General features: G+C 65.3%; 47 protein-coding genes and 2 pseudogenes (1 of these 49 running past the window's edge). 14 read left to right on the forward strand and 35 right to left on the reverse strand.

Going from position 1 to position 57,671, the window contains the following annotated elements:
* Positions 1-786: 786 nt before the first annotated feature.
* On the forward strand, positions 787-1,407 hold the full coding sequence (locus HGB39_RS26095; protein ID WP_064079970.1) for an FHA domain-containing protein: 621 nt from the start codon (positions 787-789) through the stop codon (positions 1,405-1,407).
* Between the two features lie 1,032 nt (positions 1,408-2,439).
* Here HGB39_RS26095 and HGB39_RS39005 read toward each other — a convergent pair.
* From HGB39_RS39005 to HGB39_RS26115, 4 genes are all read right to left on the reverse strand, one after another.
* Entirely contained in the window at positions 2,440-4,077 is a 1,638-nt protein-coding gene (locus tag HGB39_RS39005) for an endonuclease/exonuclease/phosphatase family protein (protein ID WP_064079969.1), read from the reverse strand.
* A gap of 879 nt (positions 4,078-4,956) precedes the next feature.
* Positions 4,957-5,580, reverse strand: coding sequence for an FHA domain-containing protein (locus HGB39_RS26105; RefSeq protein WP_064080019.1), 624 nt, complete (start codon positions 5,578-5,580; stop codon positions 4,957-4,959).
* 578 nt (positions 5,581-6,158) lie between these two features.
* Positions 6,159-6,395: a hypothetical protein gene (locus tag HGB39_RS26110; RefSeq protein ID WP_064079968.1), complete on the reverse strand. Its 237-nt coding sequence runs from the start codon at positions 6,393-6,395 to the stop codon at positions 6,159-6,161.
* On the reverse strand, positions 6,392-6,652 hold the full coding sequence (locus HGB39_RS26115; protein WP_064079967.1) for a ribbon-helix-helix domain-containing protein: 261 nt from the start codon (positions 6,650-6,652) through the stop codon (positions 6,392-6,394). The genes HGB39_RS26110 and HGB39_RS26115 overlap by 4 nt, the downstream gene beginning before the upstream one ends.
* 209 nt (positions 6,653-6,861) lie before the next feature.
* Here HGB39_RS26115 and HGB39_RS26120 point away from each other — a divergent pair, with 209 nt between their 5' ends.
* Positions 6,862-7,824: a recombinase family protein gene (locus tag HGB39_RS26120; RefSeq protein WP_064079966.1), complete on the forward strand. Its 963-nt coding sequence runs from the start codon at positions 6,862-6,864 to the stop codon at positions 7,822-7,824.
* A gap of 3 nt (positions 7,825-7,827) precedes the next feature.
* Here HGB39_RS26120 and HGB39_RS39010 read toward each other — a convergent pair whose 3' ends face one another.
* From HGB39_RS39010 to HGB39_RS26175, 12 genes and pseudogenes are all read right to left on the reverse strand, one after another.
* Positions 7,828-8,244, reverse strand: coding sequence for a hypothetical protein (locus tag HGB39_RS39010; RefSeq protein ID WP_247607513.1), 417 nt, complete (start codon positions 8,242-8,244; stop codon positions 7,828-7,830).
* Positions 8,245-8,277: 33 nt separating this feature from the next.
* Positions 8,278-9,830, reverse strand: a pseudogene (locus HGB39_RS39955) (tyrosine-type recombinase/integrase); the annotation flags it as partial.
* A complete protein-coding gene (locus HGB39_RS26130) occupies positions 9,827-10,951 on the reverse strand; it encodes a tyrosine-type recombinase/integrase (protein ID WP_064079965.1) in 1,125 nt (374 codons plus the stop codon). The gene HGB39_RS26130 and the pseudogene HGB39_RS39955, both read right to left, overlap by 4 nt.
* Positions 10,884-11,555, reverse strand: a complete 672-nt coding sequence (locus HGB39_RS26135; protein WP_247607499.1) for a ParB/RepB/Spo0J family partition protein — start codon at positions 11,553-11,555, stop codon at positions 10,884-10,886. Before HGB39_RS26135 ends, HGB39_RS26130 begins: the two co-directional genes overlap by 68 nt.
* 86 nt (positions 11,556-11,641) lie before the next feature.
* Positions 11,642-11,869 (reverse strand): hypothetical protein, encoded by a 228-nt coding sequence (locus HGB39_RS26140; protein WP_064079963.1) that lies wholly within the window; start codon positions 11,867-11,869, stop codon positions 11,642-11,644.
* 17 nt (positions 11,870-11,886) lie between these two features.
* Positions 11,887-12,234: a hypothetical protein gene (locus HGB39_RS26145; RefSeq protein ID WP_064079962.1), complete on the reverse strand. Its 348-nt coding sequence runs from the start codon at positions 12,232-12,234 to the stop codon at positions 11,887-11,889.
* Positions 12,235-12,364: 130 nt separating this feature from the next.
* Entirely contained in the window at positions 12,365-12,769 is a 405-nt protein-coding gene (locus tag HGB39_RS26150; RefSeq protein ID WP_064079961.1) for a hypothetical protein, read from the reverse strand.
* A 28-nt stretch (positions 12,770-12,797) separates the two neighbouring features.
* On the reverse strand, positions 12,798-13,013 hold the full coding sequence (locus HGB39_RS26155; RefSeq protein ID WP_064079960.1) for a hypothetical protein: 216 nt from the start codon (positions 13,011-13,013) through the stop codon (positions 12,798-12,800).
* 438 nt (positions 13,014-13,451) lie between these two features.
* A complete protein-coding gene (locus HGB39_RS26160) occupies positions 13,452-13,901 on the reverse strand; it encodes a hypothetical protein (protein ID WP_210752986.1) in 450 nt (149 codons plus the stop codon).
* Positions 13,898-15,991, reverse strand: coding sequence for a site-specific integrase (locus HGB39_RS26165; protein WP_064079959.1), 2,094 nt, complete (start codon positions 15,989-15,991; stop codon positions 13,898-13,900). Before HGB39_RS26165 ends, HGB39_RS26160 begins: the two co-directional genes overlap by 4 nt.
* Positions 15,988-17,910 (reverse strand): hypothetical protein, encoded by a 1,923-nt coding sequence (locus tag HGB39_RS26170; RefSeq protein ID WP_155755968.1) that lies wholly within the window; start codon positions 17,908-17,910, stop codon positions 15,988-15,990. Before HGB39_RS26170 ends, HGB39_RS26165 begins: the two co-directional genes overlap by 4 nt.
* Positions 17,910-19,373 (reverse strand): site-specific integrase, encoded by a 1,464-nt coding sequence (locus HGB39_RS26175; RefSeq protein WP_064080016.1) that lies wholly within the window; start codon positions 19,371-19,373, stop codon positions 17,910-17,912. Before HGB39_RS26175 ends, HGB39_RS26170 begins: the two co-directional genes overlap by 1 nt.
* 542 nt (positions 19,374-19,915) lie before the next feature.
* On the opposite strand from HGB39_RS26175, the gene HGB39_RS39020 reads away from it, so the two are divergent.
* Together HGB39_RS39020 and HGB39_RS26185 are read left to right on the forward strand one after the other, a co-directional pair.
* Positions 19,916-20,662, forward strand: coding sequence for a hypothetical protein (locus HGB39_RS39020; RefSeq protein ID WP_247607500.1), 747 nt, complete (start codon positions 19,916-19,918; stop codon positions 20,660-20,662).
* Between the two features lie 96 nt (positions 20,663-20,758).
* Positions 20,759-21,853, forward strand: a complete 1,095-nt coding sequence (locus HGB39_RS26185; protein WP_247607501.1) for a hypothetical protein — start codon at positions 20,759-20,761, stop codon at positions 21,851-21,853.
* 186 nt (positions 21,854-22,039) lie between these two features.
* On the opposite strand, the gene HGB39_RS26190 is transcribed toward HGB39_RS26185, so the two are convergent.
* The 3 genes from HGB39_RS26190 to HGB39_RS26200 form a co-directional block, all read right to left on the reverse strand.
* The gene (locus HGB39_RS26190) at positions 22,040-23,002 is read right to left on the reverse strand and encodes a bile acid:sodium symporter (protein ID WP_210752993.1); all 963 of its coding nucleotides are present in this window, start codon (positions 23,000-23,002) and stop codon (positions 22,040-22,042) included.
* A gap of 113 nt (positions 23,003-23,115) precedes the next feature.
* Entirely contained in the window at positions 23,116-23,427 is a 312-nt protein-coding gene (locus HGB39_RS26195; protein WP_155755967.1) for a hypothetical protein, read from the reverse strand.
* Entirely contained in the window at positions 23,424-24,203 is a 780-nt protein-coding gene (locus HGB39_RS26200) for a MerR family transcriptional regulator (RefSeq protein ID WP_064079955.1), read from the reverse strand. The genes HGB39_RS26195 and HGB39_RS26200 overlap by 4 nt, the downstream gene beginning before the upstream one ends.
* A 620-nt stretch (positions 24,204-24,823) precedes the next feature.
* Here HGB39_RS26200 and HGB39_RS26205 point away from each other — a divergent pair.
* Positions 24,824-25,843 carry a hypothetical protein gene (locus tag HGB39_RS26205; protein ID WP_064079954.1) on the forward strand — a complete coding sequence of 340 codons (1,020 nt, stop codon included), beginning with the start codon at positions 24,824-24,826 and terminating at the stop codon, positions 25,841-25,843.
* Between the two features lie 99 nt (positions 25,844-25,942).
* Here HGB39_RS26205 and HGB39_RS26210 read toward each other — a convergent pair whose 3' ends face one another.
* The 12 genes and pseudogenes from HGB39_RS26210 to imuA' form a co-directional block, all read right to left on the reverse strand.
* Complete coding sequence (locus HGB39_RS26210) at positions 25,943-27,208, reverse strand: hypothetical protein (RefSeq protein WP_064079953.1); 1,266 nt, start codon at positions 27,206-27,208, stop codon at positions 25,943-25,945.
* Positions 27,209-27,369: 161 nt separating this feature from the next.
* Positions 27,370-36,198, reverse strand: coding sequence for a helicase-like domain-containing protein (locus HGB39_RS26215; protein WP_064079952.1), 8,829 nt, complete (start codon positions 36,196-36,198; stop codon positions 27,370-27,372).
* A gap of 14 nt (positions 36,199-36,212) precedes the next feature.
* On the reverse strand, positions 36,213-36,839 hold the full coding sequence (locus HGB39_RS26220) for a hypothetical protein (RefSeq protein WP_064079951.1): 627 nt from the start codon (positions 36,837-36,839) through the stop codon (positions 36,213-36,215).
* Positions 36,840-37,036: 197 nt separating this feature from the next.
* Positions 37,037-37,399 (reverse strand): type II toxin-antitoxin system HicB family antitoxin, encoded by a 363-nt coding sequence (locus HGB39_RS26225; protein WP_064079950.1) that lies wholly within the window; start codon positions 37,397-37,399, stop codon positions 37,037-37,039.
* A complete protein-coding gene (locus tag HGB39_RS26230; RefSeq protein WP_064079949.1) occupies positions 37,392-37,652 on the reverse strand; it encodes a hypothetical protein in 261 nt (86 codons plus the stop codon). Before HGB39_RS26230 ends, HGB39_RS26225 begins: the two co-directional genes overlap by 8 nt.
* A gap of 930 nt (positions 37,653-38,582) precedes the next feature.
* The gene (locus HGB39_RS26235) at positions 38,583-38,774 is read right to left on the reverse strand and encodes a hypothetical protein (RefSeq protein WP_064079948.1); all 192 of its coding nucleotides are present in this window, start codon (positions 38,772-38,774) and stop codon (positions 38,583-38,585) included.
* The gene (locus HGB39_RS26240; protein ID WP_064079947.1) at positions 38,771-39,325 is read right to left on the reverse strand and encodes a DnaB-like helicase N-terminal domain-containing protein; all 555 of its coding nucleotides are present in this window, start codon (positions 39,323-39,325) and stop codon (positions 38,771-38,773) included. The genes HGB39_RS26235 and HGB39_RS26240 overlap by 4 nt, the downstream gene beginning before the upstream one ends.
* Positions 39,326-39,376: 51 nt before the next feature.
* Positions 39,377-39,606 (reverse strand): annotated as a pseudogene (gene nrdH, locus HGB39_RS26245) (glutaredoxin-like protein NrdH).
* A gap of 909 nt (positions 39,607-40,515) precedes the next feature.
* Positions 40,516-40,947, reverse strand: a complete 432-nt coding sequence (locus HGB39_RS26250; protein ID WP_064079946.1) for a hypothetical protein — start codon at positions 40,945-40,947, stop codon at positions 40,516-40,518.
* A gap of 43 nt (positions 40,948-40,990) precedes the next feature.
* Entirely contained in the window at positions 40,991-41,467 is a 477-nt protein-coding gene (locus tag HGB39_RS26255) for a hypothetical protein (RefSeq protein WP_064079945.1), read from the reverse strand.
* Between the two features lie 385 nt (positions 41,468-41,852).
* On the reverse strand, positions 41,853-42,185 hold the full coding sequence (locus HGB39_RS26260) for a hypothetical protein (protein ID WP_210752987.1): 333 nt from the start codon (positions 42,183-42,185) through the stop codon (positions 41,853-41,855).
* On the reverse strand, positions 42,185-42,976 hold the full coding sequence (gene imuA' / locus HGB39_RS26265) for a DnaE2-dependent mutagenesis accessory factor ImuA' (protein WP_064079943.1): 792 nt from the start codon (positions 42,974-42,976) through the stop codon (positions 42,185-42,187). Before imuA' ends, HGB39_RS26260 begins: the two co-directional genes overlap by 1 nt.
* A 1,564-nt stretch (positions 42,977-44,540) precedes the next feature.
* Here imuA' and HGB39_RS26270 point away from each other — a divergent pair.
* Positions 44,541-45,515, forward strand: coding sequence for an ATP-dependent DNA ligase (locus HGB39_RS26270; RefSeq protein ID WP_064079942.1), 975 nt, complete (start codon positions 44,541-44,543; stop codon positions 45,513-45,515).
* 269 nt (positions 45,516-45,784) lie between these two features.
* On the opposite strand, the gene HGB39_RS26275 is transcribed toward HGB39_RS26270, so the two are convergent.
* Together HGB39_RS26275 and HGB39_RS26280 are read right to left on the reverse strand one after the other, a co-directional pair.
* A complete protein-coding gene (locus tag HGB39_RS26275; RefSeq protein ID WP_064079941.1) occupies positions 45,785-46,537 on the reverse strand; it encodes an SOS response-associated peptidase in 753 nt (250 codons plus the stop codon).
* A gap of 202 nt (positions 46,538-46,739) precedes the next feature.
* Entirely contained in the window at positions 46,740-47,087 is a 348-nt protein-coding gene (locus tag HGB39_RS26280) for a histone-like nucleoid-structuring protein Lsr2 (protein ID WP_064079940.1), read from the reverse strand.
* A gap of 611 nt (positions 47,088-47,698) precedes the next feature.
* On the opposite strand from HGB39_RS26280, the gene HGB39_RS26285 reads away from it, so the two are divergent.
* Entirely contained in the window at positions 47,699-49,039 is a 1,341-nt protein-coding gene (locus HGB39_RS26285; protein WP_211281110.1) for a zinc-ribbon domain-containing protein, read from the forward strand.
* A 205-nt stretch (positions 49,040-49,244) separates the two neighbouring features.
* Here HGB39_RS26285 and HGB39_RS26290 read toward each other — a convergent pair whose 3' ends face one another.
* Complete coding sequence (locus HGB39_RS26290) at positions 49,245-49,442, reverse strand: hypothetical protein (protein WP_064079938.1); 198 nt, start codon at positions 49,440-49,442, stop codon at positions 49,245-49,247.
* A 236-nt stretch (positions 49,443-49,678) separates the two neighbouring features.
* Between HGB39_RS26290 and HGB39_RS26295 the strand changes: the two genes are divergently transcribed.
* From HGB39_RS26295 to HGB39_RS26310, 4 genes are all read left to right on the forward strand, one after another.
* Positions 49,679-49,858, forward strand: a complete 180-nt coding sequence (locus tag HGB39_RS26295; protein ID WP_064079937.1) for a YegP family protein — start codon at positions 49,679-49,681, stop codon at positions 49,856-49,858.
* 40 nt (positions 49,859-49,898) lie between these two features.
* A complete protein-coding gene (locus HGB39_RS26300; RefSeq protein WP_168442960.1) occupies positions 49,899-50,069 on the forward strand; it encodes a hypothetical protein in 171 nt (56 codons plus the stop codon).
* Positions 50,066-50,464: a hypothetical protein gene (locus HGB39_RS26305; protein WP_155755966.1), complete on the forward strand. Its 399-nt coding sequence runs from the start codon at positions 50,066-50,068 to the stop codon at positions 50,462-50,464. The genes HGB39_RS26300 and HGB39_RS26305 overlap by 4 nt, the downstream gene beginning before the upstream one ends.
* An 803-nt stretch (positions 50,465-51,267) precedes the next feature.
* A complete protein-coding gene (locus tag HGB39_RS26310) occupies positions 51,268-51,585 on the forward strand; it encodes a hypothetical protein (protein ID WP_064079936.1) in 318 nt (105 codons plus the stop codon).
* Between the two features lie 86 nt (positions 51,586-51,671).
* Here HGB39_RS26310 and HGB39_RS26315 read toward each other — a convergent pair whose 3' ends face one another.
* Complete coding sequence (locus HGB39_RS26315) at positions 51,672-51,950, reverse strand: hypothetical protein (protein ID WP_064079935.1); 279 nt, start codon at positions 51,948-51,950, stop codon at positions 51,672-51,674.
* 390 nt (positions 51,951-52,340) lie between these two features.
* Here HGB39_RS26315 and HGB39_RS26320 point away from each other — a divergent pair, with 390 nt between their 5' ends.
* The 3 genes from HGB39_RS26320 to HGB39_RS26330 all read left to right on the forward strand — a co-directional run.
* Positions 52,341-52,583, forward strand: coding sequence for a hypothetical protein (locus HGB39_RS26320; protein WP_162276223.1), 243 nt, complete (start codon positions 52,341-52,343; stop codon positions 52,581-52,583).
* 55 nt (positions 52,584-52,638) lie between these two features.
* Positions 52,639-53,736: a CHAT domain-containing protein gene (locus tag HGB39_RS26325; protein WP_064079934.1), complete on the forward strand. Its 1,098-nt coding sequence runs from the start codon at positions 52,639-52,641 to the stop codon at positions 53,734-53,736.
* Positions 53,737-54,138: 402 nt separating this feature from the next.
* Positions 54,139-57,671 carry the 5' portion of a DEAD/DEAH box helicase gene (locus tag HGB39_RS26330; protein ID WP_064079933.1) on the forward strand. Its footprint extends 1,651 nt past the window's final position, so 3,533 of the gene's 5,184 nt are visible here — the first part of the coding sequence; it begins with the start codon at positions 54,139-54,141; the stop codon falls past the right edge of the window.

Genomic DNA, 57,671 nt, shown 5'->3' on the forward strand with positions numbered 1-57,671 from the left:
ACCCTCGGGCTCGATCGGAGTCTCCAGAATCCCCGGACCGCAATTCGGCAGGCAACCCTCGGGCTCGATCGGAGTCTCCAGAATCCCCGGACCGCAATTCGGCAGGCAACCCTCGGGCTCGATCGGAATGTCCAGAATCCCCGGGTCGGAACACTTCACACCTTCGGGGACACAGATCGGCTGTTGATGGTCGGCAGCGGGGTACGGTGCCGGGTCGAGACTCTCTCCCAACCCTGGGAGAGGAAGCTGGGGCATCGTCGGCCACGGCGCGACGGGTTGTTGCCGCACAACATCGGTGGCCACCGAGTGTGGCGCCGCGCCCCCAAGCGGGGGCCCTGAGACTGAGAGGAACCCGAAAAACCCGAGAGCGCCGACGACCACAAGGGTGGACATCACCATGACCGCCCGCCGCCAGCGGGTAGGTCGGGGCATCTGCCCCACCCCCTCGGGTGCGCGTTCGGTGCTTTCAGTCTGCGCCGGTGCTGCGCGCCGGGGCAATACCCGACGTGCACCGAGTTCCTGACGGACGTGGTGGGTGTGGTGACGTGTTCGAGGCATGGCATCTTCTCGGGTCGAAGTGGTCGACCTTCAGTGTGATGCGCTGGCCGCGGCCGAATCTTCACCCGCCGGGTGGACCTTTATCACCCCTCGCCGGAATCGGCACGCCGGTGCGGGATGGAACCGCACCGCCGACCATGGTGCCGCGCCGACCTGCGGAATTAGACTGGCAGCAAGGCGAAGCGTCCGACCGAAAGTCGTGTGCCCGAAATTGCGGGGAGGACGGCGATGAACGCACTGAGCGAACCGACCCTCTGCTATCTCGATGGCGGAGACGGCACGCGCGAGTTCGTGTTGTCCGTGGACGCACCGCGGATCACCGTGGGCCGCTCGGAGAAGGCCGATATCGCGTTGCCATCAGATCCGAACGTGTCGCGGCTGCACGCCACCATCGAATGGATCGGATCCTATTGGACGGTGACCGATGACGGACTTTCCCGCAACGGCACCTACGTCAATGGCGACCGCCTCAGTGGGCGCCGACGACTCCACGCCGGTGACGTCATCCGAATCGGATCCTCGTCGCTGACCTTCCGCACCTTCATTGCGGCCAGCGGGGAGATGACTGGCACCGCCGACGCCCTGCCCACCCGCGCCGCCCTGACCCCGGCGCAGTTCGCGGTCCTGGTGGAGTTGTGCCGGCCCTACAAGAACGACGCAGCCTATGCCCACCCCGCCTCGAACCAAGAGATCGCCGACCACCTCTTCTTGACTGTGGACACGATAAAATGCCATCTCCGCGTTCTCTTCTCAAAGTTCGGCCTTGAGGATCTGCCGAACAACCAGAAACGCATGCAACTCGTCGCCCGCGCCCGACACAGCGGCATCATCACCACCAGCGATCTGTGAAAATCCCTCGACCCTCCGGCTCTCCCCGCTCCGTGCGGGGCCGCCACAAGTCGGTGCAGCGGGAGCTGGCGCCGCAGCCCACGAAATGCTGAGGTTGCGGTAGTACGCGCCGAAAACAGGCGGTATACCCGGGTAGACCCTCCGAGGTGGGGATTCTGGGTTCTTGCTGGAGGTGCTGATCAACGAGAGCCGACTGCACCTGTTCGGCCTATGGCCCAGGCGTCCACCCCTGGCCCTGTACACACAAGATCGGAATTCCTTCCGGCGTTTGTGAGGCCCTGTCGGTCGAGGGGTCGCATGGTTCGCCAATGTTGTGGACACCGACGATGTCGGCGATGACCCACTCTCCGTCCGGGTAGTAATCGCGGGAGTAGACGCAGACGATGTCCTCGCCGGTGTTCACGTCGACTCCGACCCGATCTACTGAGCACCGCTGACCTGCCGCTCCAGGGATGGGTTCGGGCTGAGCTGCATCGGAGACGTACGCGACCGTTACGCCGCTGCTGATGGTTGCCGGTGGAGTGGCTGAGGCGATGCCGGACCCGAAGGAAATCAGGGGCACGATCGCGGCCGATGCAACGGACGCCGCGCTCAAAAATCTGTTATTCATTGGGCACTTACTAGTTCGTGTACCCGGCCTGAGCGCCGAGTGCTGTGGTGGAATTGTTGTGATAACTATTTGCGGGTATCACATTCGGAATGGTCGGGATTCCCGCTCTGTGTACACAATTCTCTACCTGGCACCCCGCCGAAACCATCCGGGAATTCGGCCTCGATCGTTCATGATCGACGCCGCCGCCACGGCAGATCGATCATCATCAGGCTCGCCCACGGCTTCCGGGACTACGAGCAGATCCTGCCGGACGCCACCCTCGTCATCGGACACGGCGCCCGACACCACCATGCGCGCCCTCACCCACGACGGGCCACTGATCATCCTGCCGAGGCCTGGCAACTGTCGGACACGGTGCGATGCGCAGCCCGAAATCGGTCCCTGTCCCCGATCCCGCGCTGGCGGCGACGGCCGGATCCCTATTCGACGCCGATGCTCACCGTGACGGCGTATTCGCCGCCGTCGCCGGCCAGCCGCACGACCCGTCGTGTGGTTCGCCCGATTAGTTCGGTGAGTTCACGGCGTTCGACGCGGATGGTGCCGGTGTCGATCTCGTCGTCGGCGTTGGGCCAGTCGTCCTTTTCCCGGCCCTTGACGGTCAGGTCCAACCAGGCTCCGGGGTCGTGGATCCGGAACACGACGGGCGACCGGTACTTGTACACCTCTCCGGTGGCGACGCCGTCGACGTTGCCGACCCATCGCGCATCGCGGGATCCGTTGGCGGCGGTGTACGAGAGCTGGAAGTCCACCGTGTCGTCGCCGAGTTCGTCGGTTTCCTCGAGGCAGTGGAACTGCTCGAGGGTCAGGGTGATGGTGCTTAGCGGCCGATACACGCTCACGTGCAGTTCCCGAACGTCGGTCTGTCGGGTCGCGAGACCGTAGTGATCGGAGATGTCGCGTCCCGGACTCGACTGCCAGACCAGCACGGTGGTGTCGCGGTAGAGCGGCCAGTACTGGGGCCCGTGCCAGCTGAGGAAGTAGTCGATGCGGGTGCCGCGGCGATGCCGTGTGGGATCGCCGCTAGGGAGCGGCGGATTGAAGGTGCTCGGGTCGAGTGGGTTGTCGATGAGGACGAACGTGTTGGCCGGGTCCCCGGAGGTGACGCCTTTGGTGCCGTTTCCGGTGGTGGTCCACAGATCGAGCGAGTACCCCAGCCGGTTCTTCATATCCCTGTACAGGTCCGGGTCGAGGGCGTCGGTATTGAGGTCGCCCATCAGCAGGGCGGGCCGCAGCGGACTGCTCAACCCGTGGACGAAACTGGCCAGGTGGCTCAGCTGCGCCTTGACCTGTTTACGGGCGGCCCCGCGCCCGCCTGCGTTGGGGTTCTGGGTATGACTGAGGAAGATGTCGTACTGGGTGGGATGGCCGGGGACCTGAATGCGGGCATGCAAGGCGCCCTTGTTGGCGTAACTGTCCTCGCCGGCGGACTGCCGGAAGATCGTGCTGTGCTCGGCGACCAACGGATATTTGCTCAACAGCAGCAGGCCACCGTCCGATTCGAGGTCGGCTTCATCCGGTCCGGACTTGTGATGGGGGTAGATCGCCCGCAGGCGCTTGCGGATGGTGTCCTTTTCGTCGTCGACGAAGACCTCGCTCAGTCCGACGACATCCGGGCGCGTGCGGCGCAGGTTGTCGATGAGGGCGCCGATCGCCTTGTCGCGTTCGCTGCCCTTGTAGTTGCCGGGGAAAGGCAGCAGGGCCAGGTTGTGCTGCACGAACGACAGGGGTGCGGCGTATTTGCGCCAACGGATCGAGCCGTGTTCGAAATTGCTGATGCGACCGCCGCCGGGCTCGTCCTGTTCGTCGCTGGTCGGATACCCCAGGATGCCGTTCTCCCATCCCAGAGATTCCCACTTGGTAAAGATGTTTCCGTGGATTTCGTGGGCTCCGGTGGTGGGCGACCAGTAGATGTAACCGTGCTCGAAGCGTTGCCGGCGGCCTCGGCCGTCCGGATTTGGTTGCTCGTTGCCGACGGCCTTGCCGAGGAATCCGTCCGGTCCGCCCAATGCGGCCCATTTCAGCACGATGGGGCCGAGGTTGAGATGTGGAGTGTTCACGATTTTCCCATTTCTTATCAGTCGTCTGGAAAGCCAATCGGACGAATATTGGGGTTTTCACTCTCCGAGCGGAATATGAGCCGAAGGTCGGTTCGTCGATTGGCGAGGAAACTGATTCTTCCTGCATGACACCTTCCGGAAACAGTGGCCATAGGGTGGAACTTTCGTCCGCCCTCATCACCGCCGATCGACCCGCTCGCCGGGGAAGTCCCGACCCGGGATCGCGGCCGGAGGCGGCCGGTGGTGTGCGAATTCGGTGTCTCCGCCGCGGCATTCAGACCCGCCACGGCCCGGCAGTTGACCGGATTCTTCGCTGACCCACTGCGGACAACCCGGAACTTGGGCCCGCCGAAACACCCGCCCCCGCCCACTTAGGGTGGAAAATCGTCCACCCCGACGAGGCGGCGACTTCCCCACTTCGGGGGACGAATTCGCACCACCACCGACCCCACAATTGTTGGTGCCCCCACAACGAGCAAGATTCACACGAACAACGGCCACCGCCGTTTCGACACGAGGCTGCCGGAACCATTCCGCCCCCGCCCGAAATCCACACCGGAGACGATGGCCGGCGGCGCCGATACCGACACCGAAAGTAACCATCATGAGCGAAGACGTCGCGGTCAGCGTCAGCGTATGCACCATCACCGAGCAGGAATCGAAGGACCTCTTTTCAGCAATATGACGAGGCGTACGAGCGATATTGCGAGGAAGGGCAGCGCTGGAACAGGGAAGCGGTACCCGCAGGTGTCGCCCGACCGGTGTACTGGGCTGACATCGGTCGCCACGGACGCCCCGCACCTCGTCGAGGCTTACGAATAGGCGATGCCTCATCGTGCGAGAACGCAGTATGCCGACATCGGCGGAGGAGAGGTTCCGTCACAGATCCTTGTCGGTGATGAACCCGCTCTGCATCGCCCGTTCGACGAGCCGGGCCCGTTTCTGGTTCTGTGGAAGATCCTCGACCCCAAACTTGGAGAACAATGCCCTCATGTGTGTTTTGACTGTCTCGGCATTGACGCCCAGCTGATCGGCGATCTGCTGATTCGAAGCGGGACTGGCGAAACCGGACCTGTGCTTGCGAGGGGAGCAGAGCGCAATCAGGACCGTGCGCTGCGTCTTCGTCAGGCACTCGCGCGTGGGCACGGCATGGGCGACATTGGTCAGCGCGCCACTGGCGCGCCCATCGTGGCGGAAAGCCAACATCGAGGAGCCGATGCGGATGCGGTCACCCGATCTCAACCGTCTGCGACCGGTCACACGCTCCCCGTTGACGAAAGTCCCGTTACGGGACATCCCGTCGTCGACGATCGTCCAGTACGTCCCGATCCGTTCGACGGTGGCGTGAAGCCGGGAAACATCTGGATCCGCAGTGAACGCGATATCGGCGTCGGAGGAGCGCCCCACCATCACCCGCGGTGCATGGTCGGAGAGAACGAATTCCCGCGGTATGCCGGCGCGGTCGGAATAACAGAGGCGGGGACCGCTCGACAGGTCATCCATGACCACTCCCATATGTCGGGGAAAATACCCGACGGACTCATTCTAATTCTGATCGCAATCGGTCATCAAAACGGCGCGAGCCAGGTCCCCGTAAGCGAGCGCACAGAATGGCCGCGCGAACACCGCCACCGACGGAATCCATCCCGTCGGTGGCGTGCACCACTTCGAGGAAGATCGCGACAAAGACCTGTCCCATTTCCTTGAAAAATGAGACGCCACCCGGACCGTCTCCGGATCCTATAAAACCCAGGTCGAGGCGTCTCACAAGTTAATTCCACAATTGCGTGTCACAACCTTCGTGCAGGCCTGACTTTCAGTACGCCCCTGGAAATGGATTTGGGGTACGCACGGATAACGACGCCCAAACAGGAACTCGCGCGGCCAGATCGACGCGCTCACCAAAGCTGGGATCACCCCCCGGCGAACGTCTACGCGGACAAGAAGTCCGGGGGCCACCACCGAACGTCCCGAACTGCAGCTACGTGCGAACGGGCGATGTGATTGTGGTGCGCACCCTCGACCGGCGGCCGCACCGTCCGCCTCCAGGGGAGGCTCTCGCCCCGGCCTCGCGGCGATCGCTACAAGAGGTCGAAGTACTGCGAGCGCGCCTTCATGGCATGAATGAGCAGCTCGTTCCCACTGTCGAAGCGCAGGACAACCAGTTCCAGGAGCCGACCGTTCGGATCGAAACCCAGCCGGAACTCGCGCGCGGGGTTGTCGTCGTCCAGACCAGCGGTATACACGTGATGCTCTGCCGCGTAGATGCCATCGTTTTCGCTGATCCCGTGTTTGAGCGCGGATTTATGCGCCTTCACGCGACCTGGGTCCAGGCACGCACCGCTTCTCGAATCGCCTCGGATCGGGAAACATGCTCCTGCTCGGCACGGGCGTTCAATGCCTTCAGCAATGCCTCGTCCATCCGTACCGGCACCACCGCGCCGGGGCCGTCCCCCACGGTCGGTCTGCCGCGTTTGCGCAACTTCTCGACGTCGTAACCGGCCTCGGCCTCGTCTGCCCACTTCTGGATCATCCCGTCCGTGACGGGTACTCCGTTGATCGTCTCCTCAGCCATGCCCATTATCGTAATACGAAAATAAAGTTTGGGCCACGATCGCCCACCAGACCCCCGGGGGGGGTCGATCCGAGTGATACCTGCCGCTCGGCGTCCAGCGCCATCGGGCCCGTCCCGGATACAAACAAAAGCCCAGCTCGCAGTCGAAAATTCGTCCTGTATTCCGTGTCATAAGGTCGTACAGAGCTAACTTTCGGTACTCTCGTCACATGGAGTTAGGGTACGCCCGGGTGTCGACGAGCAAGCAGGACCTGACGCGGCAGATCGACGCGCTCCGCAAGGCCGGGGTCGACCCGGCGAACATCTACGTGGACAAGAAGTCCGGGGCCACCACCGAACGTCCCGGATTGCAGGCGCTGCTGGGCTACGCCCGCAAGGGCGACGTGATCGTGGTGCACACCCTCGACCGGCTCGGCCGCACCGTCCGCGACACCCTCAACCTGATCCACGACCTGCACCAGCGCGGCATCGGATTCCGAAACCTGGCCGATCCGATCCGGATCGACTCGTCGAACCCGGACGACCCGATGGGCCAGTTGGCGGTGGTGCTACTGGCCCTGTTCGGGCAGATGGAACGCACCTACGCGGTCGAGCGGGCCGCCCACGCCCGCACCGTGGCCACCGAGAAGGGACGACGCACCGGCCGACCCAGCGTGGTCACCGCCGCCCAACTCGCCTACGCCACCCAACTCCGGGACGGCGGCGCCACCATCGCCGAGATCACCGACAAGACCGGACTGACCCGCTCGACGCTCTACCGCCATCTCCCGTCTCGTCCGCCGGAGACGCTCACCGCTGACATCCCGCAACCCGCGGACACGAAGACCCCGACACCCGTCACGGCGCCTTCGTCCCCGGCGGCCGGACCGTCGTCCTGTCCGACCTGCGGATACGAGCCCGCCACCCGACGGGACCTCATCCCGCACCGCGCCGATCTCGCGACCATCTGGTTGCACCTCGGCGATCGCGGCGAGCTGCGCGAGGCCCGGCACTGCGCCCACTGTCAGCCCCACGGCCACGTCCTGGTGGTCAGCTGCTCCCGGTGCGGGGACGGTCCGCTGGTCACCGGCACCGATTCCGGCACCGACGAAATCCCGGCGGCGGTGCGGGACTGGCTCGCGCAACAGGACTGGGCAGTGGAGTCGGACCTGTTGTGCCCCAACCATTCCTGAACCTCAGCAGGTTCCGCCGTCGTCGAGGTCATCGAGCAAGTGCTGCAGCCGCCGGCACGTCGCTTCGTGCCGTTCGACTTCCCGGTCCCAGCCGCGGGCGCGGGCGTCATCAATCAGGACCTGCTCGGTCGCCAGGCGCGCCCGGATCCGCGGCGCGTACTCACTGGTGGTGAGAAACTTCGGGCAGGTCAGGATCAGGTCGCACTCGCACGGACCCTCGGCGGGCAGCCGCAGACAGTGCCCCAGTTCGAGTTCGGTCTTGAGGAAGTTCGTCTTCAGCCAGTCCACGGTCTTGTCGTCGAGAGCGTCGTGCAGGAGGGCGTCGGCGGCCGGGCCGGCGATCCGGTGCCCGTCGGCGAGGGCCGTCTCGTACTGGCGCCGGATCTCGGGATCGGAGATGCGGCTGTAAATCATGGACATCGTCGCACTGCGATGTCCGAGTATCGCCATGATCGTCTGAATCCGGGCGCCGCCCTCGGCGAGCTGGGTGCCGAGGGTGTGCCGAAACCGGTGCGCCCCGAGAGCAGCTTGCCGCGCCGAACGAACACGTAATCGACCCGGCGGCCGGTGACCTCGTCGATCCGGGCGATCGAGCGTTGTGCCCGGGCCAGGCTGATGGCATGCTCGAGCGCCGTGGCCGCGTCCGGGTGCAACGGGACGATCCGTTCGGTGCGGCCTTTGCCGACAGGGATCCGCAGCCGTGGATGCCCGCCCGGATAGGTGTCGAGGCAATCCCAGGTCAGTCGGCGGATTTCGTCGCGGCGGGCGCCGGACCAGCGCAGCAACAGCAGTGCGGCCCTTTGCAGCGGGTCGGTCAGGTCGTCGACCGCGGTCATGATCGCGTCGAGTTCGTGTTGCGGAAGATACCGGGGGATCGACTCCGGACGCCGCGGTGTGTCACGAGAGGTCAGCAACGGTCGCCCTGGCACCTCCGCCCATCCCCAGACCGCGGTGTCGCGGCAGAACCCGGCGATCGCGTTGAGTTCGTGCTTGACCGTGGTCGTCGCCAGCGGCAGACCGGTGTGTTGACTCGGACAGGTCGGCAGCCACCGCATGTACTCCTCGACGATGGCGCGATCGACCTGGGCGAAACTGTTGACCTGCGGGTGATTTTCGCCGAGCCAGTTGACGAACCGGCGCAGAGCCTGCCGGGCGTTGTGCACTGTCTGCGGGCGATCGAGCTTGGCGTCGAGCCGCAGTTGTAGGTATCGCTCGATGACCGCCCTGATCTTGGGCGGACACGGTTCGGGGAGCAATCGGTCGGTCCAGTTTTCGATCGTTCGCGTGCCTATCCGCGGCGCTGCCGTGACCTGGCCGACGTTGTACAGCAGCACGTGGGTGGCGTGCAGGTTCGCGAGGTGATTGCGGAGGAACCCGCGGTTGGCGTCCGGATCATCGTGAAACTGGCCGTTCGCGAACAGGGTCCGGCGCAGAACATTGAAATCGTCGCGTGCGGCGAAGTCGCGGATGGCTGACCCGAATGCGAACAGATCGGCGGCGGTGATCGCGGTCATGTCGGGGTCGCCGCGGTGGAGCATGACCCGGCCCAGGCACCACGTCAGACTGTTCCGTGCCTTGGCCGGGGAGTGGCCCAGTTCGGTCAGCCGCGCGACCCACTGCTCGAACAATAGGAGATCGACGCCGAGGCCGGTGCTGCCGCTGCGCCGGTCCAGCAGACGTGCGTACTTCCGGCCGAGAAGGAAGTCGAAGTCCAGGCCAACCCCTTGCACCATGGACAGATACACCAGATATCCGCTGGCGCGATGCGAGTCGGTGCGCCCGTTCGATCGCATGCCCTCGCCGACAAATCCCAAGCGCACCGGCAGTGACTGCTCGAACCACGCCTCGAGGTCCGGCCATCGCTCGACGAACCGCCGATAGGCACCCATCCGCTCCCACCTGGCCGGCACGTGGGGAACGTGCGCGTCCACCCACCCCCGGTATTCGCTTTCATCGACGTGCCGGCGCGGGAGAGGTACAGCTCCAGCCGCTGCCGGCCCGGTCATCGGCGGTCCCGCAGGGCGGCCGTGTACTCGTCACGAACCTGCTGGTCGGAGACCCGGGTATAGATCCGGGTCGACTCCGGTGAGGCATGTCCGAGGCGTCGTTGCAACGCCAACTCCCGCATTCCCGCCTCCCACATTGCTGTTGCGTGGGTATGCCGCAGGGCGTGTGGGGTTTTGTCCACCGTGCGTATCCCGAGTGTGTCCAGCCGCCGGGCGAACATCCGCACGAGCGCGGCATACGAGAGCGGCTCGCAACGGCGAGCGCCCCTGCCCCCGACCAGAAATACGAACGGACTCGATGCGTCGACCGGACGTTCATGGAGCACATACCGATTCACCGCATCCAACGTGCGAGGCTCGAGCAGGTCGACGACCCGTTCGTTCCGGGACTTCGCCCGCACGCCCCGCGGATGGTCATCGCGTTTGCGAATCGTGACCCGCCGGCGGCCATAAGCGATGTCGCCGAGCTGAAGCCCGAGAACCTCTCCCGGCCGCAGGGCACCGTCGAGCATCAACAGCACCATCGTCAGATCCCGCAAACAGGTCATGCTCTCCAGCAGCGCAGTCACCTCGGGCTCGCTCATCGGACGTGGCAACCGGTGTGGCAACCGGACCCGCACCTCCCGGCTGACCGGCTGCTGCCGACTTGCATTTCCCATGAAGGGACGGTGCCGTTCGGCGACCATCGCCAACGCGACATCGCGACGGCGACGCATCGGATTCTCGCCGGTGACGAGTTCGGCGACGATCGCCCAGTCGTAGAAGCTCGATACTGCCGCCAGCACCCTCGCCACACTCGCCGGCGCCAACAGACGCCCACCGGACCCGACCGGTGCCAGACCCAGCCGCTGCGCTGGCCCACGCACCGGTCGTCGCCGCAGCCATCCCAGCAGCTCCAGGGCCAGCGCTGGCCGGAATTCGCGCCAATCGATTCCGCGTTCGGCGAAGAACTCGAACACCAGGCGCAAGTCGTAGCCGTACCCGAGCGCGGTGTTCGGGCTCCGGCCGGAATCAAGCACGTATCGCAGGAACCGGGTTACCGGCGGCACCGGTTCACCATCGGGTCCCACCAGGACCACCGAGGACACGATCCCGCCCGTCTTCACGGTCTGCACGTGCATGACCCCAGCCCACCACCGGGTGATCCGATCCGCGTGCCGACTCGCCGTGAGATGTCCACATAAGAAAGAACTCCGCCACGATCGCGGCCTGTTCGATCGTCAGGCCCTGTTCCTCGAGGCTCGCGCGCGCGGCTTCGCGGCGTCCGACTGCGCCGAGCAGCTTGACCGCCTTCCGCTTCACGCTCAGCTCCTTCGAGACCCGGTCCACCGGCACCCCGAGGTCGAGCATTTCGGCAACCCCGGCGGCGTTCTGCGCGGTCGTCAGGCCGGTGCGGTGGTTGTTCGAGTTCATCTGCTCGCTGATCCGGGCGATTGCACGCTCGATCTCATCGGTCGTGTCCTGCGAGCGCACCAGCACGGGGATGGTGTCGCGGTCCGTGGCGAGCGACGCCAGGAGGCGGCGCTGGCCGTCGATGACCACCAGGACACCGTCCTCGCGGCGGTTCGCGGTGATCGGGTGCAGCACACCGTGCTCGCGGACCGACGCCACAAATCCCGGTGTCGCCTCCAGGTCCACCTGGTCGCGCACGTTCTTGCCGACGTCGAGGGTGTGCGGGTCGACCTCGATCAGCTCAACGCCCACCAGTTGCTGTGTTGCGGTCATGATGTCCTTCTCCTGTACTGTCTCGGGCGAGAACACCGGGCAGATAGTTGCTGCCCGGTGTTCTCTTGTTTCCGGGTGGTTCCTCGTCAGCGGGAGGCCGGGGTATCGGCGGTGCCGTACACCTGCCGTGCCATCTGCCACCCGGTGGCGAAGCCGTCGTTGAAGGTGTCGAGTTCGGCGGCCATGTAGCCGAACTCGATGCCTGCACGTTCGGCGAGCACGTGCAGCGGCTCGTCGTCGCTCTCACCGCACGACGCGAGCACACCGGCGGTGAATCCCTGCTCGCGGATGATGCGGACCGTGTCCTCGGTCATCTCGATCTCCTGGGTTGTCAGCGGAAGGTGATGGATTCGCGCGTCGGGTACACCCGCACGAATCCGGCGGCGGCGACGGCGTACGCGACCTCGCCGTAGAACAAGACGTCGCCCTTGCTCAGCGATCGGTGCCGCTCGGCCCGGTACCGGCGGACCACTTCGAGTCCGACAAGCTGGGGGCCGGGTTCATTGAACGCCGCGAACACCTCCTCGAGGTTCACCTCCAGATCGCGGCGCGGATCCATCTCGAACCGGGCCACCTCACGCAGTGAGTCGCCGTCGGTGTAGCCGATGAGCATCGCGTCCCGTGCCTCGTTGTGCAGCACCCGCATCGGCACACTCGGCGCTCCCGGTGTCACGTTCATCTGAGGTTCCCTTCGGTGGTGATGGGACCGGGCCTTTGCGGTCCGGTCGCGTGTGTGGTATCCGTCGTGTCGGTGGGAACCGGGCAGATAGTTGCTGCCCGGTTCCCACCGACGTTCCGGATCGGAGTGCTTACGCCGCCTGGGCGGGGCGAGCGCTGCGGCTGGCGATCAGTGCCTCCGCGACCGGCCCGAGGATCGGTTCCGGGTTTTCGTCCCATCCGGCGACCAGAACGGCGCGGCCACGAATCGGTCTGTCGGTGACCGGGCCGTACCGGTGAACGATCGCGGTGGCCAGCTGGTTGACCGGGACGGCGGGGACATGCTGGTGGTTCGCCCCCACGAGCAGGCTCGCCGTGCCCTGGTGCGGGCCGCGTCCGAGGACGAACCCAGTCGTGCCGACGTCACCGACGGCGTCCATGGCCGCGCCGATACCGGCCGGGATGCGCAGGCTCGCCCACAACGGGTCGACCGGGAGGTCCTGGGCGGTCATGCTGCCGTCGATCTCGATCACGACGGCGGAAAAGGTGGTGCGCATAGCGTCTCCTCCTGAAGGTTGGATGTGGTCAGAGGCCGAAGTCGGCCGGGACCAGCCGGATCTCGGCCGCTTGGATGTACGGGTCGTCGGGGACAAGACTGAGGACCATGCCCACCAGTTCGGCGCGCATGTCCGTGCCCAGGTCGTCGAAGTCGGGGTCTTCCTCGACCCGCAGATCGGCGTAGATCGCGCGTGCGACGGCGATGGGGTCGATGACCTTGTCGAGGACGATGGTGCTGCTCACGTGAACCTCCGATGCTCTGCCGGACCACTTCCATGGCCCCTGGCGTTCTTTTTGCCCTGCTGGCAAAGGAGAGTCGGATCGGCGGTATCAGGACGGGGTGCAACCCCTGGGCCGGGAAGTTTCTCTGCGAGCGAAGCGAGTGCGCTTTGAGAAAGTTCTCGGAGCCTTGTGCCGGCGCTTGCGCCGCCAGGGGTTGTTCCCCGGCCGCCGTCGATCAGGATCGGAAGGCCAGCAGGTCAAAAGAACGCTGTTCTTCAACAGGGCGGAGCGCAGCGGAGCTCATGTAGGGTCTCGAGAACCTTGTTCTCCAGAATCCGTATGTCTCATGAGACATACGGATTCTGGCGCCGAGGCTGGTCAGTGAGGGGAATGCGCCAGCGGGTGGACGCTGCCCCGACTGGCGCATGAGACGTCGCCTATCGGCTGAAGGAGTCGGCGTCAGGGCGTGGTGCGGTGGGCGTCGAGGACGACGAGTTGACCGCGGTGGTCGAGTTCTTGGCGTAGCAGTGTGTTGTCGTGATGCAGAGCGGCGATCGCGGTAGCCGCGGCGTCGAGTCGATGGGACAGTTGGGTGCATTCGCGGGTCTTGTCGGCGAGGGCGGCGCGCAAGGTGGTGATTTCGTCGCTCTTGCGGGCCTCGCCCGGCGTGAATCCGTCGCAGGCGGCGACGCGGGCGTCCCATTCGGACATGATCTGGGTGGCCCGGTTCATGGTGGCGCGGCTGACGTCGGCCTCTTTCCAGAGGTTGTCCTTGATCAACCTTCCGTCGGTGCGCTGCGGCCGCCCGGCCATCAGCCGATCCATGGCCTCGCGCAAGCGTTTGGCGGTGCCGGCAGACACTCCCTCCTCGGGCTGGGCCGCCTCTGCAGCCTCGGGGGTGGTGGTCACTCTTGCTCCTTGTCCGTTTGAGTTTTGCGGATGACAGTGTCGATATCGCCCAACTCGCGCTGCAGCACGGCTTTGCGGCAGGCCGACAGCCCTGGTGTGTCGATGAGGGTGAGCAGGGTTTGGCGCTCCGAGGCCCAGATCGGCACGTGCTCGGGGCCGATGACGCTGTTGGCGCATCGGTCCGGACGGCACCGGTCTTGCAGCGGTCCTTTGTGGCCTTCGGGAACGACGGCGTTTTCGAGACAGGCCGCGCCGACAGGGTTGTTCTCGTCCATTACGCAGTGGTTGAGAACGCCGAACCGGATGGAGAGCCGGGCTTTGCGCAGCATGGCCCGTTCGACGATCGCGTCGCCACCTCGAGCTTGCACCGTCTGTTGAATGCCGCTGAAGGCTTGCGTCATCCGTTCGGCGCCGGGACCGTAGCCGATCGGTTCCCCGGCCTTGTGGGCTCGGTAGAGGTCTTCCACTCGTCGGAACCTGGCCGCTTCGATAGCTGACTCCAAATGCTCGGCCCAGGAGCTGTCTGCGTTGGCGTAGCCCTGAGTCGAGCGATTGGCCAGCGCCCTGGACGCGATGTGTTTGAGCTGGATGCCCAGGGCGATCTCGCTGCCGGGGAACTGGTCCGTCAGCATCGCCATTGTCCGTCTGAACATGTGCGGTCGCGTTTTGCCGGGCGGAATCTTCTGCAATCCGGTCCCGGCGCTGGTGGTGTTGACGTGGGCGATGAACGCGTCCAGCATCTGGTGGCTGCGAGCGACATCGGCATCTGTTCTATGTATGGGCGGGAACAGCCGGTCGTGCCGTTCGGACAGCTGCTCGGCGATGATTACGGCTTCGGCGACCGGCGCGGTGATCCACCAGTGTTTGATCGGGAGATCCGGGTCGTGTTTGCCCTTGGTGGATTTGATCGCCGGTGTTCCGTAGTACTCGACGATCGAGCCGGGGGTGATTTCATGGATTTCCGAATCACGCATCATCGACAGACCCACGACCAGGATGAAGCAGGCGTTTCGGAGCATGCGACGTTCGTGTCCGATAGCGACGGGGTTGAGCCCTGGATGCCAGGGGGTGCTCGTGCCGTCGCCGCGCTGCACCAGGGCGAGGTCGTCGATGACGCCGGTCGTGGTGGGGTGACCGTCGGCGATCGCATGCTCAACTTGGGCGATTCGACGGCGGCCGACCGCTCGTCTCCCGTCGAAAATATTTGTCACACAAGAGGACTTCCAGCCCATCATCAACGTAAGCAGAGACCAATTCACCTCGCCGCTGCCCGCCTTCACGTGGTATGGCGTGATGTGGACCGGGATGGCGTTCGCGGGGTCGGCGAGCCATCTGCTCAGGCGTGCATCTTGATCATCGGCTGTGGTCGTCGCGTTGCCGACGAGCTCCTGGTGGCGCTGGTGCGCTCGCAGGATGTCGGGGGCGAAGGTGTGGACGTAGGTCCAGGCAGCCCGGATCAACGGAAACCATTGCTCCGGCGGAATCGCAGGAGTGGACACGACCGCGCCCGCAGGAGTTTGCGATGCTTCGCGGGCACTTTTGCCTGCCCACGGGTCGGTGCGCAGTCCTTGTCCGGTGAGGGCGGGACCGTATTGGTGCAGCATTTTCAATGTGCCGATGTAGTGCCTGACGCTGCTGCCGGACAGCTGCTCGCGCAGGTCGCTGACAAGGCGACGGAGGTCGTTGTCCTGCCAAGAGGCCAGTTCCGTCGACAGCCCGTTCGCCTCAGCCCATCTGGCCAGCCGCCGGAGGTGGCTCAACTCGCTGATCACCGTGGACGGGTTCGCCGGTGTGGGTTTCAGGGACAGCCCCGCCGTGATGACCGCCGGGTGCCGTGGGTTGAGCATGACCATGTTCAGTTCACGCGCCAACAAATTCCACGACGGCTCCGCTAATTCGTGGGAGAACACCAGCGTCCAGGCGGCCGCATAGAGCCGGGCGGGTCGGCGGATGACGCCGTTGAGATTCCATTCCCGGGTGTTGCCGAACTGCGGCACCTGCGCGTCGGCCAGCAGCGGGTGGGACCCGATGACGGGTTCATCAGCGTCGAAGGCGGTGCTGGACCGGTGGCTCGATCGTTGGATGCTCAACTGTCGAACTCCACTTTCGCGACCAGTGGCAGATGCAGAGCGGCCTGACCGGCCTCGATGTGCTTGCGGGCCAACGCTTTCTCCTCGTCCGTGCGGTCGGCCAGGACCGCGTGGAGGTTGGTGTGGGTTTGTCCCCACAGCTGACCGAAGTGCTGCGGGGACAGTCGCAGCCGGAGCCGGTCGAGGTGGTCGGCGAACAGCAGAAGCTGGGGCAGGTCGCTGGGCAGGATCCAGGCGTTGCGGCATTCCAGACAACGCAGGGGCGCCACCGGGCAAAGCTCTCCCGACCGGCCGTAGGGCGAGTTGTGGGGGTCGGCGCACTGGGTCAGTCCCATGTCCAGTGCGCCCCGGCGGATGTCCTCGGCTTGCCGCGGGCTCAGGCCCAAGGTCTCCGCCTGATCGGGGGCATCGAGCACGTCGGTGGAGGTGGTCAGCACGGTCGGTCCCTCCAACGCCTTGGTGAACCAGTGATCCTGGGCGGTGGCGATCACCTGGCCGGACATCACGCGCAGGGTCGTGCCCTGCGCGTAGTGGCCCCGGAACACCTCCTCGTGGTGGTCGTTGGCCGTGTCGGCGATGCGGCCACCGAAGGCGATGGCCTTCTCCACCTTCGTGGATTTACGCAGTCGACGAATATCGGGCGCCCCGTCGACCGTCACGTCCGCGGCGGCCAGCCAGTTCACGAAGCGGGACCGGGGAAGGTTGTAGTCCCATCGCGCGATGCGCAGCTCGTAGTCGGCCGTGACCGACGCTGCCAGGAACAGTCGTCGTTCGTCCGGTGCTCGTAGCCGGGCCTGCTCGGTGACGTGCATGAGACGCCGGATGATCGCACCGACTTCTCGATGGGGCCGGTCGGTGAAGTCGACAGACTCGCGGACCGTCGTTTCCGGAACGGTCTCGGTGCCGAAGGTGCGGTGCCGCACCTTCTGAGCCCGCTGCTTGGTCAGGGTCAATCGAACGCCCGAGGGCAGGAACTCGACATCCTCCCCGGTCAACGCGGTGACCTCCTCGGATGTGTGCCCGGTGGCGGCCACGAGTAACACACGGTAGGCGTGCAGGTCGAGGTGACCGGGATAGAGCTGACGCACCAGCCATCGGACGAGCATCCCCTTCGCCCGCGCCGGAAAGACGGGCCGGTCGGGGCGTTCGATGCAGGCCCGCAACTCGGGCGGCCACCGATGGATCACCGGAAGGTTGTCGCGGATGTCGAGCGGGCTGACCTGCTGACGAGCCAGTCCCCAGAGCAGATCGGCCACGCTGGTCCAACCGTGCTCGGCCGGGTCGCGGCCCTGGGCGGCCCACGCCCACCCCTCGGAAAGACGGGAGTCCAGCTCATTCGCCCAGGCCCATGCCGCGCGGACGACGGCGCGTTTGTCCTTGCGGGAGAACTCGTCGACTTCCTGCGTGCTGCCCGCCGCCACCCCGACCTCGCCGTCGACCAGCCGACGCAGATGCGGGGCCACCGGTCGCTGATCGTGTTGTGCGCGTCGGGCGATCAGTGCCCGCACCATCGCCGCCAGGGTGGACGGCGTCGTCGAGCCCGCCCGGTAGTCGGCGGGAAGGGTTCGTTCCCACTCGGCCAACACGGCCGCGATATCGGGGTGCTGTTTGGCCAGGCTGGCCTCGCGCGCGTCCTCGGCGAGCAGGAAGTCGACTTTCGTGCAGAAATTGCGTATCGCTCGGCGGCCGAGGGCGGCCGACCCGCCCGAGATCCTGCTGATCTCGGCGTAGTCGACCCACTCGTCGGCCAGCTCCCCGGCCAACGCGGCGCACCGAAACCCGGCAGGGTCCAACGTGATCTCCCGCGGTATGCCGGTTCGGTCCGGTGCCCGCACCAAACGGATACCGATCCGGTCGACCGGAGCCTCCGGCTCGTCGACCCCAGGAAAGTCGTGTTGGTGGTCGCCCCGGCGAGGCATCAGCGCTCACCACCCTCGACGAGCACGTGGCGGGCGATATCGGCGTAGGTGTCGCCTTCCTGCACCGTCCACTCGGAGAACGCGGCGTCCACCGCGTTCATCGGATCGTCGCTGTATTCCAGATAGGCGTACGTCGTTGCCGGGCTCGAATGCCCAAGCCTCCGGCTGACGATCAACAACGGGTTGTGCTTGATATGACCACCCAGGTAGGACATGTGGCGTCGACGCCGCGCCACCGCGTCCGGTTCGTCGCCGTCCATCTGCTGTTCCAGATACGACAGCAGCTGCAAAGCGAACGTATGCCTGGTGTCGTGCCATCTCCACCGCCGCCGCGGCAGCAACGGTGCACCGGGAGCGTCGGCATGAACGCGCATCCGCGCCCACGCGTCGCAGCGGATGCGATACCAGGATGAAGGGCCGAGCATCCGACCGCCGTGGCCGACGAACACCGCCAGCGGCTCGACGCCATCTTCATTCTCCCGCATGGTGATTCGCCGCAGTTCCGGCCCCATCGCGGACATCGCGAACGTCCGGCGCCGACCGTCCAGGGCGCCGCGCAGCGTCCCGGCCCCGTGATCGATGTGATCGACGACGAACAACTCCCGGCGTCGACGCGCCAGGGACTTCGACGAGGCGGCGACCAGTTCCGGACGCTCCACCAGCAGAAAGGTGTCCACGGCGTCCAACGCTCCGGTCGGCACGTAGATCTCGCGGTACTTGCCATACTTCGCGCAGGCCTGCACCGGGAACTCCATGGATTCGCCCGGTCGACGCCGCCCGACACCGAGCTCGGGCAGCAACACCGTCGACCACTCCTCCGGACGCATCCCGGTGCACAACGCCAAGTCGGCGGCGGCCCGACTACGGAGCGGCGCTCGACCACGGAACACCGTGCTGGCCTGCGAGTCCGGCAACTGCCCACCCAGGCCGACGTCGCGGAAGTAACGGTATTGCGGCAAGCTCATGTGGCGAATATCCATGCCCCGACGCAGTCGGGGCGCCAGCGGATTGCGTCCCCTATGGGTCATCCGCAGCGGTAGGTGACGCAGGTAGCCGTGCTCGACCAGCCATCGGTAGAGCTGGTTGAGCAACTGGGCCTCCTTCCCCCACGTCGCATCGCCGACCGGCTTGTCCTGCACCTGTGTGCGCAGAACGCGGTACGCCCTGAAGTCGGATTCGGTCGCTTCGAGCAGGCCCCGGTCGCGGGACCGTAGGAAGTGGACGAACCGCCGCACGATGTAGGCATACTCGCGCAGCGTCTTGGCGTCCTTCTCCTCGTAGACCAGATGTCGGAACCACGAGCACAACGGCTCGACAGGCCGCATCGTCAGCTCGTCGAGGAACACCGGTGTCCCGGCCGGGATCGCTCGATACTCGAGCAGCCGAACCACGCCGGCCGAGTCCACACCGTGGCCGTCCAGGTGCGTACGAAGCAACGACGGATCCACAAACGACAGGAACACCCAATCCTCCTCCGAGACGACGGAGGACATAGATACACGAGCGCTACGACACAGCAATCACTTGTGCAACACAGACAGGGCCGATGAGACAGATTTCAACCATGAAAAGAACTCGTGGCCAAATCTCATCTGGGATGGCCACTCAATGGCCAGTTGGCCAATTGGGTGAGATTGCATTCGACGTGGCGGCGTGGCGGATCTCGAATGCGGTGGCGGAATCTCACGGCGAGTGGCGGGCCGGTGGCGGATCCGCCACCGTGGTGAGATTCGCCCACCTTCGGCGTGATCCAGATCGTTCGGGGTGTCCCGATTGACGCCCCGAAAGCAAAAACATCACCGGACGGGGCTACCGGAACGGCGCTGGTCAGCGAGTTCCGGTCAACGGCCGGCTCTCGGGACGAGCCGGTGAGGGTTCCTGCAACGGGATACGGCTCTGGCCTGATCCGTCGTCCAAGGGTCCGAACGCGACCGGCCGCCACCGAGCGGTCCTCTCCGTTGCTTGAACGCGAGTGGTGATTCGGCCGCCGGCGGAGACTGGCTGTATGGAGAGCGAATGGCAGGATTCGGACCTTCAATACGACATGTCAGCTGGGTACTGGGTTCGCGACGGAATCGAGGTGACGCGGAAAACCACGGTGGTCTCACTCGTGCCCGCCGGGTTCGAAGCCTATGGCCGCGTGCTGCACCCGGTGCAGTCGGTCGACGACGGCGGGCATACGCGGTGGCTGCGCTGGTCGGACATCGCCCGTGTCACGGGCGCGATGGCTCATCCTTCGATGGAGCTGGAGACAATGCTCGAATTCGCCCCGAAGGGATACTTCCAGTCGACCCCCATCGTCCCGGAATCCCCCGTACCGCCGTGGCGGCCCCAGCAGTTGACAGCTCTGGGCGAGGTGCTCGCGCAGCACACCACCACCCCCGAACGCTGTTGGTTCGGGTTCTGGGAAGGCAACACCGCATTCGACGAGATTCCCCGCAACGTTCCGAAACTCACGGTCGAGGGCTTCCGCTACTACCTCCTACGAGGTCCGGTCGCTCGGGCAGCAGACACGCTCCACGGGCTGGAAGCTCACTTGTGGTGGCCGGACGATCGAGCCTGGTACGTGGCCACACACTTCGACTTCCCATGCGCCTATCTCGGCGGCAGCACACGATGTATCGATGATGTGCTGCACACCGACTCGCTCGAAGCGTGGCCGGCATCAGCCTCGCAGGAGATCACGGTCGACAGCGACCTGGTGAATACGGAACTTCTGCAAAAGCGGGGACCAGGGCAACGTCCAGAATAGGAGCGGAAGCCGCGGATGGATTCCGCCGGCCGCCCCGGTGCCCGATCCTCGTCCGGAGCACTGGTCGAGTCGATCACCAAGATGTCGCATAAGTCGATGACTAGCATCAGGATGATGACGCAGTGGAGCACTGTCGAGGCGGATCATCATCAATTCACCATCGGCGAGCGACATGCGGACACCCTGGCTGTCGCTGTCGAATGCAGTCTCTTCGACGCAGGTAGCGACTTCCTGACGGTACATACCGGTGTCGCGTATGGCCCGGTCTCGATCGGCGTTGAGTTACTTGGCGACCAGCCTGAAAGCACGTTGTTCGAGGATTGGGAGAACGTTGCTGAGTGCACTATCAGCGCCTCCGCATTGTGTGTGATGACCCTGCAGGGCGAACCAGTCGAAGATTTCACCGAGCTGACAGTCCTCGACCCAGGTAGATACCGGGTCCGGGTGCACGCTCGAGGCCGTGATGCGAACTGGGACATGGACGTAGCCGAGCCGAGCGAAGACTACTTGGTGCAACTGTGGCCAGTCCCTCGCGTCCAGGGTTTCGTGCGACTGAAGAAGACCGACACCGCTTGGAGCGAGGTCGACCCTGAGCTTCCATCGGCACTGACCCCGACTCCTCGGGAGCCGGTGCAGACACCGAGTCCGCGGCCGCTGGGACGGCCGAAGCTCAAGCGCCTGGTAAACCGCAAAAGTGTGTCACGAGTCCAACTGCGGAATTTCAACGAGTTCAAGGACGTGGCACACGTCGATCGACTCCTTGCCGAGAAACTTCTAGCCCTCAGTGACGACGAACTCCGGTCGGTCGCCCAGTGGCTTCCGAGACGCGCCCTGACAAAAATCGGACTTCTCCACATCGAGTGGGTGTCGAACGGTGTCACCGTACTTGAGGCCGGGCTGTGGGAACGACCGAAGGACATCTACGCCGCGGCCGTGCAGGCGAAGACCGGCGGAGATCCCGACGTGCCGGCTACTCAGATCGTGTCCGTTTTCGATGGACAGCCTGTCGATCCCGTATACGGCGCAATGAACGCGCTCATCTATGGCTTTGACCCCGACCCAGCAGTCGCCGCATTCATCGCCCTCCGTGGCACGCTGCTTGCGTACGGACCGCATTGGAAGGACCTGGTCAACGAACTCGAAGCTGCCTTCCCGAGAATCGCAAACTGGACGATAGAAGGGTCCGGATGAGGAACCACCAGCGGGACGAGATCGGCGCCGAACGCATGTCCGGCTGCCGGCGACGCTCGTCCCGGAACGGGATCCGCTCTCGGGACGAGCGCTGACCCCTGCGAGTACGCGCTGGGCGCCGATCACGTCCCGGTGCTGGTTGCCTATACGGAATCCGTTGCCGCCCGTGGCCAGGGTGACAGCGAGTCAGGCGGCGGAGACGGCCGTGCGGTCGTCCCGGACGAGGCGCGGGACCACGCGCACGTAGATGACCATCCCGACGACTTCGACGAGTGTTTGGGTGACCACGACGACCGCAGCAACCGCGAGCTGGTCGGGCAGTGCCAAGGCCAGCGGGAGCACGACCAGGGAGTTGCGGGTGGCACCTGTGAACACCACGGCCCGCCCCGACGGGACATCCAGGCGGAACAGCCGGGCGATCGCCCATCCGGCGAACGCCATCACCACGAGGAACGCCGCGTAGAAGGGCACCACCGCGGCCACGTCGGCGAAGTTGCCGTCCAGCTTCGGTATCTGGGAGGCGACCACGACCAGGAGGGTGGCGGCCATCAACGGCACCATGATCGACGTCGCGGCATCGGATACCTTCCGGCCCAATGCTGCCCGAGCGGACCAGAACTGGGTCGCCCACGCCAGCGTCAGGGGGATGACGATCAGCACCACGAACGCTTCCACGAAGGGGCCGGTCTCGACGATGTCGGACAGGTCCGAACCCATGAACATGAGCAGGAACAGCGGCAACAGGAGCATCTGGGTGACCAACAACAGTGGGGTCGCGGCGAGGAGCCGTCGGCTGCTGCCGCCGGCGAGGCCGCTGAAGACGATCACGTAGTCCACACACGGGCACAGCAGCACCAGCAACACCCCGACCCGCACGGCCTGGTCGGCGGGCAGGAACGTGAACATGGCCGCCACCACGAGCGGCACGACCACGAAGTTCACGACCATCGTGGCCGACAGGAACCGCCCGTCGCGCAGCGACCGCACCAGTTCGGCGGCGGGGACCTGCAGGAAGGTCACGTACAGCAGGGCGCCGAGTACCGGGTTGATCGCGTGCTCGAGGCCCGGGCCTGCTGCCGGGACGGCCCAGCCGAGCCCGGCGCCGACGACCATTGCCGCGAGGTAGATCGCCACCTGGTGGTGTTCCATGCGTTCGACAACGCCCTGCGGCTGCGCCACTTATCCGACTCCTCGATCGTGTGCCCCGCGCCGACCGGTCTTGGCGGGCGCACTGAATTCTCGCCCATCGGGGGCATCACAGGTCATCGTGATTCGGATATCGTGCGCTCACCCTCGCTGCCGCCCACCGTGGGCATCTGAAGGTCCACCGTCGTCGCCGCGCAGGAGGCGCTGGCGCGGCGCCGGCGCACTACTGCTAGCAGTGCCAGCGCGGCAAAGATCGCGACGACGATCAGTGCGGGGACCCATACCGCTCCCACCGCGGAGAGCACGGAGAGCCCACCGAGGACGGTGAGGATGGGGGCTGCGCAGCAAACCGCGCACGCGCCGACCGCGGCGGCGCCCACCCCGATCGCCTGCCACCGGGCAGATCCTGGACGCCGGGGTGAGGTCATACTTTCGCTCCGAACAGTTCGGCCAGTAGGGCGTGGGCGGTCTCGGGGGCGCGCACAGTCAACGCGAGCGCGTCTGGAGACAGGTGGAGGGTGAAGTCGAAGAAGGCGCAGCAGCCTTGTTCGGCGGCGGCCAGGCGTGCCACCTCGGCGACCAGGTTGGGGTCGGACGGGAACCGTACGCGGAGACCATCGTCGATCTCTTCACGTCCGGTGGCTGAGTCCAGCACCTGCTGCCATTGCTGGGCACGCTCGCCGTATTCGTCGCCGCTGAGGGTGCAGGCCACCGGGACATCCCGCCAGGAGAGACCTGGTGCCGGCTCGGGCCGGCGTTCGAGTGTCAGAGGCACCGGCGCCGGCGTGGTGGATGTGGCTGGGGCGGTGAGGCAGCCGCAGTCCGGCCCGCAGGCCCCGTCCGGTGCCGGCTCCGACAGGTCGGCACGGACACCGGCCAGGTACGCCGAAAACGCCGTCAGTTCCGCGATCCGATTGTCAGCGTCGCCGATCCGGTCGGTGACCATCGGAAGCATCCGCTGGCGCACCGAGGCACAGACTCCCTGCTCCCAGACCTCGAGCAGATCACCGATCTCCTCCAGCGGCAGGCCGAGATGCTTGGCCGAGGAGATGAACCCCAGCCGCTCGACGGCCTCGTCACCGTAGACCCGATAACCCGATGCCGTCCGTTCGGCGGACAACAGGCCCGCGGTCTCGTAGAACCGCAGCGTCGTGGCCGGAACCCCGGAGATCTCCGCCAGCTGCGAGATCCGATAAGTGCTCATGAGACGACGGTAAACCTTCGAGTCGACTCGAAGGTCAAGCGTAAACGGCAAGAACTCTGCACTGCTGCCCGGTCACCGATCCGCTTACGGGGTCGCCAACCACTCCCGGTGTGGGTGTCAGGGCGTCCTGATCGCCGTCGCGGCAGGGGCATCGGCGCGGCCCGTCTCGCTTCGTAGTGGCTGAGGAAATGCCAGGGTCTTGAGACAGATTGCTGTGGCCATGCCGTGAGACAAGCAACAAGTCCGCAGTTCGCGGCGTCTCAAAATGCCACTGGCAGCGAGACCCTACAGGAGCATCCGCTTGGGGGACACCGCAGGTGGCCTCGCCCGGGCCGGAGGACCGCGGCAATCGGAACCGCGGGTCAGATGTCATTCAGGTGATCTACAAAGGCCGTTCTTCGCGGTACCCGCTGTCATTCGCTCGACCACCGGTTTCTAGATTGAGGGCTGGTCTTGACGAAGAATCCCGGCATCGTGCCTGGGTATCGCCCACCAACTGCCGGTGGACCGTCGTTAGCTGAGGGAGCGCGATTATGTCCACAGATTCCGACCAGACTCCGCCTTGGGCAACTGACACACCCCTCGGGGCCGAGCGCTTCGGGGCCGAAAACACACTGCGAATGCTGTCCAAGGTTTTGAAGGCGCTCAGCGGCACTGAGGACTTTGATCGCGGCGGAGCACTCAGCGATAAGTGCAACGCAGTTCGGACGTTTTGTATCAACCTCCGGGATCAACTGTTCGAACGAAGCACGCTACTGGTGGACCCCGAAACAGGTGCCAAAGTTCGGAGGTACGCAGTCGAGTACGTCCGCCGCGATCTCATCTTGGAACTCAGCCAGCTGGCACCGACAGCCGATGAACTTGTATCGACAGGTCAACTAGACTCTGCGGCTAGGACTCTGTTGACTTGGCTCGACAGACTCACTTCAAGTGTCAGTCACGGCCTCACCGCCTCGAAGCTCAGTTTCGCCGAAGAATTTTTGGTCTTCGGTACGGCCGCCGAAGAGAGCGCGGTCCGACAGTGGCTTGAGGACCTTCGTCGACTTGAGGAAGACTTCAAAGAATCCCTTGAGGCGACGAAATTCAGCAGGATCGCTGAGCAGGCTGCACTCGAAACGATTCAGGCACGCGACAGTGCTAAACAGGCGGCTGGAGTTACAGGAAATACCTCGTTAGCCGGGCATTTCACCTCTCTCGCTACCTCGGAAGAGTCCCGCGCGTTCAAATGGACACTAACGGCGATCGCGGGCTTTGTAGCCGCCCTCGCCATCGGTGTAGGGGTGCTTACTCGCGATGCATCCGCGGTGTGGACGTCGATGCTGTCCCACCTAACACTGACGCTGCCCGCACTGGCCGTGGCTGCCTATGCCGCCAGGATCTCGGGCCATCACCGCACGTCAGCGTTGTGGGCCAAGACAACCGCAGTACAGCTCAGCTCCCTGTCAGCATTTCTCGAACAGATGCCGAACAGTACTGCGCGCGAACAAATCGTCCTTACCCTCGGTTTGAGGGTGTTCGCGGCTCCTGATCTCCGGGATTCCGCAACCGAGCAGGTGTCGGTCGTTCCGGCGAATCTGACCGAAACACTGAAGGAGATTGCGCAGGCCCTTCGCGACAAGGCCCCCGGGCCGTCGGCGTAGTGCTGTAGCTTGCCATCGGCGCCGTCGCTGTTGCCGCGGTCATGGCAATCGTGGCGTGGGCAAGCCTGATCTTCTACGGGTGGTGAGAGCCAGCCGGTGTCACGGCTGCGTTCGGTTCGCAGGCCCTGTGGGCATGCGGGGGCTTGAACGCCGTCCCCTGGTCATCTCGTCCGGGAATCCGCTCGAAGAGTTGCCTGGCGGTAACACGGGTCTATTCAGGCGGCCGTTGGGAACGGAATGGCTTATGCAGATCGAGATGACGATCGGCAGGATCCACCCGGTGACCAGTGCAATGGTCAGGATCCCACAGGCGGGTTCCGCGGCCCATGTTTCGTTGAAATGCACCAAAAGCCCGGCAAATATTGGTCCCGCGGCCGCCAGGATTGCGATTAACGCTGTCGCTGCCTTCAACTTCCCAAGGTCGAGCGTGAAGTCCGTCGCACTCGCCTTAGAGACCGTCGTGTCCGCCTCAGAGGCCGTCGTGTCCGCCTCAGAGGCCGTCGCATTCGCCTCAGAGACCTCGGTCACTGCAACATTGACCTCTACCCGCGACTCCTTGTGTTCCGCCCACTTGCGTGCCACCGCCCAATTTTTGGCTTTCTTGCGCGCTGCTTCTGCGCGTGCCGCTTCATTGCGCGCTGCTTCTGCGCGTACCGCTTCCTTGCGCGCTGCTTCTGCGCGTACCGCTTCCTTGCGCGCTGCTTCTGCCCGCTCCTCAGTCGCCTTTTGCGCCGCTACCAAGGTTTCGCGAATATTCGTTGTTCGGTCCCAGATTGTGTAGACGCAATAGGCAATCGCCGTCGCTACTCCGAGCCACATTGAGACCTTTACCCAAATGTTGACGTTGTCTTGGTAGAGGAGCTCAAGATACTGGATTGTCGTGGCGGTGAGGAGGAGTGTGGTCGTGATGATCACCACGGATATCAACCCTCCTCCGAGTGTGGCGAGATGCGGCTGTATCGGTCGCGCTGTGCTCCCGTGTATGGCGAGCATCCAGCTCAACCCGGCAATGAGTGCTACTCCGCCGGTAGCCAGCATCCCGCTAGCGGGCATTGCCTGGGTCCAGGCTCTCGCGCAGGCGTTGAGGTATGTGTCGTCAACGAGTACCTCGCCTTCAGATAGCAGGACCTTCGGCTCAATGCCGGTGATGTGACTGAACAAGTAGCTGTCGAGCGCAAGGATGACGATGGCCGAGGCGAACAGGGCCATCGTCTGGACGTAGGCTTCGTGCTCCTTGGCGAATAGAACAGCTATTGCGGCGATCAGAAAAGCGGCAAGAACTCCTGCCAAGGTTGAGTTTGTGGACGCGGACGAGATGATGCTCCACGGGTTGTTCTCGGTTGCACACGTCTCGTCGATCCCCATAGCGCAGTATCACATCCGGCTACCCGATACCTCAGTAAAATGTAAGGAACGAGCAGTTCGGATGTGTCCTCAACGACACCGATGCGCTTCCACCGAGGACGCCGGCAGCTTGGCAGCGGGCACGACCAGCAGGTTGCCTACTGGTCGTACCCGGAGCAGGTCTACCTTTCCTGACCGGTATCACGACTGCGGTCGGCTCGCAGCCCTGGTGGGATCCGCTCGATCGTGGCGGTGTTCGTTGCGGCGGCCGCGGTTGCGTGGGTGGGGTAGTCGGACTGGACCAGCCGCATGACTTCGGCCAGCTCCTGGTCGGTCACCGTTTCGGCGGCGGCCGCAGGCTGGCCGCCGTTGGATCGCGCCTCGGTCAGCGCAGTGTGGTCTCGTTCCCACACCGCCACCGGTAGTAGGGCGGCTTCCGCGAGGGCGGTTCCGACTGCCTTCTCGGCGGCGGAGATCGCGGCGTCCCGGTTGGGGAAGGTGCCGCTGTCGAGGGTTTCCCTGGCGTTGTGAGCCGACCAGTACCAGTCGCGGCCGGTCCACTTCACCACGGCGCCGGGATCGCCGGTGCCGCGGTCGAATCCGGCGGTGAGCTCGGAGCCGATCTCGTCGGTGCGCTGCCACCGTGGGGGTTGCGGGTTCGCCGCCAGCTCGGCCTTGCGTTCGGCGTGCTCTTTCGCGGCCGCCATCATCCGGGCGGGGGTGGCTTCCCGCAGATCGTCCTCGGTCATGCCCTGGTCTTCGGCGTGTCCGCGGGTGGGGTTGAGGTCGCGGGTCCACCCGCGGTACATGCCGGCGGCCGCCAATCGTTCCTTGGTCGCCTCCTTCTCGGCGAGCGCCTCGGGGGAGTTCTCCCGGGCGGCGAGGTCGGCCCGCATCTCGTTGTAGGTGTGTGTGAGGCGGGTGATCTCGTCGGTCTTGGCGAACGGGACCCCGAGCTTGTCGGCGAGCTGCTCGGTCTGGGTGACCATGTAGTCGCGGTCCTTGACGTGCAGGTCCATCGCGGCGGGCAGGTCGGCGGCCATGTTGGTCAGCCGGGTCACCATGCCGGATCCGCCGTCGGCGCTGCCGAGTGCCAGGTCGACGACCTCGGCGTCGACGGTGCGGACGATGCCACCGGTGAGCCGGAATGCGTACCCGCCGACCGGGAGCCGGCCCATCGAGATTTCGGCGCCGGCGATCTCGGCCACCAGGTGCTGGCCGTCGGGTTGGCGTTCGAGGTCGCGGAGGATGTGCGCCAGTCGGGTTTGCACCGCCTTGCGTACCTCCGCCGGTTCGGCGAATGAGACCGTGCGGCCGCCCACGGTGAGGGTCCGCTGTTTGCGGGGCAGTTCACCCCAGGCGGTGAGGGCGTCGGCGACCTCGCGGCCTTCCTCGATCTCCTTGGTCAGGATCGGCAATCGGGTGCGGTTGTCGTGCAGTTGCCACTTGATTCGCTCCTGGTCGGAGCGGTGGGCGCGGGCTTCGGCGCCCAGTTTGCGGAGCTGCGTTTCGAGTTCGACGACCTCGATGTAGCGGGGATCGCCGGTCGCGGCGGCCTTGGTCGCGGCCATCGACGAGGTCATGTCGTCGCTGCCGATGTCTTCGGCCTCGGAGAAGTCGATCGCGCCGCGGCGGAGCTGCTCGATGTAGGCGGACTTCTTCTCCACGGTCTGCCACTTGGTGGTGTCGTAGGAGCGTTCCCCGACGATGTTGATGATCTCGACGGTCTTGTTCTGGTTGCCCTGCCGGATGATCCGGCCCTCGCGTTGTTCGAGGTCCGCGGGCCGCCAGGGGCAGTCGACGTGGTAGAGCGCGGTCGCGCGTTTCTGCACGTTCATGCCGGTGCCCATCGTCTCCGACGAGCCGATGAGCACTTTCACCTCGCCGCGTCGGCAGGCGGCGAACAACTCCCGCTTGTCCTTCGGCTTGGGGTAGTCCTGGATGAACTGGACCGCGCCGGGGGACATGCCGCGGGCGACCAGGTCGGCGCGGATGATGTCGTAGACGGTGTCGTCGCGGCCGGTCTTGGGGGTGCCGCGGTCGAGGAACACGATCTGCAGACCGCCGGTGCGTGGTTCCGGGTTGCCGGCCTCGTCGTAGTAGACGGTGTCGGCGGTGCGTTGCTCGATCTCCCAGAGCTTGTTCACCAGCAGGTCGACCCGGCCTTCGCCCGCCGGTGGTGCGTCGAGGCCGCCGAGGCGGGGGTCGAGAGTGACGTTGGCGCCGTCGCTGCCGATCTTGAGTGGGTTGTCGATGTGCGCGGTCTTGCCGGTGTACATCTGCATCCGCTCGTCCAGGTCGATCATGAAGTCTCGGACCTGTAGCGGCATTTCGAAGGTCAGGTTCTGGCGGCCGCCACCGGCGATCTCGGGAAGGGTCGCGGGGACCTGCTCGCGGATGACGACGTCGGTGAACTGGGCGTTCATCGCCATCAGGGCGGGCAAGTTGACGAACTTGCCGATCCGCGACACCGACCGCAGTTCGGAGCCGGTGACGTTCATTTCCACCGATTGGCGCATCGCGGCGAAGTTCGCCGCCCAGGCGTCGATGTTCTCCATGCCGCCGGCCTCGAGCAGGTCCGGACGCAGGTACTTCGTCATCACCCACAGCTCGGACATGCTGTTGGCGACCGGGGTGCCGGTGGCGAAGGTGACGACCTTCTCCGGAACGGGTTTGCGGCCCTCGACGGCGGCGCGCTGGCGGTACTTCCGCCGCAGGTAGGACAGTTTCATGTCCAGGTCGGTGGCCCGGCTCGATCCTTCCCGCAGCGCCAGGTCGGCGTTGTTGGACTGGCGGGAGAGGTTCTTCCACATGTGTGCTTCGTCGAGAAACAGGTAGTCACAGCCGGTTTGCTCGAAGGAGAAGCCGACGTCCTTGGAGTCGGCGTTGATCTTCTTCTCGAGCTTGTCCTGCCACCGCTTCTTGGCCTTCTCGATCTCCTTGATGGTGTTCTGTCCGGTGGCCGCTTCCCGGGCTTGTTCGAGCTTGGTGATTTCGTCGGCGATGTAGGCGGCCTGGGTGTCGACCGAACACTGCATCTTGGTGAAGGCCGGCTCGGGGACGATCACCAGATCCCAGTCCTGGGAGGCCGATTGCGCCATGAACAGTTGCCGGTCGGCACGGGATTTGAAGTCGTCGCCGACCAGCACCCGGGCACCGGGGTAGGCGTCGGAGACCTCGCGACCCCACTGGTCGATGAGGTGGTTCGGGACCACCACCCAGGGCTGTTTGATCTGCCCGAGGCGACGCATCTCCATCGCGCACATCGTGATCGACCAGGTCTTGCCGGTGCCGACGGTGTGGTCGAGAAGCACCGACGGTTCGTTGATCTGCCGCACCGCGACGGCGGCCTGGTGCGGATGCGGTGCGATCCGCAGGCCGGGGAAGGTGCGGCCCTGCCCGTTGTAGGCGGGGTCGACGAAGGAGTTGAACCGGTCGTTGAACACTCGGGTCAGCTCGGCGGTGCGGGCCGGGTCGTTGAACAGCCAGTCCCCGAACGCCGTTTCGAGCATCTCGGCTCGCTGCTGAAGTTCCTCGGTGAGCTCTTCGTGGAACCGCGGCTTGGGGGAGTGTTCGAGTTCGGCCGCGGTCTTGAACACCCGGATGGGCTGGTTGTTGGCGATCTTCTCCAGCAGCGACAACCCGTCGACGCCGCGCCGGTCCCCGGCGGTTTCGTACGGCAGCCCGTAGGGATCGGTGTACTGGTCCCCGGCGATCGTGAAGTCCCAGGACGCGGTGATGGGGGAGTACTCGACCGCGATGCGGGTGTCCGGGTGCACCGAGAACGCTTCCCGGATGAACTGCGCGTACAGCGGGGTCGGCACCCAGTTCGCGCCGGGGCGGACGGTGATGTTGGTCGGATCCAGATCCGCCGGGATCACCTGCCGCAGTGCATCGACCGCGCCGGCGTGGAGCTGCGGGTCCTGCCTGGCGGCGGCTTCGGTGGCCGCCAACTTCTCCCGCACGTTTCCGGACAGGAACCTCGGGGCCGGGATCAGCTCGGTCGGGTCTTCCGGGTTGGGGAAGACCAGCCCGGCGAGTTGGTCCCGGGCGGCGTCGATGTCGATGCCCACCAGCCCGGAGATCCGGTCCAGGTCGACCTGCCCGGTCTCGTCCAAGCTGACTGCCAGCGCTTCGGCGACGTCCTGGGCGGTTTCCGCCCGCTGCGGCGGGGTGATGACGTCCTCGGTGAAGATCTTCGACTTCCGCGCCTGCTGGGTGTCCTCGTCGAAGATTTCGATGCTGCGGACCAGCTGGATCGCCGGGTCGTAGCGGATGGCGCCCTCGAGGTGCCGCATCTTCTTCCACGGCGGGTTCGGCTCGGAGGCCTCCGCCAGCAGTCGGGCGGCGACGTCCTCGGGCAGTGCCCCGGTGACCGGGCCGGTCTCGTCGCCATTATTGGTCCGCCACTTCTTCTCCAGGTCGGCGAAGCGTTTGTCGATGACCTTCTGCGTCGCCGGGCCCGGAGTGACCCAGGTGAACCGGCCCAGCGGCCCGTACTTGCGCGCATACCCGTCGTACTGGCGGTTCAGCTGCGCCCGCAGCCGGTTCTTGGTGTCCTCGTCGCCGCCGGTGCGCTGGGCGTCGACGAGGTCGGTGACCGTGCCGGCCATGGTGAGCATGGACTTCCACTGGGCGGTGCGGGCCTTGTCGATCTTCGACGGCACCGGCGTCCACCGGCCGAGGGAGAGCTGCTCGAACATCAGGGTCTCGTCGTTGAACCGCACCGATCCCGGAACCTCGGTGATCGCGGCTTCTTCCGCGGTGACCAGCCCGGGCTTGTCGAGCATCGGGTCGGCGGCCGGCTGTTCGGCGTCCTGCCCGAGCCCCGCCCTCTTCGCGGTGTCGACGATGGCGGTCAGTCGGTCACGGACCTGGGTGGCCAACGGGCGGGACGGGTCGGCGGTCACCTTCAAGGTGGCCGCCGAGTACATGCCCGACCCGATCCCGAGTTCGCCGAGCACGTTCTCCGGGTGGGCGAGGAAGTAGTCGTTGACCTGGATCTCACCGTCGGCCAGCTCGGCTCTCGAGGTGGTGATCCACTGCTCGGTCGCCGTTGCCGGTGCGCGGCCGGCCTCGCGGCGGCGGAAGATCAGCAGGTCGGTGACCACATCGGTACCGGCCTGCCGGTCGAATGCCTTGGTCGGCAACCGCAGTGCGCCGACCAGGTCGCCGAGTTCGGCGATCTCCTCGCGGGCCTTGGTCCGCTGGGCGTCGGAGGTGAAGGCGCTGGTGATGACCGCGACATAGCCGCCGGTTTCGGTCAGTGCCAGGGACTTGCGGAGGAAATGGTTGTGGATGGTCAGTCCGGACGGGTTGTGTAGCGGGTCGCCGACCGCGAAGTTGCCGAACGGGACGTTGCCGATCACCGCGGTGAAGGCGCCCTCGTCGGGGGAGAACTTCTCGAATCCGTGGCCCCGGACCTGGTGCCCCGGATACAGGTGGTGCGCGATCCGGGCGGTCATCGGGTCCAGCTCCACCCCGACCATCCGGGTGCCCTTCGGGGCGTGACCGATGAAGTTGCCGGCCCCACAGCCCGGTTCGAGGACCCGGCCGCCGGTGAACCCGGCTCTGCCCAGCGCGGACCACATCTCGGCCGCGATCGCCGGATCGGTGTAGTGGGCGTTGAGGGTGGAGGCGCGGGCGGCGTCGATCTCCGGCGGGGTCAGCACGGCGGAGAGGTCGGTGCGGAGCTCGTCCCACTCCGGCTTGCGCTTGTCGAAGATGTCCCCGGCCGCACCCCACCCGGACCAGGCGGCGAGGATCCGCTGTTCGGCCGGGGTCGCTGCCCGGTTTTCGTCGCCGAGCTGGTGCACCAGGCGGATCGCGTCGATGTTCGCCCGGGCGCGGGCCTTTGCCCCGGACGGGGCCAGTACCTCGGCGCCGAGGACGAAGTTCGTGGCCGTCACCTCCGGCTGGTCCGGGACCGGCTGGGTGGCGACGGGCGACGCGTCGGTTGCGGGTTCGTTCTCGGTGTCCCGGACGGCGTGGTCTCGGGTGTCGCGTTCACCGGTGATGCTCGCGGTGACCTCGGTCGCCGCAGCCGACTCGGTGCGCCGTCCGGTGCGGGCGGTGGTGATCGCCTCGGCGAGGGTTGCCGTGGTGACCGGTTCGGCGTCGCCGCGGCTGACCTGCCAGTCCTTGGTGCGCCACCGGTAGTTGACCTGCGCCCGGTCCTGGCCGGGTTCGCCGACAAGGTATTCCGAGTCCCGCAGCGCCTCGAGATCGGCCGGTCCGGTCGCCGCGGTGAACAGGTCGTCGGGCTCACGGGCGCTGGTGTGCAGGGTGTCGAACGCGTGATGGGCGATGTCCAGGCGCAACAGCTCCGAGGTGTCGAGTCCGTGGGCGCGGCAGGCTGCCGCCAGGTCGCGGTGGTCGCGCTCGAACTCGGTGAGAACGCGGCCGCGCAGTTCCCGGCAGCCCTGCGAGGTCAAGAACCCGGTCCGGTTCAGGCTCGGGTGCAGCGATGTTGCGGCCGCGGCGAACACCTCGTCCTGGCTCAGTGCCCGCCCGGTGATCTCGGCGAACCGGCCGCGGGCCTGTTCGGCAGTAAGGCCCTCCCGGACCGGGCCCGCGCTGGTGTCGCGGCCTGAGGTCGTGGCGCGGCGGACCGCGGGCAGGTGGTGCCCGCCCCACAACTCTCGGCTGTTACCGCCGTCGGTGGTGACCTCCCACACGGGGGTGCCGGTGTGCAGGGTGAACCGGTGCACCTGGGTGCGGGGACGGCCCGTCGCCACGAAGGTGTTGATGTCGCGGGCAAGCCAGTCGGTGGCCTTGTCGCGGTAGGTGTCCCCGAGTGCGCCCAGGAGCGGGCCCCGGACCTCGGCGGTGAGCCACTGGTGACCGCCGTGGTCGTCGATCACCGCTGCGAGGTCCGGGCGGCCGGTGAGGCGGTCGGCGAGGTCTGTGGCGGCGGCCTCGAGGACGACGCTGGTCCGTTTGTTCACCAGGGTGCTCGCCGCCAAGGCCACCACCAGCGGGTCCTGACGTAGCTCGCTCTGGGCCCAGTCCCGCCATTTTTCGACGTCGGCGGCGCGGTCGTCGATGCTCCCGGCCGCCTGCCACGCGCGCAGGCTGGCGTCCGGGATCAGAACCCGGGCGGCGGCGGCCGCCTGCTTGGCCTCGGCCACGACGGCGTCATCGGCGCCGTCGAGCATCAGGGCGGTGTGCACGCGCTGGGCATCGAGCCAGGCGTGGATCTTTTCCCGGTCCGGGATCTCGTCGCCGGCCTCCACAGCAGCCTCAGGGGCGTCCACCGCGGTGGCCGTGACCTCGGCGGCCACGTCAGCCTCGACGGTCGGGGCGGTTTCCGGTGCGGGTGCGGCCGGCTCGGGGGAGGTCTTGACCGCCTCGTGGACCGTGTCGAGGGTGGTGGCGATGTTGTCGTGCAGCCAGTGCGCCGCCGCCTGGTACTGCGGGTCGGCGGAGTCGACGGACAGCAGCCAGTCGCTGACGGTGTGGTTGAGCAGCCGGTGGCGGCCGACGCTGAGGTAGTCCTCGGGTCGTCGCCGCAGCACCTGCAGGCGGGGGTGGACGACCATCTCGGCCTGGAGGTCGGTGAGGACCTCGTCCTCGCGTTCGCGCGCCCACTCGGTTCGGGCGCCGTTCCAGCCGCGGTTCCAGTCGGTGAAGATCTGCTCGGTGCGTGGGTCACCGACCGGGACGCCGTCGAGCGCGGCGCGCACTCGCGGGTCCGCCGCCGGAATGGGGGCTCCGCCGCTCAGGCCGTGTTCGGTCCAGGCGTCGCGGCCGATCTGCCGCCAGTCCACCGGATCGGTGCGGTGGCTGTTGGCGTGCACCCGGGTCAGGGTGTCCTCAGCCAGTTGCTGCCGCTCGGTTTCGGTTTCGGGGCCGGCGGCGGCGGTGACGGTGTCGATCGCCTGCTGCACCGGCAGTGCGGCGGTGAACTGCTCGGCCGTGCCGGTCGCGGCCTCGGTGACGGCCGGGTCGGCTTCGAGTGCGGTGACCGCGGCGTCGGCGGCGGTGCGGTCGCGATTGTGCTGCGCCCAGAGGCGGGCGGGCAGCTGTGCGGCGGCCGCCTGCCAGTGCGCCGGGTCGTCGAGAGCGGCGCGGGCGACGGCCGCGACCTGCGGGTCCTCGCTCACCACCTGCTCGACCAGACCGGCCTGCACCTCGTCGTGGGCGCGGCGCATGGCCCAGGACGTGAACTGCTCAAAGGTGTTCGACTGCGCTCCGGCGGCCAGGTTGAGGTCCTCGTCCGCCATCACCTGCCCGGTGATCTCGTCGAGCAACGCGGTGACGTCCTCGGCGGGGGCGGTGGGTTCGCGCTGAGCGGTGAACTCGGCAACCAGCTCCCGCAGCGGCCGCCGCCCCGCGAGGTTCTCCGTCTCCGGTACCGCGGTGGGCGTTTGCGGTGGTCGGTGCTCCCGGTCCGCCTTCTGTGCTGCGAGCTGGTCGCGGATCAGCGCGGAGCGCTCACGTGCCTGCCCCGGCGACAGCGGCGGTCCGGTGTGCTCGGCGCGCTCGTCCCGCGCCCGTTGCGATTCCGCTTCGGCCAGGATGCGGGCGATCTCCGGATCGGAGGCGTCGGCGACCTTCCCGGACCGGGCGCGCAGCATCTTGATCTGCTCGTCGGCGCGGCCGATCGTCAGGTCGTCGGGCAGCCGCACCGGCAACCCACGCCTACGCCGCAAGGTGCGCAAGTACGACTGCTGGCGGTCGGTCGCGGGCCGATCCCGCCAGGTCCGGCGCGGCGGCCGTACTCGGCTGACCGCGGCGACATCCACCCCGTCGACGTCGTAGCCGGCATCAGTGCACGCCTGCCGGGCACGCTCGGCCGCGTCGCGGGCCTCGTGGGCATCGGCCGAAACTCGCTCGACCCGGGCAGCCATCCGGTCCGCGGTGGTGGTCAGGTCCTCGATCAGCTCCGGATCGGTGCCCAGCAACGCGGTTTCGGCGGCCTGGACCTGGATCTGCTGTGCACCGCGGATCAGCGTGGACAGCTTGCTCTCGACCTCGTCGAGATGTCGGGCGGCCTGCGCATAGGCCACCAACTCCGGTGGAGCTACACCACTCGGTTCCCCGCGGCCTTCGATGCCTTGATCTGCTCGTCGATAATCTGCGCCAACTCGTCGGCCAGCGGATCCGCCGCCGTCAGCGGCGTCTTCACGTTGTCCTCCATCCGTTGCGCGATCAGTGATTCCGCGTACGTCCGAAAGGTCATCGCCTCGCTCGGCCACACCCTGCGGACCACCTGCCGCGCCAGGTCCGGCACCTCGACCATCCCCGTCCGCCATCGGTCGGGGTCGTGGGCCTGACGCTTTGCCGCGATCTCCGCCTCGATCCGCTGCTCGATCTTCAGCTCCCGGGCGATCTTCTCCTCGCTGATCTCGGGCACCTGCGAGTACAGCTCCTCGGTCAGCACTGCCTCCCGGCTGTCGTGCTCGGCCTGCGCGATCAGCTGATGGGTCGTCATCACGTCCGGATCCTGCCCCGGATGCTCGGCCTTCCAATTCCGCACCAGATACCCCTGGCCGCCCCCGACTCGCTGCACCACCAGCTCCGAGAGCCGCGCTGTCTCCTCGTCGAACTGCGCCGTCAACTGTGTCTCCGTCGCGCCCGGGTCCACGCCCAGATGCTCCCGCCAGATCCGCTCCACTTCCGCGCGAATCGTCGGATCGAACTCCGCCATCGTCGTTTCCTCCCTGGATGATGTGCTCGCTGCGTTCGCTCAACCGTCTGGCCCCTCTCATGCGCTGCCACGCGAAGCGTGACCTTCCCGTGCGCCCATTCGTTGGACACAAAGCACATGAAGCCTATGACGGATTTCGCGAAAGTACTTGCAGCACAAAGTTGTTAAAGTTCTACAACTTCGCCTGCGGCCTTCCCTCAGGCGGCGCCGGCGGCCGCCGACCGAGGCGCAGCCGGAGCCGTGATCTTTTGGTTGACCAGCATGTTGAGCGAGACACCCTGTTCCTCGGCTTCGATCGCCAAGGTCCGGTGCACCTGCGGGGACGTGCGCACCATGAACTTGCCGCTGTAGGGACGGTCCGCGATCGGGACCGGTGGTTGTTCGCCGGTCAGTGTCATGTCCTCGAGCACTTCACGGACGACGCTGATGACCCCGTCGAGGGCTTCGGCCTGCGTTTCCGCCAGCCAGGACAACGACGGGAATTCGGCGACGGCCCCGACGAACTCGCCGTCTTCTTCCGACCAGGTCACCCGGTAGGTGTAGTGCGATGCGTCAGCCATTGTCAGCCTCCTTCGTGAGCTTGTCGTATGCGATGACGACTTGGCCGACCTGGTAGGGCTTCGCCTTGCCGCCGCTGCCTTTTTGGATGTTCACTCGCGGGTCGCCCGCCCACGGCATCTTGAACACCGCGTGCGAGGTGCCGCGCTGCCGCGGTTCCCCGAATATGTCGCAGCAGAAGTTGAACAGCTCGGTATATGTCACGCTCTGCGGGCTCGCCCGCATCCTTGCGATCAGCTTCGCCTGCTTCGACATACCGGCATGGTATCACCCGCGATACCACTGCGGTACGTGTTGGCGAGCGTCGAAGCAGGGAGTCGGAGCCATTTGATGCCGACGATCGCACCGAAACTCTGCTGGTCAAGGTCATCAGCGAGCGGTGTCGCCGCTGTTACCCGCGGCGGATGATCGGATGTGGCGGCGAGCCGCTCGGATCGCGGTGCGCGGTTTAGGGGAGGCTCTGTCGGATCCCGACCCGGCAGCACCATGGGCATTCTTTTGCTCCTACCCCCGTCGCCTGGTCGGCCGTGATGCGCCAGGGTGTCCTTCGTTTGGGGCTTCGTGGGGCTCTGCCGGAGTAACGGGCATTGCAACGTCGGCGATACCTCAGGCAGGTCGGGAGGACCAGGAGACAGCCGTGATCGGCATCGTGTTTGACATCCCAGTGTTCGGCGACCCGATCTGGCCACCGGGCGTTTGGTACGTCAACTTCGCCAACTGGTGGAATCAGTTCTAGCCATGTCACCCCCAGGAATGTATGGCCCGATCGGTGACTTCTACGTGTGGTTCGCAACCGTGACCATGCCGGTCTGGTGGCCGATCGTCGAGTGGTGGCAGGCGATGAACTGATGATTGGATTTCTGCCCGACCTGCCCGTCGACATCTTCTCAGCCCCCTATCTACTTCCGGGCTCTGCGTGGATCGCCTTCGCGACCTGGTGGAATCAGTTCTAAGGAGGGCGCAATGATCGGCCTACTGCCTGACCTTGGCTACATGGTGTGGCCTCCGCTCGCAGATCTATGGAACATCTTCGTTGCTTGGTTCAATCAGCTCTGATCGTTCCGTCACGGCCGCATGGTGGCAGCCGCTCGTTCGACGTGTTCGCGCCATTTCACAGCTGCGCCTCGACGTCAGGCGCGGGTCGTAGTCCAGTCATCGGCCGAGCCGACATGTGCTTTGCCCGCATCAGAACAAGGCGCCCTGGTTCTCGCTCGCGGCTGCGTCGGTGCGCTGCTGGTAGGCGAAGGCGAAGGCGCGGGCCGCGGCCTCGGTGCAGCCGATCTCCCGGCCGACCTGCGTCCAGCTGAGCCCCGCTTCGTGGAGGTTCCACGCGTCACGTTCGTCGTCGGTGTGTATGCCGTTGGCGTGGATGGTCACTGGCCTTCTCCTCTGAGGTGATTGAGACGGTTTGTGGCGGCTCGCTGCTGGCGACCGAGGGCGATCATGTGCTCGAAGAGCTGATCTTCGGGCAGCTGCTCGGCGGCCTGAGCGAGGGACTGGGCGGCGGCGCGGAAGCTGCGCCGGTACGCCTGGCTGACAACGGTGCGGGCGTAGTGGTTGACGGCGATGTGATCGGCTCCACGGGTGGTGATGTTCGCCAGGTAGCGGGACCGTTCGGCGCCGTGGTGGCCGGCGAGGTTTCCGGTGCGTTCGAGTTCGGCGGCGACCATCGTGGTGTCGTGGGGTTTTCCGGCGCGCACGAGTCGGGCGATAACGGTGAACAGTTCGCGGTGGATGGGTCGTTCGAAATCTTCGACCTCGAGGGCGGCGACAGCCCGGGCCGCGGCCTCATAGGGCGCCCACAAGAGAGCACACAGGCAGAGGGCCTCGACATCGGTATGAGTGTTGGTGTCGATGTCGCCGACCTGAATCTGGTCGGTCTCGACGACGGTGTCATCCGGGACGAGCGCGAGGGCGGCGGCGTTCATTGAGCGGTCCTTTCGTGATGACATGTTCGGCGGCCCGGTGTCGGTGGGGACTCAGGCAGCTACGAGGGCTTTGATGCGGTCAGGCCGGAAGCCGCCCCAATGCTGGTCACCGGCAATGACGACCGGGGCCTGGCTGTAGCCGAGCGCCCGCAGAGCGTTCACGGCGTGAGGGTCGCCCTCCAGATCGATCACGGAGTACTCGATCCCCTCTTTGTCGAGGGCCCGGTGGGTGGCAGTGCATTGCACTGCCACGAGCTTTTGCTGTACACCTGAACCGACATTTTGAATCCTCCCCATTTGCGCTTTCTCTACCATTCTTATTGTAGTCGAAATTAGAGATATTTCTACATATAGCGGCCAGTTTTTCGAGCAATTTAGAGCCTTTCTTTCGTCCGCCTCCAGTTCGCCACCACACTTCGCGATCATGGCGATTAACTGCACTTTCGTCGAACCGACTCGCGGTTAGCGCACGACGGGCGATAGCGTTTCACTCCAGGAAGAAGCGACTTCCCGGAATACATTTCGCCTCGAAAGTGGGTGCATATAGCCGCTCGAAAGTACCGAATCCCAAGAATTATAAACAGTTAATTCCAACCTTTTTAGGAATGGCTCGGGAATAGAATTCGACCGCACTCGATCGTCGCGGAGCCACCCTGGGCCCGATGTTCGGAAATCCTCCTAGTTCCGTCCGGTGCGGGATTCTCGCCGCACCGGACGGGCGGTCTAGCTATCCGCGGGTGCACCCTCGGCACTCCCAACGGCCACGCACCTTCGTGCAGGTTCGGCGTTCCTCGCACAACCAGCACCGCTGAGACCGCGTGAGCGCGTCAGTGGCGCTGGAGGTCCGGCTCGTCCTGTTCTGCTCCGGGATGCCAGCGGAGTGCGCGGGATCGCGCTGCGGTGATACGCACGGTGCGGCGGGTCGGGCTCGCAGCATGTGGCCGAACGCGTCCTGACATCCGGTGCACACGTCACCGGGTTCGGCGACTGGGAAGTCGCAGGTGGGGACGGCGCACGAGATGAATAGGTCAAGCTGTGGAAGTTGGTTTCCGGGCTCGGTCATGGTGGTCGCTCTTCTCCTTCTGGGCGAGCGCACCGGGCAGATAGTTGCTGCCCGGTGCACTCGCAATTCGGCCGGATCGGCGGTCAGGATGAGCCTGCCGAGCGCCGCGCTATCGGCTGATCCTGCGTCAGACTTCGACCACCTGAGCACTGGCCGTGGCTGCGACGAGGTCGATCGTCACCTTCTCCAGCGCGCTCCGCGGCACATTCCAGTACCGGCCGTCTTCGCCGCCCGACTCGGCGATCTTCACCTTGGCGCCGTTGGCGAGGACCACGAACAGCGTCGTCGGATCGATATTGCGGGCTCGCTTCACCCGGACCGTGGAGCCGGTCGACAAGGGCACGACCGCGACGATCGGCTTCGCCAACAGTTCCGCGGGGGCGGGTAACAGCACCTCCGGCTGCGCCCGCACCAAGGGGCCGACACCGTCGAGTGGCTTGACGTCGTAGTTCACCTTCAACCGGCGAACCACCTCGAAAACACGCCCCTTCATGTCCTTGTTCGCGACCACGGGGTCGATGATGACGCGATCGCCAGCCTGGAAACTGTTCGTCGACATAGTTTTTCGTTCTCCTTCGGTGATGGGTGTGCGGTCTTGGTGGTTATGCGGGGATCCAGGTCACGCCCTGGTCTCCGATGAGAGCGACCTTCCCTGCCGGTGCACCGCCGGTGTACTGGTGTAATGCCGTACGGGCGCGGATGACTGCGCAGCCGAGTGCATCGGGAGAGTCGCCGAGTGCCTCGACGCTGGCCTCGCCCATTGCCAGGGCGACTGAGTCACCCTGTATCTCGTACAGGCCGACAACCCAGCTCGTAATGGGTTCACCGGTCGTCAGAGCGGGATCGCCGTTAGTGGTGGCAAGGAGGTAGATCGATCGGCCGTCGGGCGCGTAACCGGCGTCGCCGGTGAGGGCGTAGCAGTTGCCGCCGGTCGAAGTCACCTCGGGATCGGCGACGCCGACCGCCGCCAGTCGGATCAGTTCCCGTTGGTAGATCTCCTCGAGGGTTCCGTAGTGCCGGTAGTCGAGTACCTCTGACGTCTCCACGGCGGGAGCGACGGGTGCTGTCGGTGTGCCCATGTAGCGGGAACCTTTCGTCGGAATCGGACCACCTGCGGCGGCCCGATCATTTTTTGTGCCCTTCTGGCATGGGCGAGGGCGCCGGTATGAGGGGGCCGGAGTGCAACTGTCGAGCCGAAAAATCTCGGGGGAGCTTGCGGAGGAGAGAATTTTCGGAGCCGAAGGCCGCCCCGCGTCGGCGGTTGCGCGCAGGTCACCGCCGGCGAAACTCGGAAGGCCAGAAGGGAACAACAAGAACGCTCTTCACCAGGGCGGAGCGCAGCGGAGCATCCGCTTGGAGGACACCGAAGGTGGCCAGGCCGCCGGGCAGGCGGATCCCCAGCTGATAGACGACAGCGTTCGGCCGCGTCACCGGTTCATCCGGGACGGGGCCCGCGTTCGGCGGCTAGGCGGAGGGCGGTTCGCTGATGGCGTCGGCGGTGACGACCATGTCGAGCTCGAGGCTGTTCGTGCCCGCGGCGTCGGTGACGTACACGGTGATCGCCGCGCACCACTGTCCGTCGTGGATTTGGAACCAATGCGTTTGAAGCGCCGGCAGCAGACCCGACAGATAGACCGACGAACTCTTCACCCTCATGCTGACGTAATCGGCGCGCGCAGCGCCCCCACGCCCGAGCGGCAGCGCCTTGCCGATGTCCACCTGGACCGCCCGCGGCGGGTCAAATGTCCTGATGACCGGGTGCTCCGGCCATCGTTCGGTCCAGCTGTCGGTGTTCATCACAGTGCAGCTCGCAAGGGGGCGTGTCCGGTGGCCTGGACCTCGGGGACCGTGCGCCAGGCCACCGAACCGGAGTCGCTGCGGATCTCCATACGCTGCGTGCGCCGTTGGAATCCTTTGCCGGCGGCCGCGACGTCGAGTTGTATCCCGGTGACGCGGCCGTGCCCTTCGCCGAGACCGGAGTATCCAGCGACTCGGGACTCGATGCGCAGATCCACCCCGTCCCAGCGCCCCTCGGTCACCAGCAAGACGGCGCCCTTCGACCGTGCCCGCGCCACCACCGCCCTCGCCCTCGACGGGGTCACGGCCGCGCCCGAAAGCCCAAGTATTACGAGGTCAACGCCATCGAGAAGAATCGCGGCGACCTCGACCGCGGAGTCCTTCGGTGCGGGCACGATCGCGATTCGGGAGAGGTCAGCTCCCTGTTCGACCGCGTCCAGCAGGCTCAGATCCGGCATTCCGATCACGGCCGCGTGCGAACCGGCCGCAGTGACCGAGGCAAGGAGCCCGACCAGCACCGACGACGTTCCAGCGACGCTGGCCACAGTGCCGCGTGCAAGTCCTCTACGTGGGAGAAGTTCCGCGATCGGAGAGGGCACAGGAAGCGTCCGCAGCGTGGTCTGAGCGGTGGCCACAACCGGTGTCGGCTGATCGACGGACCGCAGCATCACCGCCGGCATGGCCGGTGTGGTGCCCTCGGACCTGGCGGGAATCGCCGCCATCTTCCGCCGTAGCTGGTCGAGCTTCTCCGCTTTGGCGAGCCCGTTCGAGGCGATAGGCAGTTCGCTCATACTCGCCGCCTTCACATCCCTAACCCGATCCGATCCACCCACCAGTGTAGTCGAACATACTTTCGAAGCGGGTGTAACCTTGTTGATGCCTCGGCTCGGAGGGAACCCGCCGAGGTGCGCCGATGACCTGCACTTTCGGCGTCTTAAGCACTGGAGGAATGACCACATACCGGTTAATAAATTGTTCAGGCATAGGAATGGCCTAGGACTGTGGATTTTTTTAGTCCTAGGCCATATCAGACTCAGTATTCAGTTGCTACATAAAGAAGGTCTGCCAGACATTCATGAACCAGTTGGCGGCAAAGCCGATCATTCCTGAATGATCCCACTGATCCCACACGTTGCCACTCATGATTGCTCCTTAGAACTGATTGAACCAGTCCACGAAGTTGTGCCACACTTCCATGCCCGGTGCCAACCACATTATGTAGGGCAGGTCAAACAAGTTGCCGATCATAATGGATTCCATAGTGCTGCGAATCCGTTCCACAGTGTGCTGAGCCATCCCCATACGGGAACCAATGTGGAGAGGTCTGGCAAGTTGCCGATCATGATCCACCGCCAAAGAACGGCCTAATCATCGTTCCTATCCAGGCGAACACGTTGTACGGGAAAATGTCCCAGGGTGAGTTAGGCATTGCAGACTCCTTAAAGTCGGACTTACCAGGGATAGCCGGTGAGAGGGTTGTAGCCGTTCCTGATCAGCCAGGCAAAGCCCCACGCGCCTGTGTACAGCGGGTACGCCCATGCTGGCAGCCAGTCCAACTGAGGTGGGTACAGGTCACCCATACGTGCTCCTTCGGCCTCCCGACCTGATACGTGTATCGAGCTAGGTTGACTGTCGTTACCTGAGCGCTGAACAACGTGGATTCGTCTCAGCCTGAGCTTTGGCCTGCTTGTACGTCAGATCAGGTATCGAATAGAACAGGTGGGTAGCCCGCCGCGGTGAAGTTTCTCGTCCCGGCGCAGTCCTGATCGTCGGAGGGACGATCTACTCTGGCAACCGCGACGAGCAACGGGTCGCCACTCACTGCCCAGACCGGTGATCTGATCACGGTCCTGATCTGCGGGGTTCCGCGGATTGGCAGGTGCGTGGCGGCCTGTTTCTCTTTGCGATCTGGGGTGAATCCGCCATCACTCGGCCTGCGCCTACAGGCCCACTCGATTGGGTAGCTGTACCGATCCGCCTCCGGCGGTCGATACACAGCGCAGGAGGGGTGCGCTTCCATTCAACTGAGCCCGTTTCCGACCAAGGAGTTCGTCATGTTAGACCTGGGGTTTTTCTACGCTTTCCCTGAGATCACCGCCGCCATCATGGCGCTAGGGAACGCAGTGCGGTGGTGGCAGTCGCTTCCATTCAACTAACCCCGGAGGTGATGACGGTGATTCCGATCCCCCCGTACGGGTTGGGTGGCAGCTGGATGGTGTGGACACCCTGGCTGGTGCCCATAGTGCTCTGGTGGAATTCCTGGCACTGACCCTGCACCTATCGCGCGCCGCCGGCGACGCGCTTTCCTGAGCCTTCTACCTGCGTAGCTCCCAGGTCACGGGCACAATCGGGGCTATGCGGCTGATTGCGCCCATGCTGGCCACGGCCGGCACGCTCCCGGACGACACGGCGGAACGGCCATGGAGTTTCGAGATGAAGTACGACGGGTGCCGGATGCTGGCCTCGGTCGGCGGCGGCCACGAACCGGTGCTGTGGACCCGCAACATGAACGTGGTGACACCCTCATATCCCGAGATCGCCGAGGCATTGACAGCAGCGTTCGGCGGCCGCGGCCGCATCGTTCTCGACGGCGAGGTCGTCGTACTCGATCACGGCAAACCCTCGTTCGGACTGCTCATGAGAAGAATGGGTGTAGCCCATGCGACAAAGCCGCTGCAACGCCGAATCCCTGTGACATTTCTACCCTTTGACGTACTTACGCTCGACAACCTGGACCTGATGAGCGCGTCGTACCTGGAGCGGCGGGCAGAACTGTCCGAGCTGGATGCGATCCTCCAGAAGGTCGGCGGCCTGCCCATCACCGCCCCTCCGCACTGGGAAAATCAGAGCAGCAAAATCATGCTGAATGCCGCCAAAAGTGCTGGCATGGAAGGGATCTTGGCCAAACGATCGGCGTCGATCTACCTTCCGGGCCAGCGTAGCCGATCGTGGGTCAAGCATGCAATCCGCACGCGCAGTTCGGTTTTGGTGATCGGCTTCGTCGGCTCGAGTCGTTCGGTCGCGGCGCTGGTCCTCGGAGCGTACGACGCCGAGAATCGTCTGGTCCAGGTGGGTTCCGTTTCTGCCGGACTGACGGTGTCGATGCGCCGACAGCTCCGGGAGGACTTCCGGCCGCTGGAACGCCCTAGCAGCCCTCTCACGGACCCGTCAGCGGCCGCGGAAACCTTCCCTGGGGTTCAGTGGCTGACTCCTCGGCTGGTTGTGGACGTCGCCTACAGGGCACACACGGCGGGTGGGCTCCGGCACCCCTCGCTGAAAGGCCGGCGCTTCGACGTCGATTTTCGCTCGGTTCGGGTGGAGGACCTGTAGGGAGGCCAGAGGAAAGCCGCCGACACCTTCCCCAGCGTCAGCGGCTCCTCATCCTGCCCGGGGAACGCTGCGCAGTGCAGGTCTTACCCCGTTCAGGGCGACGGGGACGCCATATCGCCTCTCGGCAAGTGGTCGCTCGCAGCGACTTTTCTGGTGTGGTACCCGGGGTATGCGCGCCACCGTCAGCCTCTTCAACAGCGGGCGGTGTGGTCGTATTCCAACCCTCTATGGGGCGCCGAGCACGGGGCCCACGTGGGATCACCCCGTGGTCAGTGGGCTTCCTCGACGGTGATCGGCTTCAACAGGTCGGCGCCGTTGTTGCGGACGTTGTTCACGGCCTTGGACACCGGGTAGGTCTGCAGGCTGCCCGGCGCCGGTGGTGCCATCAGGGAGCGGGCGTAGTCGACGTCGGTGTTGGTCGGGTCGAGCCAGTCCGCCCAGTTCTCCGGTGACACGCTCATCGGCATCCGGTCGTGAATGTGCCCGACGTCGTCGGTGGCCTCGGTCGTGATCACCGAGAAGGTGACCAGCCAGGCGTCCGGGTCCTCGTCGGGGACGTCGGGGTTGCGCCAGAAGTCGAAGATGCTGGCCAGAGGCAGAATGTCACCCTCGGCCGGGTGGATGAAATACGGTTGTTTCAGCGGTTTCCCGGACTTTCCGACCTCGTCGGTCGGGAACCACTCGTAGAACCCCGCCACCGGCACAATCCCGCGTCTCGACTTGAAACACTGCCTGTACGCGGGCTTCTCATGCACGGTCTCGGCGCGGGCATTGATCATGCGGGAGCCGATCTTCGGATCCTTCGCCCAGAACGGTGTCAAACCCCATTTGAGGTTGCGCAACTGTCGGTGGGGCTGCTCGTCGTCGGTGTCCTTCGGCACGCGGGCGATCACGACCGGGGAGGTCTTCGTGGGCGCCACGTTGTAGTCCGGCGCCATCTCCGGGTCGGCCCGCTCGGGGTCGATCTCGAAGGTCTCGAGCAGTGTGTTCCGGCTCGTCGTCGATGCGTAGCGACCGCACATACCGATAGCGTGCCACGGCGCACCGACGAGCCCCTGCCGGATGCCTGATAAGACCAGGTAAGCCGGCACACGGAGTCCGCCCACGACCCAAAGACGCCATGTTCGCCCCTCGCCTCCTGGTTTCCCTGGCTCGCGCCATCGTCGGCCACAGACTCGTCGTGGTGGGACTCCTGGAGCTGACACCCGTGTCGGGTGAGACCGTTCAGTGGGCGTCGTGAAACCACCGCTCGATCTCGGTGGGGATACGGCCGCGGGACGAGAGCTCGTAGCCCTGCTCGAGCGCCCAGGCGCGGATCTTCTTCGTTTCGGCCCGCGGCCGCTTCCCGCCAGTGGGGTTGCCCGGCCGGTCCGTGCGGTGCTTGCGGCCGCCGACCCGGGTGGAGTGCGCGATGTAGTACTCGAAGGTCTCCCGGAGTTCCTTCGCGTGCTCGTCCTTCAGGTCGATCACGTACTCGACGCCCTCGACGGCATAGTGGATGCTCTCGCCGTCCTCACCGAAGACGGTGCCGTCGATGTCGTCGACCAGCTCTACTACGACCTTGCGTGCCACAGATTTCACTCCTCGAGGTCTTCGGTACGAACCAGATGACAGTACTGACCTGCCGCCGGTGCCTGCGGCAGATGGAGGGCACCGGAAACACGCGGCGTCCGGACAGCCGATCGCATCAGCGACACTCCGTAGGACCGGCTGCGACACGCCCGAGCGTTGGCGGTCTTGTTAGGCTCAGCGATGCCCGCTGGCATCGCTGCTGGTCAGGGCCGCCGCCATCCTCACCTGCGTCCTGCGGAATCTGGTCTAACGTGCGCAGTCATGACGAACTTCCCCGCCTTGTACGGCGGCGCCCTGGAATCCGCCCCTGCTGATACGGAGTCAAGGCTGCCGACGATCGAAGGTGTCGTCGAGTTCCTCGGCTCGGGGCCGGCTTTCTGATGATGCTGGGCGGGATCGCCGCCCTGGTCGGGTCCATCTCGTCCACGGGTGTGGTCGGCCGGATGAACATGAGCAACGAAGGCCCGGTGCTCCTCGGCGGCTGGGAACGTTCGTCACCGGATTCATGGCCTGGCCGGCGTAGCGGCCCCCGGGCACGCGATCCCAGTGGCGACGGTGCCGGTGGTGCCCGAGAGTGTTGATACACCAAGAGTGAGCCTTGAGGGGGGCGTGTGCGTTTCAAAGAGAAGCACCCAGAACTGTTTCGCCAGCTACATCCGACCCGCAATACCGGGGTCGATCTCGACTCGACCACGAACTCGTCCCACGAGATGCTGTGGTGGCGCTGCCCTGCCGGGCACGAGTGGCGCGAAACCCCGCTGCAAAGGCGCTCGCCCGCTGCGTGGAAGAACGGGGACCTGCACGCCTGCCTGTACTGCGTCGCTCCCGGCGCCATCGTGCACAGTTGCGGCCACCGGCGGTTCCAGCCCAGCGAATCCACCTTCCGCGTGCTTCCCGACCCGTGCCGCAAGTGCGAGGTCACCGAGCACGCACGCCTGATCCTCTACGCTCACGACGACTCGGCGGCCGCCGCGGTCCGCATCCTCGACGACAGTCCCCACTACGCCCTGTTCTGCGCCACGGCGGCCGACACAGTCGAGTGGTGGGATCAGATCTTTCCCCTGGTGGAGGCGTACTTCGTGCGGATGGTCAGCGTGTACGTCGCCATCGCGGCCGTGGAGCATCGACCCGCGCCCAGCTACCCGACCGGGGGCCTGCTCGGTGCGTGCATGCTGCGCATCCTCGACGCGCTGCCGCCCAGCTGCCGGGAGGAGATGCACGCGGCCGTACCGGAAGATGCCGGCCATTTCCGTCACACGTATCTTCCCGGCGGGCATGACAGCGAGATCGGTTGGGCGCTGAAGAAGCTCGGCTTCGACATCCTCGACACGCCCCTGGACGGCGATATCGAGCGGCGCCTGCAGTTCTGCGAGCAACAACGCTTCACCGCGACCGGGGAGCTGCCCACGGTCAACCTCGCCGACCGGCACTATCCCCCGTTCACCCATCTTCCCCGGGACCGCGAGAGCGGGGCGTCGTCCGAGCTGCGGGGCTTCCGCCCGAAGCAGCACCCACCGCGCATCACCGCCGTCCGGGTCACGCTCGCCGAATCCCGCCCCGCCGAACCCGACGACCCCCTGGGCCGGACACACCTCGGGTACGCCCCCGGTCTCACGCCGCCGGAGTTGTGGGAGCGCGGACGCGGGGTGTGGAAGCTGCGTGCCGATCACGTCGCTGCCTCGACGATCATCCTCATCGTCTTCGACAAGACCATCGTGTTGGTCGGATCGATCACCGGAATGACCCTGCACCGCGGCGGTCTGGCCATTCTCGGTGAACCCGTTCCCGATCACCCTCTCATCGGTAGGCCCGACCCGCTGCATACACCGAATCCCCTTGCGCATGGCGTCATCGAAGGTGAGGTCGAACGTGGTGGGAGGGAGTCGGAGCATCGCATCCGTTTGCCACCGTGGCGATCCGCTCCCATCCCACTTCCTCGCACGGCGTCATAATGCCGATGTCGTCAGGTCGGCGGACGGATAGGACCGATCGGAACAACGGCCGGTGGGGGTTGATCCGCATACCGAGGACGTAGTCGCGCGATAGGCAAACCTGTCCCCACAACGACTCGTTTCGGTAGCGGCTGGGACTTCCGAGCAGAACAGTGATCGCGTCCAGGCACTGCTGTCATCACGTCAACGCGCTCGAATCGTCATCTCAGGTGCTTATGAGCGGGTACCACTGGTCGTCCCAGAGAATCGCAGCGGCGTCGTTGAGGTACCGGGTCACATCGGCAAGCGCATCGACAACGTCGGGCTTGTCCTGCTCGCCAGCCGCTTCCGTCACCGCAAGCACTCGCCGGGACAGCGCGTTCAGCTGCTCGCGCAGTTCCTCTACCTGCTGATCGAGGGTCATGCAGACATCTTGCCCGACTCACTGCGAGCGTTGCCGACCTAGCCGCCGGGGCTGGGCTACCCGATACTCGGCGCGTTTGCTACCACCTGGGCCTGCCGGGACGGGATGTGGACGCGAGGAGGACACCCTTGGAGCGCCGTGCGAGCGAGAGTCGTTCGTTCGGCTGCCGACGTGTGATCGGTGGGCTTACCGTGAGCGTTGTCCGCGACCACCGAAGACCATCCCGAGGAGGGGCGATGACGGCGAAGTTTGAGCTGTTCAAGGACACCGCCGGACAGTTCCGGTTTCATCTCAAGGCCGCCAACGGTGAGATCATCGCGGCCAGTCAGGGCTACACCTCGAAGGCGGCGGCGCAGAATGGAATTGCATCCATCAAAGCCAATGCGGCAACAGCCGCCACCGAGGACCTGACCTAACACAGAGGACTCGCACCTTCCGCCCGAGGACGGTGAGCGTATGACCACCCATGACTCCATCCGGCGCTGGGTTGCCGAACAATTGCACCTCGACCCCGACACGGCCGGGCCGACCGAACTCGGCCGCCTCGACGAGGTCACCGCGGCGGCAGAAGCCGGATACGTCCGCGCACTGCTCCACCTCCGCGAATACCGCCCGCTGCTCGGATGAGCCAGTCGCCCTCACTGTCCGGGTTGCGGGATCTCGACGTTGTCGGGAAAAGAATCACGATCAGCACACACACGAAGGCCGCCACCCCGAACGCGAGCGCGAAGGCGGCGGCCGCGCTGGTGCGCGCCGGCTTGGTCACCACCCGCTGCTCCTCGACCGCCACCGGACGCCCGTCGGCCCCGGGCTCCACACCCCGCGGATCATCATTGGCACCGCGGCCGTTCAGTGGTCTACTCATCGCTACCTCCCATCTCCGTCCTCGAGCTGTCCCGCTGCGGTCACCGCATCCGGGGGCAGGCAACAACCTGCTCGGTGCCCCACGCGACGCTTGCCCGGATCGCACCCGTTCCAACCCGATCACCGGACCGCGCTGTCACACCCCGCAGGACAGCTGAAGTGCAGACCAGCACCGGCAGCGACGATGCGCCCCGGCCAGCATCCCGCGCCTCCACGCAAGGACCGTCGCAAATCAGCGCTGACAACCTGCACACCCGGCACACCGCGACCGAACCCACGACACGATCCCGCAGCCGGTGAGCCTAACCAGCGGGTACCGCCGACACCAGCGGAGCCTAGGAGTGAAGCGATTTCTCGCGGGTATCCCTCAGGAACACTGCGCGCGGGGTCGACGGCCTCGCACACAGTGCAGGCTCTCGCGCCGGCTGCCCCTCCCGACCCGAGAGCCGCTCGTCATCCGCGAGCCCTCGGTGACCGACCCTCACCCCGGGTTCCGCGGGTGGCCTCGGAAACAGGAAGACCCGAGGGTGCCACCCCCCTCCCGTCCGCTCGGCAACGACTGGCTACGTGCCGCGGAGTCATTGATGTCGCCCGTCGCGCTACGACACCGGAAAAGGGGAAGCAGTCGAAGCTATCTTCCCTGCCGAATAAAGCCCTCTCCCTACCCTCAATCACGCCGGAATTCACTTCTTCTGATCAGATACCATTTTCTTCTCTTGATCAGTCGTCCAATTGAAATGAAATGGACTTTCGTTCAAATGGAGATCGAGTTCAATTCCAGCATTTATGAAACGTAAGGCGCTCCTCCGTGCGATACGTAGGTAAGCGGGATCGGTGATCTCGTGAATGAGCCGAACGGGTTCGTAAGCTTCGACGGTGGGCTCGACGTGACGGTGACCGCCTGTTCACCACCCTCCCGTTCGCTACAGGAGTCGGGACTCTCAAGGATGAGGTGAGCACGATGAAGAGGAAAATCGCAGTGCGCACGGCCCTCGCGTCGGCCGTCATTGCTCCCGCGCTCGCGCTCGGGACGGGTACCGCAACTGCGGTGCCGGCACTGAGCGTCGGAGCAACCGGTTCAGGTGAAGTCACTGTCACCGTGCCGGCCGGGGAAAGCTGGACCTGCTTCGGATTCGACTCGGGGTTCAATTTCAAGACCGGCGCCTTCGCCGCAGGTGTAGGCAAGCTGAGCGGCTTCACGAAAGCGTCCAACGTGACCGTCTTCTGCTTCGGTAACCAAGCACCGTTCTTCTTCAACGGGAGCGTGACCGTGAAATGACCCGACCACCGCAACCAGACTCGCCACCGTAGGGAAAGCGTTTCACCTCAGCATCGACACCGGAAAACACCGCCCTCGGCTGGCCCTCAGCCATTCGGGTTTGCCCCCGGCCCGGATTTCCGTGTGCCGGGCTCGACGATGAGGTCAGCGGTATCGGCGAAAACCAGGCGGCCATCGTCGAGGGCGACAGCCCACCGGCGCACCGGCGCCCAGTCGTGCCCGCGTTCTTCCGTATCGGTCAGTTCGGCGTAGTCCGCGACGACTTCACCGGTCACCGCCGGTTCCGCCCGCCGGCGAACCCGGACCCGGGCACCCACGGCCACCGCGGGGAGCACCGACTTCTCCGCGCGCTTCCCCTCAGCCATTTCGTCCTCACCTTCCACTCGACGGCAGATCCGGAGCATAAGCATGACGGATGTCGCAGCCACTGGTACCGAAGCAGGCATCCAAGAGTTCTACGGCGGCCGACGAGCCAACGACGCCCGCCGAGGCGTCACCCGCGTTCTGCGGGTACTCCGCACCTAGATCTCGACGGCACCGCGGCAGCTCGGCCAGCACCGTCAGGTGCCCGGCACCGTCCTTCACCTCAGGCGGGGCGTGCCCACGCTGCGCTGGTCAGACACGTCCGGGTAGCTGCCGCGCGGCCCTGTGTCAGCGGCGGCGTACAGCGTGATGTTCAGAAGACTCGAGTACCCGTTGCGGTACGGGGGCCGCGGCTTCAACCGAACCGCAAACGCGGCATCACGAGGTTAAACATGATCAACGATCAGGCCGGGCTGGCGGAAAGCGGCTCTCGAAAGCCCCACCGAGACTCGCTGCACACCGTGGACGTGGCGCTGGCCCAGCACGGCGGCAAGGTTCCCGATCGTGTCGGGCTGCTGCACAGGGATGATGTGCTGGAGTTGTCAGCCCCGCATCCGCGACGTCCTCACCCTTCTCGACTGCCGATATTCTTATGCCGACTCCACGCCGTGGCGGCGGCTTTCAGACACGACTAGGTGCCCGGAGTTGTCGGGTCGCCGTGACATAGTGACCGAAACAAGGGAGGTCACCATGGCACGGGCAGATTCATTGCGGCGAGAGATCGCGAATCTAGAAAGCAAAGGCTCCGGTCTCGTAATGGATTTAGCCGCTCATCAGGAGACGGCTCGCAAGGCAACGGCGGCCGCCCACAAGAAGATCACTGAAGCCGAGCGCACAAAATCTGATTCGACACGACGAACGGCTCTGTCAGCTGCCAATCGCGAGCAGAAGAAAGCGAATGACGCAACAAAGAAGGCTGGCGAGGTTAAGAAAAAGATCGCCGCCAACGGTAAGAGTCTCGCAACCAAACGTGCCTCCCTCCAATCTGCTGAGAACACGGCACAACGCCAGCAAGATCGTGATACCGACCGGCGCAGAAAAGACGAGAAGGACCACGCGCGCGAGGTGAGCCGCCTCGCAAGCTCGCAGACAACGACTATCCGCTATGTCGCATTGACTCCACCCAAACCGGAGCCGCTCCGAGTTCTGTACCTGACAGCCAATCCGGAATCGGTCGAGATAACGATCGCGCATCCCGACGGCACAGTGGAGGTCAACGGCGTCTGGCTTCGCGTAGACACCGAGGTCCGACAGGTCAAGGACATGCTCAAGCGGTCGAAGTTCCGCGATCTGGTAACTGTGGAACACCTCCCTGCTGCCACCAGCATGGATCTACTCGAAGGCCTCAACGACCATCGTCCGCACGTTGTGCACTTTTCCGGCCATGCCTCGACACTCGGACTGTTGATGGAGAACGACAAAGGAACCGAGGGTGGCGACGAACTAGGTTTCACCCTGCTGGCACGGATACTTGGAGCGACCGACGAACCACCAAAACTTCTCGTTCTCAACGCCTGTGAAAGCCTTGCTGGCGCTGACGATCTGTTGCGCACGGTGCCGACCGTTATCGCAATGTCCAGCTCGATCAACGATACGAGCGCAATCACCTTCGCCGCCCGATTCTATTCCGGGATAGCTTCGGCCCAATCGGTAGCTACCGCGGTCGAGCAAGCAAAGGTCGCAATGCTCGCTGCCTCGCTGGATGATTCCGACTTGCCACAGATCCGCACACGCGACGATGTAAACCCGGCGCACCTGGTGCTCGTGGAACCACCCACGGACAACTAAAGGTCAGCCCCCTGGGAGCAGTACACCGGCTACGCCCTTCTAATTCGCACACTGCGGATCGCAGGAATCTAACGAGATAGACAGAGACCGAATGTAATTCATATGAATGACAAGCTGCGCGCCTTCCGCTTGCCGTGCGAGAGGAATCGGTACAGTCAGGGCGCTTGATCATGGGAATGCGGTGGCTGGGGACACAGGCACCGCGGACTACGAGTCGGGCAAGGCGCCGCGGGGTTCGTGGGACTCAGCGGACTGTCCCGTTCGGCGATGTACACCACTCTGGCGCGGGGCGCACAGTATAGAAGTTTGATCCGTCGATTTGCTTGAGGACCGGGTTCGTCCCTGTCACGTTATTTGTTCTCGCCCCGATATGGTCAGCGAGGGACAATCGGAAGGGACGAAATGGACGTCTTCGGTATCCATGAGCAGTTGATCGCGGACTACCGATCCTTCACCACTGCCGCTGTTGATGTCCGCGATCCCCGTATCAAGCAACACGTCGAGGACGATCTCGCACGCGGCGAGCAGTGGCCGGAGCCGTGGTTGTCGCTGAACCCGACCTTCGCGTCCGGTGGCACCGTCGGTGACCTGGTCTCCGAAGGGCTTTTGCATGCGGAATGCGAACGCATCTTCAGGGTCAAGCGTTCGATCGAGGACACCGGTTCGATGGGCATCACGCTGCACCGTCACCAGCGCGACGCGGTGGAGGTGGCCGCGTCGGGTAACAGTTACGTGCTGACCACGGGCACCGGGTCCGGAAAATCCCTTGCCTACATCGTGCCGATCGTCGACCGCATTCTCCGGTCGGGCTCGACCCGTTCGGACCGCCCGAAAGGTGTCAAGGCGATCATCGTGTACCCGATGAACGCCCTGGCCAACAGTCAGGTCGGTGAGCTGGAGAAGTTCCTGCGGCACGGCTACGGCCCGGGCAACGAACCGGTGACCTTTGCCCGGTACACCGGTCAGGAACGGGGCGAGGAACGCGACCGCATCCTGGCGGATCCGCCGGACATCCTGCTCACCAACTACGTGATGCTCGAACTGGTGCTCACCCGGCCCGACGAGCGCAGGCGACTGGTCAACGCCGCCCGGGACCTTCAGTTTTTGGTTCTCGACGAGCTGCACACCTACCGGGGCCGTCAGGGCGCCGATGTCGCGATGTTGGTACGCCGGGTGCGTGATGCCTGCCAGTCGCCGAACCTTCAGTGCGTCGGGACGTCGGCCACCATGGCCAGTGGGGGCAGCCGTGCGGATCAGGTGAGGGTGATCGCCGCGGTCGCAACCGAGCTCTTCGGGGCCGAAGTGACCCCGGATCGAGTCATCGGGGAGACGTTGGACCGCGCAACGACCGGGGTATTCGACGACCTCGAGAAGCTTCGGGGCGAGGTCCGCGGCGGCGGCGCCCGCGGCGGCTACGAGTCGCTGACCAATTCGCCTCTCGCGGCGTGGGTGGAGACCACGTTCGGTCTCGCGACGGAACCTGTGACGGGCCGGCTCATCCGCCAAGATCCGATTCGGGTGGGTGAGGCCGCCGCCCGCCTGGCGGAACACACCGCGTTGACGGTGGACGAGTGTGAGCGGGCGATCCGGGCCACGCTGCTCGCGGGATCGCGGGTCTCGCCTCCGGGAGCCAGCCGACCGTTATTCGCCTTCCGGCTGCATCAGTTCCTGTCGAAGGGCGATACCGTCCACGTCTCGATCGAGAACGAACGCGACCGGCACATCACGTCCACCTATCAGGTCGCCGTTCCCGGCCGCCCCGAACACCTTCTGATGCCGCTGGCCTTTTGCCGCGAATGCGGCCAGGAATATCTCGTCGTCTCCCGCCGCGAGCACACCGGCGGTGTCACATTCGGTGCCCGCCGCGACCGCGACGCCAGCGGTGGAGACTTCGCCAACGGCTACCTCTACATCTCGGAGGAGCATCCCTGGCCCTTCGAGCCCGAAAAAGAGGGGCGCCTGCCCGACTCCTGGGTGGAGGGCGGCGACATCGTCGACAACCGCCGCAAGTACCTGCCGCGGCGGATCCGGGTGGACGCCACCGGCATGGAGGCCAATTCCGGGGGAACGGAGGCGGCGTTCGTTCCCGCTCCCTTCACGTTCTGCCTCCGCTGCCGCACCTCGTACGAGCAGATCCGCGGCCAGGATTTCGCCAAACTCGCCACCCTGGACGCCGAGGGGCGAAGCTCGGCGGTCTCGGTCATCAGCGCCAGCATCGTCCGCGCCCTCAAACAGGTCCCGGAGGAGGAACTCTCCCGCACTGCTCGCAAACTTCTCACGTTCGTCGACAACCGCCAAGACGCCAGCCTGCAGGCCGGGCATTTCAACGACTTCGTCTCGATCACCCAACTGCGTGGTGCACTCTTCCAGGCGTTGTGTGCACACCGTGACGGTGTGACGCACGCGGATATCGGGCAACTGGTCGTAGCCACGCTCGGTCTCGAGTTTGCCGATTATGCCGCCAATCCCGAGGCGGTGTACGGGGCCCGCAAGGCGGCCGAACGGGCGTTTCAGGATCTGATCGAATACCGCATCTATACCGACTTGCAGCGCGGCTGGCGGGTCACCATGCCCAATCTCGAACAGACGGGTCTGCTGCGCATCGACTACGAGTCGATCGCCGAGATCGCCGCCGACGACGGGTTGTGGTCCACCGCGTACGAGCCACTGCGGATCATCTCCGCGGGCCACCGTGAGGAGATCTGCCGGATCGTCCTCGACGAGTTCCGCCGCGGCCTGGCTATAGATGTCGACTGCCTCACCGAGGACGGGTTCGAACGGTTGCGCCGCCAGTCCAGTCAGCATTTGCAGGGGCTGTGGTCGCTGCCCTACCGCGAAACACTTCCCGCGGTCGGCACCGCGTTCACCTCGCCGGGCAAGGCCCACAGTCCGCGTTCGGATATTCGGTTGACAGCGCGGTCGGCGTTGGGCCGTTATCTGCGCCAGCCAGGGCAGTTGCGACAGGTCGACGGCAAGCTCGATGCCGCCGACAGTCAACGCGTCATCGAGGACATCCTGCGCATCCTCGAGAAGGCCGGCCTGCTGACCGAGGTGGTCGGCGCAGATCGGGGCGGACCGGGCTACCGGCTCAAGGCCTCGGCGGTGATCTGGCAGGCCGGCGACGGTCAGACCGGCGCCCGTGACCCGCTGCGTAAACAGGTGGACGCCGAGCAGGGCGCCCGGGTCAACGTGTTCTTCCGGGATCTGTATTCGACCATCGCACCGCAACTACGTGCGCTGCACGCCGCCGAGCACACCGCCCAGGTCTCCACGCGGGACCGTGAGCTGCGCGAACACGACTTCCGTGCGGGTGATCTGCCGCTGATGTACTGCTCACCCACCATGGAACTCGGTGTCGACATCGCCGATCTGAATGCGGTCGCCCTGCGCAACACGCCCCCGACCCCGGCTAACTACGCCCAGCGCAGCGGCCGCGCCGGACGGTCGGGGCAACCGGCGTTGGTGGTCACTTACTGCGCCACCGGCAACGCCCACGACCAGTACTATTTCCGCCGCTCGGCGGACATGGTCGCCGGTGCTGTCGCCGCACCCAGACTCGACCTGACCAACGAGGCCCTGTTGGTCTCGCACCTGCACGCGATCTGGCTCGCCGAGACCAGTCGCAGCCTCGAATCCCGGATGATCCAGCTCCTCGATGTCGGCGAGGACCTGGCGATGCCGCTCCGCGAGGATGTGCGGCGGGCACTGGCCGATCCGGATGCGCTTCGGAGAGCGACGCGCCGTGCAGAGGCGGTGGTGGCACCGTTGCTGGATCTGCTGAGCGGCACGTCGTGGTGGACACCGACCTGGGTGGCGGACGTGATCCGAAGCGCCCCAGAAGCTTTTGACCGTGCATGTGACCGGTGGCGTGAACTGTACCGGGCGGCCACAGCAGATCAGAAGGAGCAGAACCGCATCGTGCTCGACAACAGTGT

This window comes from Rhodococcus opacus (genome assembly GCF_012396235.1).
Taxonomy (GTDB): Bacteria; Actinomycetota; Actinomycetes; order Mycobacteriales; family Mycobacteriaceae; genus Rhodococcus_F; species Rhodococcus_F opacus.

What these genes read in the sequence shown, in the direction of transcription:
- HGB39_RS26095 (WP_064079970.1), top strand. Translation starts at nt 787, where the DNA reads ATGAACGCACTGAGCGAACCGACCCTCTGCTATCTCGATGGCGGAGAC.
- HGB39_RS26105 (WP_064080019.1), bottom strand. Translation starts at nt 5,580, where the DNA reads ATGGATGACCTGTCGAGCGGTCCCCGCCTCTGTTATTCCGACCGCGCC.
- HGB39_RS26115 (WP_064079967.1), bottom strand. Translation starts at nt 6,652, where the DNA reads ATGGCTGAGGAGACGATCAACGGAGTACCCGTCACGGACGGGATGATC.
- HGB39_RS26120 (WP_064079966.1), top strand. Translation starts at nt 6,862, where the DNA reads ATGGAGTTAGGGTACGCCCGGGTGTCGACGAGCAAGCAGGACCTGACG.
- HGB39_RS39010 (WP_247607513.1), bottom strand. Translation starts at nt 8,244, where the DNA reads ATGTCCATGATTTACAGCCGCATCTCCGATCCCGAGATCCGGCGCCAG.
- HGB39_RS26130 (WP_064079965.1), bottom strand. Translation starts at nt 10,951, where the DNA reads ATGCACGTGCAGACCGTGAAGACGGGCGGGATCGTGTCCTCGGTGGTC.
- HGB39_RS26135 (WP_247607499.1), bottom strand. Translation starts at nt 11,555, where the DNA reads ATGACCGCAACACAGCAACTGGTGGGCGTTGAGCTGATCGAGGTCGAC.
- HGB39_RS26140 (WP_064079963.1), bottom strand. Translation starts at nt 11,869, where the DNA reads ATGACCGAGGACACGGTCCGCATCATCCGCGAGCAGGGATTCACCGCC.
- HGB39_RS26145 (WP_064079962.1), bottom strand. Translation starts at nt 12,234, where the DNA reads ATGAACGTGACACCGGGAGCGCCGAGTGTGCCGATGCGGGTGCTGCAC.
- HGB39_RS26150 (WP_064079961.1), bottom strand. Translation starts at nt 12,769, where the DNA reads ATGCGCACCACCTTTTCCGCCGTCGTGATCGAGATCGACGGCAGCATG.
- HGB39_RS26170 (WP_155755968.1), bottom strand. Translation starts at nt 17,910, where the DNA reads ATGCCTCGCCGGGGCGACCACCAACACGACTTTCCTGGGGTCGACGAG.
- HGB39_RS39020 (WP_247607500.1), top strand. Translation starts at nt 19,916, where the DNA reads ATGGAGAGCGAATGGCAGGATTCGGACCTTCAATACGACATGTCAGCT.
- HGB39_RS26185 (WP_247607501.1), top strand. Translation starts at nt 20,759, where the DNA reads ATGACTAGCATCAGGATGATGACGCAGTGGAGCACTGTCGAGGCGGAT.
- HGB39_RS26190 (WP_210752993.1), bottom strand. Translation starts at nt 23,002, where the DNA reads ATGGAACACCACCAGGTGGCGATCTACCTCGCGGCAATGGTCGTCGGC.
- HGB39_RS26195 (WP_155755967.1), bottom strand. Translation starts at nt 23,427, where the DNA reads ATGACCTCACCCCGGCGTCCAGGATCTGCCCGGTGGCAGGCGATCGGG.
- HGB39_RS26200 (WP_064079955.1), bottom strand. Translation starts at nt 24,203, where the DNA reads ATGAGCACTTATCGGATCTCGCAGCTGGCGGAGATCTCCGGGGTTCCG.
- HGB39_RS26205 (WP_064079954.1), top strand. Translation starts at nt 24,824, where the DNA reads ATGCTGTCCAAGGTTTTGAAGGCGCTCAGCGGCACTGAGGACTTTGAT.
- HGB39_RS26210 (WP_064079953.1), bottom strand. Translation starts at nt 27,208, where the DNA reads ATGGGGATCGACGAGACGTGTGCAACCGAGAACAACCCGTGGAGCATC.
- HGB39_RS26220 (WP_064079951.1), bottom strand. Translation starts at nt 36,839, where the DNA reads ATGGCGGAGTTCGATCCGACGATTCGCGCGGAAGTGGAGCGGATCTGG.
- HGB39_RS26225 (WP_064079950.1), bottom strand. Translation starts at nt 37,399, where the DNA reads ATGGCTGACGCATCGCACTACACCTACCGGGTGACCTGGTCGGAAGAA.
- HGB39_RS26230 (WP_064079949.1), bottom strand. Translation starts at nt 37,652, where the DNA reads ATGTCGAAGCAGGCGAAGCTGATCGCAAGGATGCGGGCGAGCCCGCAG.
- HGB39_RS26240 (WP_064079947.1), bottom strand. Translation starts at nt 39,325, where the DNA reads ATGAACGCCGCCGCCCTCGCGCTCGTCCCGGATGACACCGTCGTCGAG.
- HGB39_RS26250 (WP_064079946.1), bottom strand. Translation starts at nt 40,947, where the DNA reads ATGTCGACGAACAGTTTCCAGGCTGGCGATCGCGTCATCATCGACCCC.
- HGB39_RS26255 (WP_064079945.1), bottom strand. Translation starts at nt 41,467, where the DNA reads ATGGGCACACCGACAGCACCCGTCGCTCCCGCCGTGGAGACGTCAGAG.
- HGB39_RS26260 (WP_210752987.1), bottom strand. Translation starts at nt 42,185, where the DNA reads ATGAACACCGACAGCTGGACCGAACGATGGCCGGAGCACCCGGTCATC.
- imuA' (WP_064079943.1), bottom strand. Translation starts at nt 42,976, where the DNA reads ATGAGCGAACTGCCTATCGCCTCGAACGGGCTCGCCAAAGCGGAGAAG.
- HGB39_RS26270 (WP_064079942.1), top strand. Translation starts at nt 44,541, where the DNA reads ATGCGGCTGATTGCGCCCATGCTGGCCACGGCCGGCACGCTCCCGGAC.
- HGB39_RS26275 (WP_064079941.1), bottom strand. Translation starts at nt 46,537, where the DNA reads ATGTGCGGTCGCTACGCATCGACGACGAGCCGGAACACACTGCTCGAG.
- HGB39_RS26290 (WP_064079938.1), bottom strand. Translation starts at nt 49,442, where the DNA reads ATGACCCTCGATCAGCAGGTAGAGGAACTGCGCGAGCAGCTGAACGCG.
- HGB39_RS26295 (WP_064079937.1), top strand. Translation starts at nt 49,679, where the DNA reads ATGACGGCGAAGTTTGAGCTGTTCAAGGACACCGCCGGACAGTTCCGG.
- HGB39_RS26300 (WP_168442960.1), top strand. Translation starts at nt 49,899, where the DNA reads ATGACCACCCATGACTCCATCCGGCGCTGGGTTGCCGAACAATTGCAC.
- HGB39_RS26305 (WP_155755966.1), top strand. Translation starts at nt 50,066, where the DNA reads ATGAGCCAGTCGCCCTCACTGTCCGGGTTGCGGGATCTCGACGTTGTC.
- HGB39_RS26310 (WP_064079936.1), top strand. Translation starts at nt 51,268, where the DNA reads ATGAAGAGGAAAATCGCAGTGCGCACGGCCCTCGCGTCGGCCGTCATT.
- HGB39_RS26315 (WP_064079935.1), bottom strand. Translation starts at nt 51,950, where the DNA reads ATGGCTGAGGGGAAGCGCGCGGAGAAGTCGGTGCTCCCCGCGGTGGCC.
- HGB39_RS26320 (WP_162276223.1), top strand. Translation starts at nt 52,341, where the DNA reads ATGATCAACGATCAGGCCGGGCTGGCGGAAAGCGGCTCTCGAAAGCCC.
- HGB39_RS26325 (WP_064079934.1), top strand. Translation starts at nt 52,639, where the DNA reads ATGGCACGGGCAGATTCATTGCGGCGAGAGATCGCGAATCTAGAAAGC.